At 41.4% G+C, this 42,764-nt stretch carries 42 protein-coding genes, 1 tRNA gene and 1 pseudogene; 28 read left to right on the top strand and 16 right to left on the bottom strand.

Annotated elements, in window-relative coordinates:
- Nucleotides 1-247: pseudogene (locus FTU00_RS13345) on the top strand (IS982 family transposase); the annotation flags it as partial.
- Here the strand turns inward: FTU00_RS13345 and FTU00_RS13340 are convergent.
- Complete coding sequence (locus FTU00_RS13340; protein WP_180179881.1) at nt 244-498, bottom strand: DUF3887 domain-containing protein; 255 nt, start codon at nt 496-498, stop codon at nt 244-246. The pseudogene FTU00_RS13345 and the gene FTU00_RS13340 sit on opposite strands and share 4 nt — an antisense overlap.
- Before the next feature lie 459 nt (nt 499-957).
- Here FTU00_RS13340 and FTU00_RS13335 point away from each other — a divergent pair, with 459 nt between their 5' ends.
- A complete protein-coding gene (locus FTU00_RS13335; RefSeq protein WP_004784054.1) occupies nt 958-1,206 on the top strand; it encodes a hypothetical protein in 249 nt (82 codons plus the stop codon).
- A 126-nt stretch (nt 1,207-1,332) separates the two neighbouring features.
- The gene (locus FTU00_RS13330) at nt 1,333-1,533 is read left to right on the top strand and encodes a hypothetical protein (RefSeq protein WP_005236199.1); all 201 of its coding nucleotides are present in this window, start codon (nt 1,333-1,335) and stop codon (nt 1,531-1,533) included.
- 5 nt (nt 1,534-1,538) lie between these two features.
- Here the strand turns inward: FTU00_RS13330 and FTU00_RS13325 are convergent, their stop codons facing one another.
- Nucleotides 1,539-2,177, bottom strand: coding sequence for a LysE family transporter (locus FTU00_RS13325; RefSeq protein WP_159124496.1), 639 nt, complete (start codon nt 2,175-2,177; stop codon nt 1,539-1,541).
- A 120-nt stretch (nt 2,178-2,297) separates the two neighbouring features.
- Nucleotides 2,298-2,864 (bottom strand): FxsA family protein, encoded by a 567-nt coding sequence (locus FTU00_RS13320; RefSeq protein WP_159124495.1) that lies wholly within the window; start codon nt 2,862-2,864, stop codon nt 2,298-2,300.
- A gap of 125 nt (nt 2,865-2,989) precedes the next feature.
- Here FTU00_RS13320 and ruvC point away from each other — a divergent pair, with 125 nt between their 5' ends.
- Nucleotides 2,990-3,535, top strand: a complete 546-nt coding sequence (gene ruvC, locus FTU00_RS13315; protein ID WP_004784062.1) for a crossover junction endodeoxyribonuclease RuvC — start codon at nt 2,990-2,992, stop codon at nt 3,533-3,535.
- Here the strand turns inward: ruvC and FTU00_RS13310 are convergent.
- Both FTU00_RS13310 and FTU00_RS13305 read right to left on the bottom strand, forming a co-directional pair.
- On the bottom strand, nt 3,532-3,813 hold the full coding sequence (locus tag FTU00_RS13310; protein WP_180179880.1) for an acylphosphatase: 282 nt from the start codon (nt 3,811-3,813) through the stop codon (nt 3,532-3,534). The genes ruvC and FTU00_RS13310 overlap by 4 nt on opposite strands.
- 11 nt (nt 3,814-3,824) lie before the next feature.
- Nucleotides 3,825-5,282 carry an NAD(P)H-hydrate dehydratase gene (locus FTU00_RS13305; RefSeq protein WP_179993092.1) on the bottom strand — a complete coding sequence of 486 codons (1,458 nt, stop codon included), beginning with the start codon at nt 5,280-5,282 and terminating at the stop codon, nt 3,825-3,827.
- A gap of 23 nt (nt 5,283-5,305) precedes the next feature.
- On the opposite strand from FTU00_RS13305, the gene queG reads away from it, so the two are divergent.
- From queG to bioB, 3 genes are all read left to right on the top strand, one after another.
- Nucleotides 5,306-6,400, top strand: coding sequence for a tRNA epoxyqueuosine(34) reductase QueG (gene queG, locus FTU00_RS13300; RefSeq protein ID WP_159124491.1), 1,095 nt, complete (start codon nt 5,306-5,308; stop codon nt 6,398-6,400).
- 106 nt (nt 6,401-6,506) lie between these two features.
- Nucleotides 6,507-6,725, top strand: a complete 219-nt coding sequence (locus FTU00_RS13295; RefSeq protein WP_005236211.1) for a hypothetical protein — start codon at nt 6,507-6,509, stop codon at nt 6,723-6,725.
- A gap of 139 nt (nt 6,726-6,864) precedes the next feature.
- A complete protein-coding gene (bioB, locus tag FTU00_RS13290; protein ID WP_180179879.1) occupies nt 6,865-7,866 on the top strand; it encodes a biotin synthase BioB in 1,002 nt (333 codons plus the stop codon).
- A 10-nt stretch (nt 7,867-7,876) separates the two neighbouring features.
- Here the strand turns inward: bioB and FTU00_RS13285 are convergent, their stop codons facing one another.
- A complete protein-coding gene (locus FTU00_RS13285) occupies nt 7,877-8,104 on the bottom strand; it encodes a hypothetical protein (RefSeq protein WP_125279759.1) in 228 nt (75 codons plus the stop codon).
- Nucleotides 8,105-9,148: 1,044 nt separating this feature from the next.
- Here FTU00_RS13285 and FTU00_RS13280 point away from each other — a divergent pair.
- Nucleotides 9,149-10,330, top strand: coding sequence for a transcriptional regulator (locus FTU00_RS13280; RefSeq protein WP_180179878.1), 1,182 nt, complete (start codon nt 9,149-9,151; stop codon nt 10,328-10,330).
- Nucleotides 10,331-11,052: 722 nt separating this feature from the next.
- On the opposite strand, the gene FTU00_RS13275 is transcribed toward FTU00_RS13280, so the two are convergent.
- Nucleotides 11,053-11,129 (bottom strand) — tRNA-Ile (locus FTU00_RS13275).
- Nucleotides 11,130-11,927: 798 nt separating this feature from the next.
- On the opposite strand from FTU00_RS13275, the gene FTU00_RS13270 reads away from it, so the two are divergent.
- Nucleotides 11,928-12,482, top strand: coding sequence for a 1-acyl-sn-glycerol-3-phosphate acyltransferase (locus FTU00_RS13270; RefSeq protein ID WP_166136149.1), 555 nt, complete (start codon nt 11,928-11,930; stop codon nt 12,480-12,482).
- A 228-nt stretch (nt 12,483-12,710) separates the two neighbouring features.
- A complete protein-coding gene (locus tag FTU00_RS13265; protein WP_004784089.1) occupies nt 12,711-13,460 on the top strand; it encodes a YebC/PmpR family DNA-binding transcriptional regulator in 750 nt (249 codons plus the stop codon).
- 66 nt (nt 13,461-13,526) lie between these two features.
- On the opposite strand, the gene FTU00_RS13260 is transcribed toward FTU00_RS13265, so the two are convergent.
- Complete coding sequence (locus FTU00_RS13260) at nt 13,527-13,997, bottom strand: Lrp/AsnC family transcriptional regulator (RefSeq protein WP_004784091.1); 471 nt, start codon at nt 13,995-13,997, stop codon at nt 13,527-13,529.
- Nucleotides 13,998-14,358: 361 nt separating this feature from the next.
- Between FTU00_RS13260 and FTU00_RS13255 the strand changes: the two genes are divergently transcribed.
- Nucleotides 14,359-16,032 carry a hypothetical protein gene (locus FTU00_RS13255; protein ID WP_180179877.1) on the top strand — a complete coding sequence of 558 codons (1,674 nt, stop codon included), beginning with the start codon at nt 14,359-14,361 and terminating at the stop codon, nt 16,030-16,032.
- A gap of 56 nt (nt 16,033-16,088) precedes the next feature.
- Here FTU00_RS13255 and FTU00_RS13250 read toward each other — a convergent pair whose 3' ends face one another.
- Complete coding sequence (locus FTU00_RS13250; RefSeq protein ID WP_166136146.1) at nt 16,089-16,853, bottom strand: glutathione S-transferase family protein; 765 nt, start codon at nt 16,851-16,853, stop codon at nt 16,089-16,091.
- A 381-nt stretch (nt 16,854-17,234) separates the two neighbouring features.
- Here FTU00_RS13250 and FTU00_RS13245 point away from each other — a divergent pair, with 381 nt between their 5' ends.
- The 8 genes from FTU00_RS13245 to FTU00_RS13210 all read left to right on the top strand — a co-directional run bounded on the left by FTU00_RS13245 (nt 17,235) and on the right by FTU00_RS13210 (nt 25,698).
- The gene (locus FTU00_RS13245) at nt 17,235-18,437 is read left to right on the top strand and encodes an SfnB family sulfur acquisition oxidoreductase (protein WP_373686193.1); all 1,203 of its coding nucleotides are present in this window, start codon (nt 17,235-17,237) and stop codon (nt 18,435-18,437) included.
- A gap of 11 nt (nt 18,438-18,448) precedes the next feature.
- Nucleotides 18,449-19,672, top strand: a complete 1,224-nt coding sequence (locus FTU00_RS13240) for an SfnB family sulfur acquisition oxidoreductase (protein ID WP_180018385.1) — start codon at nt 18,449-18,451, stop codon at nt 19,670-19,672.
- Nucleotides 19,672-21,096 (top strand): LLM class flavin-dependent oxidoreductase, encoded by a 1,425-nt coding sequence (locus FTU00_RS13235; protein ID WP_180179875.1) that lies wholly within the window; start codon nt 19,672-19,674, stop codon nt 21,094-21,096. Before FTU00_RS13240 ends, FTU00_RS13235 begins: the two co-directional genes overlap by 1 nt.
- Before the next feature lie 19 nt (nt 21,097-21,115).
- Nucleotides 21,116-21,946 (top strand): MetQ/NlpA family ABC transporter substrate-binding protein, encoded by an 831-nt coding sequence (locus FTU00_RS13230; protein ID WP_180053872.1) that lies wholly within the window; start codon nt 21,116-21,118, stop codon nt 21,944-21,946.
- Nucleotides 21,947-21,956: 10 nt separating this feature from the next.
- Nucleotides 21,957-23,027, top strand: a complete 1,071-nt coding sequence (locus FTU00_RS13225; protein ID WP_180015385.1) for a methionine ABC transporter ATP-binding protein — start codon at nt 21,957-21,959, stop codon at nt 23,025-23,027.
- Nucleotides 23,008-23,667 (top strand): methionine ABC transporter permease, encoded by a 660-nt coding sequence (locus tag FTU00_RS13220; RefSeq protein WP_159123258.1) that lies wholly within the window; start codon nt 23,008-23,010, stop codon nt 23,665-23,667. Before FTU00_RS13225 ends, FTU00_RS13220 begins: the two co-directional genes overlap by 20 nt.
- Nucleotides 23,668-23,778: 111 nt before the next feature.
- On the top strand, nt 23,779-24,870 hold the full coding sequence (gene ychF, locus FTU00_RS13215; protein WP_179993080.1) for a redox-regulated ATPase YchF: 1,092 nt from the start codon (nt 23,779-23,781) through the stop codon (nt 24,868-24,870).
- A gap of 213 nt (nt 24,871-25,083) precedes the next feature.
- Nucleotides 25,084-25,698, top strand: coding sequence for a superoxide dismutase (locus FTU00_RS13210; RefSeq protein ID WP_179993079.1), 615 nt, complete (start codon nt 25,084-25,086; stop codon nt 25,696-25,698).
- 527 nt (nt 25,699-26,225) lie between these two features.
- Here FTU00_RS13210 and FTU00_RS13205 read toward each other — a convergent pair.
- On the bottom strand, nt 26,226-26,720 hold the full coding sequence (locus FTU00_RS13205; RefSeq protein WP_159123256.1) for a hypothetical protein: 495 nt from the start codon (nt 26,718-26,720) through the stop codon (nt 26,226-26,228).
- 128 nt (nt 26,721-26,848) lie between these two features.
- Here FTU00_RS13205 and FTU00_RS13200 point away from each other — a divergent pair, with 128 nt between their 5' ends.
- The 6 genes from FTU00_RS13200 (at nt 26,849) to dapC (ending at nt 33,873) form a co-directional block, all read left to right on the top strand.
- Entirely contained in the window at nt 26,849-27,577 is a 729-nt protein-coding gene (locus FTU00_RS13200; protein ID WP_179993099.1) for an AzlC family ABC transporter permease, read from the top strand.
- The gene (ygaH, locus tag FTU00_RS13195; RefSeq protein WP_180179874.1) at nt 27,574-27,921 is read left to right on the top strand and encodes an L-valine transporter subunit YgaH; all 348 of its coding nucleotides are present in this window, start codon (nt 27,574-27,576) and stop codon (nt 27,919-27,921) included. Before FTU00_RS13200 ends, ygaH begins: the two co-directional genes overlap by 4 nt.
- 95 nt (nt 27,922-28,016) lie before the next feature.
- Nucleotides 28,017-28,649 (top strand): hypothetical protein, encoded by a 633-nt coding sequence (locus FTU00_RS13190; RefSeq protein WP_218951800.1) that lies wholly within the window; start codon nt 28,017-28,019, stop codon nt 28,647-28,649.
- A gap of 127 nt (nt 28,650-28,776) precedes the next feature.
- The gene (gene purT / locus FTU00_RS13185) at nt 28,777-29,991 is read left to right on the top strand and encodes a formate-dependent phosphoribosylglycinamide formyltransferase (protein WP_180179882.1); all 1,215 of its coding nucleotides are present in this window, start codon (nt 28,777-28,779) and stop codon (nt 29,989-29,991) included.
- A gap of 23 nt (nt 29,992-30,014) precedes the next feature.
- Nucleotides 30,015-32,681: a [protein-PII] uridylyltransferase gene (gene glnD, locus FTU00_RS13180; RefSeq protein WP_166136115.1), complete on the top strand. Its 2,667-nt coding sequence runs from the start codon at nt 30,015-30,017 to the stop codon at nt 32,679-32,681.
- 22 nt (nt 32,682-32,703) lie between these two features.
- Complete coding sequence (gene dapC, locus FTU00_RS13175) at nt 32,704-33,873, top strand: succinyldiaminopimelate transaminase (RefSeq protein WP_180179872.1); 1,170 nt, start codon at nt 32,704-32,706, stop codon at nt 33,871-33,873.
- 131 nt (nt 33,874-34,004) lie between these two features.
- Here dapC and FTU00_RS13170 read toward each other — a convergent pair whose 3' ends face one another.
- Together FTU00_RS13170 and msrB are read right to left on the bottom strand one after the other, a co-directional pair.
- Entirely contained in the window at nt 34,005-34,481 is a 477-nt protein-coding gene (locus FTU00_RS13170) for a glutathione peroxidase (RefSeq protein WP_004784130.1), read from the bottom strand.
- Nucleotides 34,478-34,897, bottom strand: coding sequence for a peptide-methionine (R)-S-oxide reductase MsrB (gene msrB, locus FTU00_RS13165; RefSeq protein WP_004784131.1), 420 nt, complete (start codon nt 34,895-34,897; stop codon nt 34,478-34,480). Before msrB ends, FTU00_RS13170 begins: the two co-directional genes overlap by 4 nt.
- Before the next feature lie 152 nt (nt 34,898-35,049).
- Here msrB and FTU00_RS13160 point away from each other — a divergent pair, with 152 nt between their 5' ends.
- Both FTU00_RS13160 and FTU00_RS13155 read left to right on the top strand, forming a co-directional pair.
- Nucleotides 35,050-36,285 (top strand): pyridoxal phosphate-dependent aminotransferase, encoded by a 1,236-nt coding sequence (locus FTU00_RS13160; protein ID WP_004784132.1) that lies wholly within the window; start codon nt 35,050-35,052, stop codon nt 36,283-36,285.
- A gap of 210 nt (nt 36,286-36,495) precedes the next feature.
- The gene (locus FTU00_RS13155; protein WP_180179871.1) at nt 36,496-37,701 is read left to right on the top strand and encodes a YbfB/YjiJ family MFS transporter; all 1,206 of its coding nucleotides are present in this window, start codon (nt 36,496-36,498) and stop codon (nt 37,699-37,701) included.
- Nucleotides 37,702-37,770: 69 nt separating this feature from the next.
- Here FTU00_RS13155 and FTU00_RS13150 read toward each other — a convergent pair whose 3' ends face one another.
- The 3 genes from FTU00_RS13150 to FTU00_RS15620 form a co-directional block, all read right to left on the bottom strand.
- Complete coding sequence (locus FTU00_RS13150) at nt 37,771-39,759, bottom strand: acyltransferase family protein (RefSeq protein ID WP_180179870.1); 1,989 nt, start codon at nt 39,757-39,759, stop codon at nt 37,771-37,773.
- Between the two features lie 89 nt (nt 39,760-39,848).
- Nucleotides 39,849-40,412 carry a M23 family metallopeptidase gene (locus tag FTU00_RS13145; RefSeq protein WP_179993073.1) on the bottom strand — a complete coding sequence of 188 codons (564 nt, stop codon included), beginning with the start codon at nt 40,410-40,412 and terminating at the stop codon, nt 39,849-39,851.
- A 160-nt stretch (nt 40,413-40,572) separates the two neighbouring features.
- On the bottom strand, nt 40,573-40,701 hold the full coding sequence (locus FTU00_RS15620) for a hypothetical protein (RefSeq protein WP_004784138.1): 129 nt from the start codon (nt 40,699-40,701) through the stop codon (nt 40,573-40,575).
- Nucleotides 40,702-41,527: 826 nt separating this feature from the next.
- On the opposite strand from FTU00_RS15620, the gene FTU00_RS13140 reads away from it, so the two are divergent.
- A complete protein-coding gene (locus FTU00_RS13140; protein ID WP_180179869.1) occupies nt 41,528-41,692 on the top strand; it encodes a hypothetical protein in 165 nt (54 codons plus the stop codon).
- A 678-nt stretch (nt 41,693-42,370) separates the two neighbouring features.
- Here FTU00_RS13140 and FTU00_RS13135 read toward each other — a convergent pair.
- Nucleotides 42,371-42,556, bottom strand: coding sequence for a hypothetical protein (locus tag FTU00_RS13135; protein ID WP_004784145.1), 186 nt, complete (start codon nt 42,554-42,556; stop codon nt 42,371-42,373).
- Between the last annotated feature and the right edge of the window lie 208 nt (nt 42,557-42,764).

Raw genomic sequence — 42,764 nt, 5'->3', positions numbered from 1 at the left:
TGATTTAATTACCTATCATCGAAAAAATATGCAGGCTATACAACTTTCTGAGTCAGATAAATATCACTTAAAACAGCGCAATAAGATAGAGACTTTATTCAGTTTATTGAAAGGTCAGTACAATTTATTGACAAGCAAAGCACGTAGTGTTCATGGATTTCTAGGAGGGATTTACGCGTCCTTGTGTGCATATCAACTGATCCATAAAAATAAGCCAATAATTCAAATTATGAAGTCATCGGCTTAAGCAGGATTCGGGTTATACTTAAGACTTTGTATTTTGCCGAGTTGCTGCTGTAAGTCTTTAGAGACTTTTTCAAACATATTTAAAGGAATCGCTTTTTTCGCTTCAGGTGAAAACTTTTCAAAAATTGCTGCATAATTTTGCGCATTAAAATCCTGCTGAAACTGGGCAATAACTTCCTTTTCAATATCCGATTGTGCATAAAGACTGCTCATATAGAGCAAGGATGATAAAAACAGTGATATTTTCTTCATGAGATCAGTATTGTTCCTTAAGTTTATAATGCACTTTCATAAAAATTATTGAAATTAAACATTTTTATAGACTTAATACAGTGCAACGAATAGTTAAAAAATAAGCAAAATATATTCCATATCATTCTATTTTTTAGGGCAGATCAATTCATCTAAGTTTTTGCCCTGTCTATTTCCCATTTTATACTTGTTGTTCTTAAGCTCCACTCGAACTGGTTCAAAAATTGCTTATGAATTGATAGATAGCATAGTTAATTATTCCAGAGAAATTTCTCGGAATAACTTAATGATGTTATGTACTTAGCCAATTATTATTTGTTTTCCTCACTGAGACTTGGGTAACTTTTTGTTATATGACTTGTCAGCGTCTAATTGCATCATTAACATGACATGCAGACCTGAAATAAAAGTCCGTGAAAGATAACAAAAAAAATATCAGAAATGTAATGGAGCTTAGCAATGTACTATCAATATCACTGTGCGTGCTGCGATAAAGTTGTGGAAGCTGGCCAAAAAGAATGTCATGCCTGTGGCTCACATAATATTCGCAGCCCTTATGGTTTTTGGATTTTATGTCTGGTGGCCTGTCTGGTTACTGCAATCGCGTTCAAGGTAATGCATGTTTATATCCAGTCACAGCAGCAGGAAGTGCCAGCTCAGTCGTCTTTATTTGATGTGCTGCAACAAGATAATAAACGTCCGCGCTAATTTTTTATCCTCCAGCAAGACCTGACTTGGATCAGGTCTTTTTTATGCGTTTTTAACTTGAATATGAAACGCTGCCAGAATAGAAAATTTGAATTACAATAAGTCATCTTGCAGTGAGAGATGAAAATGGTTCAGTTAATTAAAAAAGGCGGCTTACGTGAGCGTGCCAATCGCAGTCGCAGTTATCAGGGTTCGGAAAATACTGAGGCCACCCTTAAACCGAATCGTTATCAGTCTCCAGTGCAGAAACAGGATCATCCAGTTTCTGACGCTTCCGCTGCACAGCAGCTTTCTAACGAAAACTCCTCTGTCACTCCATCAAATTAAGATTTTTAGTTCATTAGAACTAGCGCGTCATACCATAACCAGACTGCAAAAATCAGGAATAATCCGCCTGAAATCATATCGATATAACTTCCTGATCGCTGGTAAGCCTCTTTAATTTTAGGATGGGAAATTAACAGCATCAGTAAAGTAAAAGTGATAAATGTTTGCAGCGGAATAATCACTGCCAGTTGCGCTTTTAAATAATCAGAAGCTGATGAACTCAGTGCAAGTGAAAATACGCTACTGAAATAGATCAGGGTTTTAGGATTCGACAGATTAGTCAATAAACCCTGCATAAAATAACTTTTTGGTGCTTCTACCGTATTTAAATCATCTTGAGTTTGATGTCTGTTCTGAAAACTTTGCCAGCCACTTTTTAGCATGGCCCAGCCCATTTTGGCCAAAAATAGCCCACCGATGACCATCAATACTTGCTGAATCCAGGGAAACTGATCGATCAGTACGGTAAAGCCAGCTAGCGTCAATATCACCCAAACCACGATCCCCGCTGAAATTCCGGCAATCACCTTTAAGGCATTCATACGTGTCGTAGAAGCAGCACTTTTTGCGATAAGTAAAATGTCAGGACCCGGGCTTAATTGAGCAACAAAATGCAGAAAACAGATGGTAAAAAGCAAGGACATTTAAAAAAGATCAAATGGTAAAAAAACTATTATAACTTTTGTTTAATGAAATTAGAAAGTTCCAGTAAAAAAGCCGAATCATGAGATTCGGCTTGAAGTATTTATATTGAAAGCGTGATTTTATTTCTTGTTCACATCTTTCATTTCAATTTTCTTGGCTTCCGGGGTCACTTCACGAGCTTCACCATCAATAATGGTTGAATCGCCATGACCACCCTGCTGGTTCTGCATATCCTGCATTTGACGCATCATTTCAGCAAACGGGTTTTGGCCTGCACCACCACCGACATCGCCCATCATGCCACCCATCATTTTTTCCATCATGGCTTGCTGACGTTTCATCATCATTTTCATCATGGCTGCCTGGAAAGCACGTTGTACAGGTGGAATCAGCATTAATACCGCAAGCACATCACTAATCAAACCAGGAATCAGCAGGAAAAAGCCGGCTAAGATTTTAGGCAAATTATTTGATAATGCCGGATCTGCACTCATCTGTCCCATCTGCATTTGCTGCATTTGTGGCATAACGCCGGCCGAATATTTCCGGATCAGGTTCATACCGATAAAGAAAGCCGCCACGAACCAGAAAAATACGTACCACATGCTCCCGACAAGGTCACCCACGCCAATCCATACAAATACTTCGAGGACTAAGCCGGCCAGGATAATAAGAAATAATTTCATGAAAATTAATCTAATCTCAGTAAAATAAATATTAGGATGCTGTAATCAACTGCTTCATCAGGATCAAGCTTTTTTGATACGCTTATGTAACAATATGGGCATTATTTTATTTTTAAAGTGCAGGCATGTCATTAATTATTGGGATTGATCCCGGTTCGCGTCTAACAGGTTACGGTATCATCCAAAAAGAAGGTTCAAAACTCACTTTTGTTGATGCAGGAACGATTAGAACTGAAACAGCGGAAATGCCTGAACGTTTAAAACGAATCTTTGCTGGTGTCGAACGGATTGTCAAATTTTACGGCCCGACCGAGGCTGCGGTGGAACAGGTGTTTATGGCACAAAATCCGGATTCTGCTCTCAAACTGGGTCAGGCTCGTGGTGCGGCAGTCGCAGCCTTGGTGAATCTGGATCTGAAAGTTGCCGAATATACGGCACGGCAGATCAAACAGTCTGTTGTGGGCTATGGCGCTGCAGACAAAGAACAGGTTCAGATGATGGTTATGCGTATTCTGAACCTGACAATCAAACCGCAACAAGATGCTGCCGATGCACTTGCTGCTGCGATTTGTCATGCTCATGCTTCAGGCAGCATGAGTAAAATGGCTGTATTGAATGCCTTGGGTGGTATGGCACGTGGGCGCAGTCGGGTCAGCACCCGCCGCCGTTAGTCTTCAGTTAATACTTTAAAATCTTGAAAATCAGCGTCTTGAAGATTCAAACTCTGCTGATGAATTGCAGTGACTTCTGCACGTTGTGATCCAGTTCTGCTGAGCTGGATCATGTCCTGAACAATCGCTTCCTTCCCAACAATGACAGCCTCGACTTCGCCTGTTTCCAGATTACGCACAAAACCCTTTAAACCTAATTGAATTGCCTGTTGTTCAAACCAGCGACGGTAGCCCACGCCCTGCACTTTGCCCTGAATGATCAAATGAATGGCCTGCATTTTTATTGTCCTTAGTGGTTCACAACCTGGTAAATGGCATGTTTCATATCTTGCGCCTGCAAGCCACGTTCACCTTTTTTCGCCAATACATCACCGGCAAGTGCGTGCAAAGTTACGATTTCATGTAAATGGGTGGCATCTTTAAATTGGGCTTTCAAACTTGCGATCATGCCAGCAAGTACATCTCCCATTCCTCCGGTTCCCATACCGGCATTGCCTGCGGTACAGATGAAAAGAGCATCTTCTAAAATCAGGCTACCTGAACCTTTGAGCACCCATTGTCCCTGATATTTTTGCTGGAGCTGTTGAATTGCCTGAATACGATCTGCTTCGACTTCTGATGCTTTCATTTCTAACAAAGTAGCCGCTTCACCCGGATGTGGTGTTGCATAAGTATGGGCATTCAACTTTTGTGGTGATTTTGCCAGAAACCACAAGGCGTCTGCATCGAGAACTGTCTCCAGTTCTGATTGCTGAATCAGGTCAAACCAGTATTTATATTGCTGTTCAGCCCAAGTATCTCGTCCTAACCCCATACCAAAACAGACAGCATCCACATGACGAACTAAAGCTTGGCGTTGCTCAGCATCTAGCGCATTAATATCACGCAGCATGATATTCGGAGCACGTGACAAAATGGCAGTATGATGTTTGGCATCACAAACCACAGTGACCTTACCTGCACCGGCAGCAAAGGCTGCCTCAGCTGCCATAATGACCGCACCGCCCATATCGGCATGCCCCCCAATTACGAGCACATGCCCATAACTGCCCTTATGTCCAAAAGCTTCACGTTTAGGCAGATGAATTTGAGTCGAGGAAATTTGAGCTATCGGCACAAGTTCAGCATCGGGAGGAATAACCGAGATGACCTCTACCTTGCCGGCATATTCTTTGCCTCGTCCGGTAAATAGTCCCGCCTTTAAACCTAAAACAGTAAAACTATGATCTGCCTTAATGGCAACCGGCAAAGACTGTCCGGTATTGGCATGCAGTCCGCTTGGAATATCCACTGCAATTTTAAGACCTTGCTGGGCATTAATGCTTTGAATAATCTGTTGCCAATTTTCATTCAGATCACGGTTCAAGCCGATCCCAAATAAGGCATCAATATAGACATCATATTGTTTCTGAAAATTAAAACCTGAATAAGTGGGTATACCGATTTGCTGAGTTTCCCGGATTGCTTGAGCCAGATCCTGTGATGGATTGGGTTCTGCTGCATAAATATCTATTTCAAAACCGGCCTGTTTTAAATATTTACCTATCAGATAACCATCACCGGCATTATTACCCTGACCGCAACACACAGCGATTCGGGTCAATTGCTGTTGTTCCAACAAAGGGATGAGTCGCTGCGCAATCGACCATGCTACCTGTTGCATCAAACCATAAGAACTATTTTGCTTGCCAAACCAGCGCTGCTCCCATGCTTGTATATTGCGGCTATGATAAACTTGCTGCTGCATTTCTTATTTCCTGTTTCTGGTTTATGACAACACCCGATTCCCAAGCGCAAATCCAAGTTTATCAACAAGATCCTCATGAACTGAAAGCGTGGATCAAAGCGCAGGCACGAGAACTGGGTTTTTCTGATTGTGTCATTGCCCAACCGGATGCTCAAGCAGAATTAGTCCGCTTGCAGGAATATTTAGACCGCGGCTATCACGGTGATATGAAGTTTTTGGAAGAAAATCTGGAAAAACGTGCCGATCCCACACTGCTTATTCCCAATACCAAATCCGTGATCTGTGTACGAATGGATTATCTGGTCGATCTTCCAGAACCGCGTCTAGTGCCCTATGCACCAAATTCTGCGATTATTGCCCGTTATGCCCGTGGTCGTGACTATCATAAGACCATGCGCGGGCGCCTAAAAATGCTGGCTTCTAAAATTCGGGAAAAAGTCGGTGAATTTGAATCCCGCCCCTTTGCAGACTCTGCTCCTGTATTTGAAAAATCCCTGGCCGAAAGTGCGGGCATGGGCTGGACCGGTAAACATACTTTATTAATCCATAAAAAATCCGGGTCTTTCTTTGTTTTAGGTGAGCTGTTTAGCTCACTGGAACTGCCCTTTGATGAGCCTGCAAGCAAACATTGTGGTTCATGCACAGCCTGTATTGATATTTGTCCGACACAGGCTATTGTTGAACCGTATATGCTGGATGCACGTCGCTGTATTGCTTATTTAACCATTGAGTATAAAGGGATCATTCCAGAGGAGTTACGTCGAGGGATTGGTAACCGGGTCTTCGGTTGCGATGATTGTCAGTTGATTTGTCCGTGGAACAGCTTTGCTCAAAAAACTAATATTGAAGATTTTCACCCCCGACATGGACTGGATCAAGTGAGTTTACTGGATCTCTGGCAATGGGATGAAGCTACATTTTTAAGCTCAACTGAAGGCAGTCCATTACGCCGTACCGGCTATCAGAGCTTTATGCGCAATATTGCGATCGGCTTGGGTAATGCGCCTTTTGATCCACAGATTGTCCAGGCATTACAAGCTCAGCAGAATCAACATGATGAGATTGTACAAGTTCATATTGACTGGGCCATACAGGAACAACTGGCAAAATCCCGGTAATTTTCAATTTTTACTTCGGTTCACATTTTCTCGTCAAAGCCTTACACAGTTACTGTGCAAGCTATGGCATAAAGGAAAAAGAATAGAAATAAAGCCGGAGGTGGATATGCAAAAGTCATCTGATACACAACATCAAAATCAGGAACAGCTTGAAGAGTTGCAACATCAACACCAGAAGCAGCAACAACAGCAACAGCAGCAGTCACAACATGGCCCGCTTGGCTCTCCAAAAAATAACCAGCACGAACAAGATGAACGTGTATTAAACAAGCAACATCGTAGTGATTTACAAAACCAGAATATTCACGGAAATCATCGTGAATAAACTCCGATCAAGAGTTCAACTACAAAGCTCACCTTGTGTGGGTTTTGTTTTTTCTATAAGGTCATATTTTGCTAATGAAGATGGCGATACTTTTACTTAAGATGGAGCCTGATAAATAAATATGAACAAGGATGGACAGATGAACAGTATTGATCCAATACGTAATGATTGGTCTCGTGCAGAAATTGAAGCCCTATATCAACAATCTTTAATGGACTTAATCTTTCAGGCTCAACAGGTTCATCGTCAATATTTTGATGCCAATACCGTTCAGGTCAGTACCCTGCTCTCTATTAAAACCGGTAAATGCCCGGAAGATTGCAAATACTGTTCTCAGTCCGCACATTATGATTCCAAACTCGAAGCGGAAAAACGCATTGCAGTAGAAAAAGTAATTCAGGAAGCAAAAGAAGCTCTGGCCTCTGGCAGTTCACGCTTCTGCATGGGAGCAGCATGGCGTAATCCGCATGAACGTGATATGCCTTATGTACTGGACATGGTACGTGAAGTCAAAGCACTTGGACTAGAGACCTGTATGACTTTAGGCATGCTGAATGCCTCACAGGCAGAACGTCTAAAAGATGCTGGACTGGATTATTACAATCACAATCTGGATACATCACGTGAATACTATTCACATATTATCAGTACCCGCAGCTTTGATGACCGACTAGATACATTGGACCATGTGCGTCAAGCGGGTTTAAAAGTGTGTAGTGGTGGCATTGTCGGCTTAGGTGAAAGTCGTAATGACCGGATCGGTTTATTATTTGAGCTTTCTACACTTCCGATTCACCCAGAATCTGTGCCCATCAATATGCTAGTGCCAATTGAAGGCACACCGATGGCAGATGTTGAAAAACTGGATGTGATTGAATGGATTCGAACTATTGCAGTGGCCCGCATTCTGATGCCAAAAAGTTATATTCGTCTTTCGGCAGGCCGTGAATCACTGACTGACTCAGATCAGGCATTGGCATTTATGGCAGGTGCCAACTCGATTTTCTCAGGCGAAAAACTGCTAACGACTCCAAATACAGCCAAAGGTCGTGACCAACAGCTCTTTGAAAAATTGGGACTGGTAGCAGAACAACCTAAGCCAAGCATCCGCGCATTGGCGACTGATGCAATGGCAAGTTAATTGAAATAATTCAAGATGCTGAAAAGTTATGTGCAGTAATTAAAATGCCATAACTGGCATTGAGATAATCACCGATCCGGATCTGGTCTGTTCCATTGGCATGATGTACGACCAGTTCCTGCGTCAGTGCATCAAAACTAAAAGAGTCATAACAGTCCTGATGCAGGCTTAACCAGTGTAAAGTGTCAGCCAGATTTTCATCTACAATATAGGTTTTGGCATGGAAATCTTTGCTCATTTAAGCCTTCTCATCATGTGGTACTGGTAATGATTTTAATGGATATGAGTTTAGATTAAATATAATGGATATAAAAAAGTGAGCATATCGCTCACTTTTTCTTGCAGTATTTTTTAATCTCTTTGGGTACCACATTTGCGGCATTCCCAATCTGCCCCAATTTCCTCCATTTGCTGGTATTCATAAATGTGCAGACAAAATATTTTTTTTAATAATTGAAGCATTGCTAAAACTCCTGTAATTATTTTTTATCAGCTTCCTGATCTTTCTTCCTGAAACATCCATGATTTTTGGTTTAAAAATCATATTATATTTATTAACATATTTTTACATTCTGTCAAATACACTTCGTCTGCTTTTTAAAGTTTTCTTTCTATTCAAATATCATCATTTCATAGGTTACTGATTTATAGAAGTTATCTTTAATCAATAAGGTTTTTACAAGACAATAAATTGAGCTTTAAACTATTCTATAGGCTATATAACGCCTGATTCAGTCAATATCAGGCTTAGAGAGATTCGAAAAAAACTGAAGATAGATTCAGGCTTTCTATAAATTCGTTCAAATAATTTTGCCGGCATCATTACAGTGCAGCTAACTACTAGCCAGTATTTAATGCTTTTAGAAATTCCTTAAATTTTCTCTATAAAATTGAAATTTGAAAGCTGCTTTTTAGTTTGAAAAAGATCATAAAAAAGTGAACCAGAATCTGCTTTAGTACTTGCTAAGAAGAAATGATCAAAATATTTTTCGCCTTTACTTAGAATGATCTATTACCCACTAAAAGATTTTTATAATGAATTTTTAGACCAAGCGAATTCGGATCAATATCACGCATATGTATTACCTGTACCTATTTTAATGTGACGAAGTCGCATCTACAGCTATGGTATAAGGTACTTCTTCATATTATTAGATTAAGATAATCGTCATAAAGTTAGAAAAAGGTTTGAAATACGACAGGTTTACATTTCTTTTGATTCTTCATAAAAACAATAATAATTACAATGGGTGTAAATCATGAATTATTGTGAGAATAAGGAATGATGACAGAGCAAAATCTGATACTACACAGACAAAAAATTGATCAGCTAAGCCAAAGCAGTAGTTTGTCGCTATCTCATGCTGCACAGCTAGAACAGAGCATTGTCAGTTCATGGCAGCGCTCGTCTGTAGCTCATATCCCCAAAGATCGTTTAGCTGCCCCACTCCTCGATCTCAAGAAAGTGCGTTCACCCTCAACTTTAAGTCATGCTTTGCAATATTGCGCTGAGAACCTTAAACACATTGCCGAACAGTCTTCTATGGTATTAGCTCTAGGAGATGTAGGTAGCACTGTAGTGTGGACAGCATCCAGTCCTGAAATGCGTAAGGTGGCTGAAAATGTGCATCTCATTGAAGGTGGTCAGTGGCGTGAAGAACTGGTCGGCACCAATGCTCTCGCGCTGTCGATCAAAACCCAACAGTCTAGCTGTGTGTTTTCTAGCGAACATTACATGCCATCGGTCCAAGATATGGCCTGTTATGCTGCACCCATTATTGATCCGTATTCCAAACACATTCTGGGTGTAATTGCCTTGTCCACTGAATGGCAAAAGCATAATAGTTTTGGACTACTGGCAGCAGAACGCTGTGCCTCCATTATTCAATCTGCTTTATTGGAATCACAAAGACAGCATTTATATATTCGTGCCTTTTCTGTCCCGCAGGTCATTTTTAATGGTAAAGCTCTAACAATTACGCCACGTCAGACTGAAATTCTTGCGATTTTAGCTTTATGTCCACAAGGTTTAAGTCTGGATAATCTGCATCAGGCCGTCTATGGCGAACGCAAAGTGAGTATGGGCACCTTAAAAGCAGAAATGTCACAACTTAGAGATCTATTAGGTGGCATGCTGGGTTCACGGCCTTATCGTATACTTGCTCATGTAGAAAATGATTTCCTGCAAACAGAACAGTCTCTGGATGCCGGTTATATCGATTCTGCTTTGAAACTATATACAGGTGTATTCTTGGCAAAGACTGAAAGTCCATTTCTATGTGCTTGGCGGAATTGTCTGGAACTACGACTCAGTGATGCTATTTTTAAAGCCAATGAAACGGATATATTGCTTAAACATGTAGCACGTTTCCCAGAAGCAATTGATGCAGTAAAACGCTTGATTGAACTGATGCCAAAGAGTCAGTCAGTGCATCAGATATTACTTAAAGTTCAGAAACTTTAAATATTAGACTTTATTTAATTTTAATTTTTAAACTTGTAATAAATTTCAATTGAACTAAAAATTAAAAATCCTAAAGAACCTTAACACTATAATTTTTATATATTTCCATTTAATAAATTGAGGACAGAAATCACTTATAGCAAGATATATGATTCTATTCTAAAATAAAAATATTTAGTTCCTGTTTTGAGCTCATTAAAATTTTGAAAAAAGAACAACGCCTGCTCCTTATCCTCTCAAGGATTTAGGATAAGCCAAAAGCTCGTATGGGGATACGTTTTCTTGGCCCGCTTTCAAAAAGCGTGAGCAGGGTTGTAAAAAAATGTAAGTCCATCGAGTGGAGAGTTGACTTACATAGAGGCTTACAGCGCCGTTTTAAAGATTTTGACTACTTGTGTATCTCTATTTTTATAAAATAAACATAAGGGATAAGTAAACCGTTTTTTTAATCTGTAATTTCCTTAAAAGCTATGGTTTGATTCCTTCTACCATTTCTCTATTATTACTAGGGGCTCTCACCGTAATAGAAGTATGGAATAAATCTATAGAGAAGACTACCTACCAAAATCCTACCTTTTATGAAGTTATTCTATTTCCTATATAGACGGAAAATATACATGGCTCTGCTTCTATGCTTTATTTTAATTAATTACATAGTGCTTACATAGAATCTGGAATTAAAAAAGCACCTAGAAGTAATGCTTCTAAGTGCTTGATAAATTTGGTGGGCCCAGACAGACTTGAACTGTCGACCAACGGATTATGAGTCCGCTGCTCTAACCAACTGAGCTATAGGCCCTATATAGACTGAATTTGTTATATTTCAACTAGTTCAGGCGCATTGAATACTAGCCAAGATTAGATCAAAAAACAAGTACTTTTCTTGCTGCTTGCACACTTAGCCAGCAATCATTTTTTATCCTTAATAACTGCCCTGTTTAGGATTTAAGACTTCAGTCTAATTTGAGTTAGCAAAGCCCTAATATGACATCTATATTTTCTATCTAAAATAAAGAGAGCTACGCTAATTATTCGAATATCAAATCGATAAATTGATCGCTTTTACGTCTCAATATATCCATAATCAATAAAAATACCAACTATTATATATGGAAATATAATCACAGGAAATATTCTTTAAAAATCTATAAAGGCTAAAATTCTGATTCCAATTTCTCGTCTTTACGCAAATCCATATAGATTTCGATTAAAGACCATACAATAACTAGTGCTAAAAGAAGCATTGAGAACATGAAAGCTGTAATATACGTCATAGGTTTCAATCTCAGAGAGAAAATGACCAGAAAATAGAAAAGACACAATTTCTTCTTTTCTTCGACAAAAGTCTAATAACTAAAATTTGTGCTGGATAGTCATTTTTTCATCATTTTAAGACTTATTTTATATAAGATGATATTTTCTAAGGATTATTAAGTATTTATTTATATCTTTCAGGTCTTAAAAAACTATTGAATATACTTTTTTGATCTTGGATTTTTCATATTATTAATGAATTTGAAATAAAGCCTATTGACTGTGAATAAGAACAGGAAGAAATTATGCAGTTCATACCGTTAGCTCTTATTTCTTTCTACTTATGCTAAACAAATTTATTGGCGAATCTGCATTTAAACTTGCCGGTTGGCAATATCATGTCGAACCCGATGTACTCGAAGATAAACAGGTCATTGTCGGATTTGAACATACATCCATGATGGATGCAGTTCTATCTTTGGCACTCTTTAAAATGTATGACATCAAAATTCATACCCTGATCAAGAAAGAACTGTTCAAAGGCCCAATGAAACCAATTCTGGAAGCCATGGGTGGTATCGCGGTCGACCGTAAAGCCAATAAAGATATTGTCAGCGTAATGGTTGAACATTTTCAGAATAATGAAAAATTCAATCTGGTGATCGCACCTGAAGCCACCCGTGCCAAAAATGGTGAAGCGCGTAAACCGATCCGTACCGGTTTCTGGCATATTGCCAAAGCTGCCAATGTGCCAATTGTGCTTATGTACGCCAATTCCAAGACCAAGCAAGGCGGGATTTTTGGCAAAATCTACCCGACTGATCTCGCGCATGATCTGGCTTTAATCAAGCAGCTCTATAAAGAGAATGTTGGTCTGGATATCATTATCCCGGAATAAACTTTCCATAAAAGGGCTTGAGAATAATGTTTCTTCTGCCCTTTTCTTATTTAGGTATTTTCTTAAGTTTTTATTTACATTTATTGCTTTGCCTTTCTATTTTATTGCCTATTTTTTTGGCATTATCATTAAATCTCAAATCCAGACTCTTTTTTCAAAAAAAGAGCTTATGGTAGAATCGGCGCAATTCGATAGGCATACAGCCAATCTACAAGGAGCATATTTCGCATGGCGGGTCATTCCAAGTGGGCCAATATTAAGCATCGTAAAGCAAAACAAGATGCCAGTCGTGGTAAGTTGTTTACCAAGTACATTCGTGAATTAACAACTGCTGCTAAACTCGGTGGCGCTGATGCGGGTAGTAATCCTCGTCTACGTGCTGTTGTAGAAAAAGCATTATCTGTAAACATGACACGTGATGTGATCAATCGCGCGATTCAGCGTGGTGCCGGTGGTGAAGATAACGACGATCTTAAAGAAGTAACCTATGAAGGTTATGGCGTAGGCGGCGTTGCGGTTATTGTTGAAACCATGACAGATAACCTGAACCGTACGGTTCCTGATGTACGTCACTGCTTTACTAAAACTGATGGTAACCTCGGTACCAACGGTTCAGTATCCTTCCTATTCACTAAACGTGGCGAAATTACTTTTGAAGATGTGTCTTTAGAAGATCAAATCATGGAAGTAGCACTTGAAGCGGGTGCTGAAGACATTGAAGTGGATGAAGATGAAATCCTGGTGATCACTACGCCTGAAAGCTTCGGTACAGTACAAGATGCTTTAGCTGCTGCAGGTTTAAAATCTGATAACGCTGAAGTGGTGATGAGCCCATCTACCAAAGCTGAAATCACAGATATCGACCAAGCGAAAAAAATCATGAAAATGATCGATATGCTTGAAGACCTAGACGATGTTCAAAACGTTTATACCAACGTTGAATTCTCTGATGAAGTTTTAGCGCAACTCGATGCCTAATCTTCTATGAGATCAAAACGCACCTTCGGGTGCGTTTTTTATATGTGTTAAAAAATGCCTGGAATTTTAAACCTTATTTAAAAGACCACTACAGTTAAAAACATTATATTCCTTGATCACAAAGCTGGAATGCAGTGCTACGACATGCTCGATCTTGCCGATTCGGCTTAATAGAATCTGACTATAATTTTCCATATCACGTGCCACAACTTCGACAATAAAATCCGCAGACTGTCCTGTCACCAGGAAAGCATTAATGACTTCCGGAATATTTTCTAATTCTTCTAAAAATTTGGCAAAAGTATCGCTATCATGCTTGCTTAAGGAAACCTGCAACAGCACATGCAGACTAAAGCCCAATTTTTGATAATTAATCTCGCGCTTCAAGCCACTGATAATATTATGATCGATCAAATGCTTGATCCTGCGGTGTACCGAACTCACAGATAAATTTACTCTCTCCGAGAGTTCATTCAGATTGACATCTTCATGGGTCAAAATTTCAAGAATGTGCTTATCAAAACGATCTAATTCCATCTTTAATCTCTTGCCATTTTATTCAAATACATCATTGTTTTGCTGATAGTATTGATAAATTTTTCATAAATTACCAGTTATTTGAAAAAAAATGCCAGAAACATCTCAATAACCAGTTTTAAACCATGTTTATGGTTATTCGTCGTATAAAACAAATTTTCGATAAACGTCTCTTTTTAAATAAATCATTCTTATTTATCACTAAACTATTTATGAATAAAAACTATGACGCTGATAACTGGATTTTCAAAGCATGATTAATCCAACTTAGATTTACACTTGTATAGAAATTGAATAAGAATTGAGCGGTTTATCTAAAACACACAACAAACATAACAACATAAAAATTCGCAAAACGATTATGGCTTTTAGTATTCTTAGTTCAATTAAAACTAAACTCAGTCCAGTGCTCACGACAGAGATACAAAATACGAGTTTACTTGGTGGTTTATTGGGTGGCAGTCTTTCTGGCATTATTGGTTCTATTACAGGTTCTACCCCCTCTACCCCTTCCCTAGATTCTCTCTTAAACAGCCTGCTTTCTGGCAAGAGTTTAGCTTCCAGTTCCCTCACTGATTTAATTAGCCAATTTACAGGCTCAAATGCTTCTAAACTTGATATCAACAGTTTAATTAGCCAATTAACGAAAGCCAATGGTGGCAGTTTTGACATAGGTTCAATCAGCAATCTACTTGGCAGTTTAATGGGTAGTAATACATCAACCCTGGATTTAAATGCAGTTATCAAATTGGTCAGTGGATTGATGGGTGGCAGTACTGGTAATCTAGATCTTAGTAAAATTGCTGAACTGGCTGGCAACTTATTGCAAGGTGGCGACCTTGATCTTACCCAAATCACTCAACTGCTGAGTGGCCTGATTGGAGGTACTGGTGGTCTTGGTGGAACAGACATTGGTGCCATCGTCGGTATCGTCAGTGGTCTCATTCAAGGTGGTGATATTGATATCGCACAAATTGCTGAACTGGTTAGTGGCTTAATTGGTGGTTCTGGCGGACTTGGCGATGTAGATATTGGTCAAATTGCCAATCTAGTCGGTGGTCTCATCAGTGGCAATGCCGCTAGTGATCTCGACATCGGTGCAATTGTTGACTTGATCAGCGGATTGATCGGTGGCTCAACAGGTAGTTTAGATACCAGTTCAGTCAATCTGTTAGCCAGTAACTTAATAAGCAATGCAAGCAGTGACCTTGATATCGGTGCTATTACCAATTTGCTCAGTGGTCTAATCAGCAATTCAGGCAATATCGATACGGGCACCATTGCGCAAACTGTAACGCAAAGCCTGATGCCACTGCTTGCATCGATTGATACAGGTAACTCATCCATTGATATGGAGCAGCTTACCCAAGTTTTACCAACAGTGGTTGGTAGTGTGACTACATTGGTATCTGCAATCAGTTCTGCAGGTTCAGGTAATGTGCCAGACACCATCGCAGATGTACTAAAAGGCATCAATCCACTGTTGAATCTATTAGCGAATAGTGACGTTCTTGACGCTGATCAGGCAGAAATCGTGAATTCTCTTTACGATGTCTTGAATGGCGTACAAGTGGTGCTGGATTTTGTGAATAACCCATTACTGCTCACCTTATCCAGCGACCTCAACAATGTGATTACAGCACTAAAACCAGTGATTGCGCTGATTGATAGCGAAGGTCAATTCTCGGATCTTCTGGATGATGTTCAGTTTCCTGAAATTGGCGACCTGCTCGGGTCACTCGGTTCTGGCGTGCCAAGCTTAGAGGGTTTAGGTCTGGATGCATTCACGGATAGTCTTGGCAATTTAGTCGGTAACAACTCGTCCCTACAACTGCCTGATCTTAGCGAATTGATTTCCGGCATTAGTAATACTGATACGGCTACGAATATCAGCATTACTGAAATCCTCCCAACCATTAAAGAAACTATTACCAATATCTCAAGTGGTAGTTCCCTGCCGAAGTTTGACTTTAGCTCACTGCTCAGTGGCTTCAGTAAAACAAGTGATATTGATCAAACCAGCCCTTGGAGTTAATTCTAATCTCATAAAAAAACGCGCTTTATGCGCGTTTTTTTATTTCATTTTTAATTTTATACACCGCGCCAATCAACACGGGCATTGCGCTCATTACGATACATCTTTTGAATATATTGCCCTAATGGCAACTCAGCCAGATGACTTTGATATTCCCGGTATTCATCCGACATCGATTCAAAGCTTTCCCTCTCCCACGGCGTTCCCGGAATAGCCAATAGAGGGGCCAGAATCGAACAAACCGCAATATCGGCCAGAGAGAAACGCGAACCGACGAGATAAGGTCCTTCTTTTTCCATACGGATCTGGTTAAGCTGCTCAACCGAATCCTTGATAAATTGTTTGGACTGTTCCAGTGTTTCTTCAGTCAAGGCATAACCCTTGGTCAAAATGGTTTTTAGCAATGGCTTGGAGAATTTTTCAAACTGGCGCAGATAGCCTTTTTCTCCAATCAGAATATCCATCGATTCATGGTCATGCGATAAAGCCTGAGCCAGCATCCAGCGACGCACATGGCGGCCTAATTCCTGGGTGATTTCATCAATATCTAGTGCCTGCTGACGCAAGCTTGCTTCTGCAGGTAGCAGACGGTGTTCAGGATATTGCTCATCCAGATATAGAGCGATTTTGGTCGAATCCGCAATCCACCGTTCCTGATCACGCAGAATCGGTAAACGGTTTTGTCCAGTTTTCAGGCGGGCAAAGGCACGATGGGCACCCGGCATGAGGTTTTGCGCGACATATTCCAGCTCTTTGTAATCCAGCATCCAGCGTGCCTTTTCACAAAAATGAGAAAGTGGAAACTGGTATAAGATGCGCATAAATTCTCCATGCTTGTTTTTAGGTTAGATCGCATTAAAACCATCCAATTTAGTCGGATACTTTAGTCACCCCAGACTGGAAATACAATGAACTTTTTATTCAAAATAAAGATGTTGCTTATTCAACACGGCGATGAGTATTTTTATACATTTTTTTGTCTTGATTATCTATAAAGCAGATATGCACTGCTTTAAAAACATCTATTAAAATTAAGAAATTATTCAAAATCTATTTAATTTTAATCAGTTACTATATTCCAAATTTATAAGAATCTAGCAGTTTTTATCTTAAAGAGCTTTTTTTATAAGCTTTGCAAAAGCAATTGCTTAATTACATAAAGCTTTCGCTGTAACGTTTTGGCATCGATTGAGGATGTCATTATGTCTCGTTTAACTTCTGAAAAAGTTCATATCATCGAAAATGATCTTGACGCGATTAATGCTGCTTATCAGGTTGCAGACTTTGCCCTGGAAGGCCGTAATCAGCGTGATCAGCAACGTCTATTACCTTTTGCTGAGATTGACCTGTTCAGCCAGAAAGGCCTGGGCGGCATGCGTATTCCGAAACAGTACGGCGGTGCATTTGTTGCCAATAAAACCCTGGCGCATGTATTCCGGATTATTAATAAGGCTGACTCAAGTGTCGGGCAAATTCCGCAGAACCAGATCGCATTACTCAACATGATCGAGATCATGGGCACAGAAGAACAAAAACAGTTTATTTATAACGAAATTCTAAAAGGTAAGCGTCTGGCGAATGGCGGTCCAGAACGCAATACCAAAGATACCAAGACGCTTGCCACTACTCTAACATTTGAAAATGGCCGCTATTTTGTGAATGGTGAAAAATTTTATTCAACCGGCAGCAGCTTCGCGCACTGGTTAGCGATTAAAGCGATTCATCCAGAAGGCCATGTAGTACTAACCATTGTCGACCGCAATGCTGAAGGTGTGGAAGTGATCGACAATTGGAATGGCTTTGGTCAACGCACGACTTCGAGTGGTACCGTCAAACTTCAGCATGTCGAAGTTGATCCGCTATTGATTTTTGATGAGCGTCTGTTAGGAAATCAACCAAGCTACCGCGGTGCCTATTCCCAATTGATGCAGGTCGCGATTGATGTCGGCATTGCCGAAGCTGCTTTTGCCGATACGCTGACTGCCGTACAAAAAGCACGTCCAATTGTCGATGCTCAAGTCGAAAAAGCCAGCTTAGAACATTATACCCTGCAGGAAGTTGGCAAATCTTCTGTGCTGCTCGATGCCGCGATTTTACTGCTGGATGAAGCCGCTGAATATCTGGATGAACTGGATCAGCTGGAATCTGTGACTGATGAGCAGGCAGCCAAAGCCTCAATTCTAGTGGCTGAAGCCAAGGTCTATGCCAATGATGCAGCTTTGCATATCTCGGAAAAATTACTGGAATTGGGTGGAAGTCGCTCCAGCCTCAGTCAGCACAATCTGGATCAGCATTGGCGTAATGCCCGTGTGCATACCTTGCATGACCCGATCCGCTGGAAGCTGCATGCACTTGGGGATTATTACCTAAATCATAAACTCCCTGCCCGCCACGCCTGGATTTAAGGATATTTGCCATGACTTCATTTCAAAACATTAGTCCATTGCAGTCAGAACAGCTGGCACATGCGCACATCATCAAATCTGATGAAGAAGCACTAGAAATTGCCCATAATCTGGCAGAGCAGTTCAAGATTAATTCAGTACAACGTGATGCTGAACGTATTCTGCCTTTCGAAGAAATCGAGGCTTATAGCCAGTCCGGACTCTGGGCGATTACTGTACCTAAAGAATATGGTGGTGCAGAAGTGTCTAGCTATACGGTGGCACAAGTCATTGCCCTAATGAGCGGTGTGGATGGATCAATCGGTCAGATTCCGCAAAACCATTTCTATGGTCTCGAAATCCTGCGCAATAACGGCACGGAGGAACAAAAACAGAAACTCTATGCCGAAGTCTTAAAAGGTGCTCGTTTTGGTAATGCCCTAGCTGAATTCAAGACCAAGACTGCTGCACAGCGCCAAACTGCGATTCGCAAAACCGAGCAAGGTTATGTCATTAACGGCGAAAAATTCTATTGCACCGGCAGCCTGTTTGCGCACCGCATTCCGACACTGGTCGTGCATGAAAGCGAACAGCAATTCCTGGCCTTTGTCCCACGTGACAGTGAAGGTCTCACCTTGATTGATGACTGGAGCGGTTTTGGCCAGCGTACCACTGGCAGCGGCACGGTGAAATTCGACAACGTGCAGGTGCTTGAGGAAGATGTGGTACGTTTTGATACGGCCTATTCCCGCCCAACCATTTCCGGTCCTTTCGCACAATTGCTACATGCCTCCATTGAAACCGGCATTGCCCGTACTGCATTTGAGGAAACCTTGGACCGTGTACGTCAGGCGCGTCCGTGGATTGATTCTGGTGTGGACAAGGCCACCGATGATCCGCTGACCAAACTTGAACTGGGCCGTGTGGTAGCTGATGTGCGTGCTTCTGAAGTGTTACTCAAACAGGCCGCACGTTCTGTTGATGCCGCCAAGGTTGCTCCGACTGAGGTCAGTGTTGCCAGAGCCTCTCTAGATGTAGCCAAAGTGCGTGCACACAGTTCTGAAACCGCATTAAAAGCATCATCGAAGCTGATTGAACTGGCTGGCAGTCGTGGTAGCCAGCGCGAAGATGGCTTGGATCGTTTCTGGCGCAATGCCCGCGTGCATACCCTGCACGATGCTTCACGCTGGAAGTACTATTTCATCGCTAATTATTTGCTGAATGGCGTACTGCCTCCACGCCGGGGGACATTGTAATGACAAATACTACAATTAGCTCGAAAGCAAAAAAAATCCTACTGAATGCATTTGATATGAACTGCGTGGGTCATATCAATCATGGTCTGTGGACTCATCCACGGGATGAATCACACCGTTTTAATGAGCTGAGCTACTGGACTGATCTGGCAAAAACGCTAGAAAAAGGCCTGTTTGATGGTCTGTTCATTGCCGACATTACTGGAGTCTATGACGTCTATCAAAACGGCATTGATCTGACACTAAGAGAATCGATTCAATTACCCAGCCATGATCCAAGCACACTGGTATCTGCCATGGCAGCTGTCACTAAAAATCTCGGTTTTGGGGTCACGGTGAATCTCAGCTATGAGTCGCCATATCAGTTCGCCCGCCGTTTTGCCAGTCTGGATCACCTGACTAATGGTCGTATCGGCTGGAATATCGTGACAGGTTATCTGGACAGTGCGCAGCGCCTGATTGGTGAAAATGGCCTGAAAGACCATGACCTGCGCTATGAACAGGCCGAGGAGTTTTTACAGCTATGCTACAAATTCTGGGAAGGCTCCTGGGAAGATGATGCTGTCTTAAAAGATAAGCAGCAACGTATCTTTACTGATCCAGCCAAGGTGCACCAGGTCAATCATCAGGGTCAATTTTATCGTAGCCAGGGCGTGTTCCAGGTTTCACCTTCTGTTCAACGTACGCCTGTGCTGTTCCAAGCCGGTGCTTCACCGCGTGGTATGGCCTTTGCTACTCAACATACTGAAGGCATATTTATTGGTGGTGATCATCCGGACAAGATTAAAAAACAGGTTGATCAGATTCGTCGTCAGGCCACTGAACAAGGCCATGATCCTGAAGCGATCAAGATTTTTGTCGGCATTACCGTGGTCACTGCAGCAACGGATGAACTAGCACAGCAAAAGCTGGATGAATATCGCGCCTATGCCAGCCCTGAAGCAGGTCTTGCACATTATTCCAGCTCAGTTGGCATTGACCTGTCCAAATTTGCTGATGATGAACCAATTCCTTACAAGAAGACCAATAGTATTGCGACGGTTAATGACAAATTCAAAGAGCAGCAGATCACACCCAATGACCTAAAGGCTCAACATGTGCTAGGCGGACGTTATCCACTGATCGTGGGTAGCGGCGCAACGGTGGCAGAAAAGCTAATTCAGCTGATTGATGAAACTGGTATCGATGGCTTCAACCTGACCCGCACGGTGGCACCTGAATCACATCAGGATTTTATCCAATTAGTGATTCCTGAATTACAGCAGCGCGGACGCTATAAAACTGAATATGAACAAGGCAGTTTCAGACACAAGCTGTTTCAGCAAGGTGACCGCTTACCTAGCGCGCATCCAGTACAGCAATTCCGATGTCAAAACTCTGCCTCTACCGCGAACACAAACTTAAAGCAAAAACAATCAGCATAAATTTATTTTGAGGTGCAACATGGCACAAACAGCTAAAACAAAATTCACCATGATTGGGGTGATTATTGCCGCCGTGATTATCGGCTTGGTGATCTGGAATCAACAAAAGAAATCCGGTTCGGATGAACTGGTGATTGGGATCAGCCCGTCCTTCGCTAAACCTTTACAAGTCGCAGCCGAAGAGGCCAAACAGCAAGACATCAATGTCAAACTGGTCGAGTTCTCAGACTGGAACACACCAAACATCACCCTGAATCATGGTGACATTGATGCTAACTTCTTCCAGCATCAGCCATTTTTGGATAATGCGAAGAAAGAAACTGATTTCAAGATCAAAGCCTTTGCCAAAGGTGCAGCAACTCATGTTGGTCTATATTCCAAGAAAATTAACAGTCTGGATGAACTTAAAGACGGCGCGAAAGTTGTGGTGCCAAACGATCCAGTCAACCAAGGCCGTGCTCTATTGTTATTACAACAGGCTAAACTGGTGACTTTAAAAGATCCGAATAACCATCTTTCCAGCCTGAAAGATATTGCAGTGAATCCGAAAAATCTGCAATTCGTTGAGGTTGAAGGTCCGCAAACTGCACGTGCCATTGATGATGTTGATCTGGCTTTCGGTTACCCGCACTATCTACGTCTGGCTAAAACAGCTGATCCAGAACAAGCGTTGTTATTTGACTCTAACAAAGACAACCGTTACGCGATCTTGTTTGCCGTACGTGAGGACTATCAGGACAAAAATGACAAGCTGAAAAAATTTGTGGAAATCTATCAGAACTCACCTCGCGTGAAGGAAGCATTAGATGCTGACTTTGGTGCGAAGCTCTGGTTCCCGGGCTGGAAATAAGGTGAATACTATGGTGAGTTTTGGTTCTCAGGTGGCGTTTTCCGTCCCACATATCAAAATCCGTGACCTGAATAAATACTATGAGGTACAAGGCAAATCGGTACATGCCTTGAAAAACATCAATCTGGATATTCCTGAAGGCAAGATCTTCGGGATTATCGGGAAAAGTGGTGCGGGGAAATCCTCGCTGCTACGTACCCTAAATGGTCTGGAACAGATCAGCGAAGGTCATATCCATATCCATCAGCAGGATTTGGCTGGCTTAACCCATGCTGAACTGATCCAGCTTCGTCAGCGTATTGGCATGATTTTTCAGCACTTCAACCTGATGTCTGCCAAAACCGTCTGGGAAAATGTAGCTCTGCCTTTAAAAGTTGCAAATTATAAAAAATCAGACATTGATGCGCGTGTAAACGAAGTGCTGCAACTGGTCGGCTTAAGCGATAAGGCTCAGAACTACCCTTCTCAGCTATCCGGTGGCCAAAAACAGCGTGTCGGTATTGCCCGCGCGCTGGTGCATCACCCGGAAATTCTACTCTGTGATGAAGCCACTTCTGCACTGGATCCGGAAAGTACCTCAGTGGTGCTGTCTTTACTGAAAGAAATCAACCAGAAACTCGGCATCACTATTGTACTAATCACCCATGAAATGCAGGTCATTCGTGAAATTTGCGATCAAGTCGTCGTGATTGAAAAAGGTGAAATTGTTGAAGCGGGTGAAGTCTGGTCAGTGTTTTCCAATCCACAGCAGCAAATTACCCAGGAACTGCTGAATCTGGAACAGCTGGAACTGCCATTTTCGATCAGTCCTGAAGTGACAACAGATACCACGCATAGCATTATCAAACTGCGCTATGCCTCTAGTGTTCAGCATTCACCAGATTTGAAAGTGATTTTCGAACAGTTCGAGCATCCGGTGCATCTCTATCAAAGTCATATCGACAGCATCCAGAATCATCTGGTCGGTAGCCTGATTGTCGCAGTTGCCGATCTAAATCTGGATACTGACTTACTTCAGCAAAAACTAAAACAACACATTGCACAGATTGAGGTGATTGGCTATGCACGACCAACTCATTGATTTATTACTAACAGGAACCACCGATACCCTCATCATGGTTGGTGTATCCGCAATCGTTGCCTTTCTGATTGGTTTACCGATGGCAGTAGTACTGGTCAGTACATCTGAACACGGGATCTATCCATCCAAACCCATTAATCAGGCTCTGGGCTGGATTGTAAATATTACCCGTTCGGTGCCTTTCCTGATTTTAATGGTCGCTTTAATTCCCCTTACCCGCTGGATTGTAGGCACCAGCTATGGCGTCTGGGCAGCCGTTGTACCTTTAACGTTGGCCGCGACTCCTTTCTTTGCGCGTATTGCTGAAGTGAGTTTACGTGAAGTAGATCAGGGACTGATTGAAGCGGCTCAAGCGATTGGCTGTAACCGTAAGCAAATTATCTGGCATGTGCTATTACCTGAAGCTTTACCAGGGATTGTGGCCGGTTTTACCGTCACTTTGGTGACCATGATTAACTCATCCGCCATTGCCGGTGCGATTGGTGCCGGTGGTCTGGGCGACATTGCCTACCGTTATGGCTATCAGCGTTTTGACATGCAGATCATGCTGGCGGTGATTGTGGTGCTGGTGATTCTGGTCATGCTGGTTCAGGCCACTGGTGACACCCTATCGAATCAGCTCGATAAACGTAAAATTTAAAAACATCTATTTCATAAGTTTTCAACAAAGCACCCAGCCATGACCTGACTTTGTCATGGCTTTCATGTAAAATCACTGGCAATTTTTATATAACGCTTTGTGAGTTATTTCATGGGTTTTAATTGTGGTATTGTAGGCCTGCCTAACGTTGGTAAATCTACGCTTTTCAATGCATTAACTAAAGCTGCAATTGCTGCGGAAAACTTCCCATTCTGTACGATTGAACCAAACACCGGTATCGTGCCTGTGCCTGATCCACGCCTGGACAAACTTGCTGAAATCGTAAAACCACAACGCGTGGTACCAACTACCATGGAATTCGTGGACATCGCGGGTCTGGTTGCTGGTGCATCTAAAGGCGAAGGTCTGGGTAACCAGTTCCTGGCGAATATCCGTGAAACTGATGCAATTGCTCATGTTGTTCGTTGTTTCGAAGATGAAAACGTGATTCACGTCAACGGTAAAATTGATCCGCTTGATGACATCGCAACGATTAACACTGAACTTGCTCTAGCTGACCTTGAAACTGTGACTAAAGCAGTGACTCGTCTGGCGAAGTCTGCAAAAGGTGGCGATAAAGAAGCTGTAGCCACTAAAGCCGTTCTAGAAAAAATCTTACCTCTGCTTGATGAAGGCAAACCTGCCCGTGCAGCAAATCTGGATGATGACGAACGTAAACTGGTTCGTGGCTTTGGTCTGTTAACACTTAAACCAACGATGTACATCGCTAACGTGGCAGAAGACGGTTTTGAAAACAACCCGCACCTCGATGCGGTACGTGAACTGGCAGCTGCTGAAAATGCAATCGTGGTTCCACTTTGCAACCAGATCGAAGCTGAAATTTCATTGCTTGAAGATGAAGACCGTGCTGAATTCCTGGAAGCAATGGGCATGGAAGAGCCTGGTTTGAACGTGGTGATCCGTGCAGGTTATTCACTGCTTGGCCTACAAACTTACTTCACTGCCGGTGTACAGGAAGTTCGCGCCTGGACGGTTAAAGTCGGCGCTACTGCGCCTCAAGCAGCGGGTGTCATTCACACTGACTTCGAAAAAGGCTTCATCCGTGCAGAATGTATTGCTTATGATGATTTTGTACAGTATAACGGCGAAGCTGGCGCTAAAGAAGCAGGTAAATGGCGTCTAGAGGGTAAAACTTATATCGTTCAGGACGGTGACGTTCTGCACTTCCGTTTCAACGTATAAGTTGAAGCCAAAGAAAAGCCCCAAATCTGGGGCTTTTTTGTTACTAAATTTGGCTTCTTGCTATTCTCATACGCATCTTTACATCCTATTTATAAAAATCTCTTCCCATAACATTAATGATAATAATTCTCATTGTATTTAATACAACTCAAGCGTATTTTAAAATTTAGTCGAGAATTCCACTCACTCAATCACGCTTAAGGACAATTAAAAATGAGCTATACCCTTCCCGAACTCCCTTATGCTTATGATGCATTGGAACCGCATATTGATGCTAAAACCATGGAAATCCACCATGCCAAGCACCATCAAACTTATATCAACAACATCAATGCAGGTATTGAAGGCACAGAATGGGAAGATCTTTCTGTAGAAGAACTGGTGAGCAAAGCCAATCAGGTACCTGAAGATTTGAAAAATAATGTGATTAATAATGGCGGCGGTCATGCCAACCATTCCCTGTTCTGGACAGTAATGAGTCCAAGTGGAGGTGGCAATCCTGAAGGTGAAATTGCACAGGCGATCGACAAGGAGCTTGGCGGCTTTGAAGCCTTTAAAGAAGCTTTTACCAAGGCAGCCCTGACCCGTTTTGGTAGCGGATGGGCCTGGCTCAGCGTGGCACCTGATCAAACCATTATCATAGAAAGCAGCGCCAATCAGGACTCACCACTCATGCATGGCAATACCCCGATTCTAGGTCTGGATGTCTGGGAACATGCGTACTATTTGAAATACCAGAACCGTCGTCCTGAATATATTGCCGCTTTCTTTAATGTTGTGAACTGGAAGGAAGTGAATCGCCGTTATCTAGAAGCACTTTCAACATAAATGAACACAGTAGGACGTAATCTCATGTCTTGGCACTCTTTACGTTTGCTCTGTGGTCTCAGTATACTTTTGGGCGGAGCAGTGTTGTATCTAGAACGTCTGTTCATGTTGCTTTAAGACATGATCGTCTATTGTATGGGAAGCCTTATTCTGAGGCTTCTTTTAATTTTTGCTGTTTAATTTTTTCTATAGGGAGATGGATTTAAAATTTAAGAACGCAATTCACAGACATTGACGCTATCGAAGCCATTGGTACATGGTGCCACTTCACACGCATAAGAAGCTTGTACTCCATTTACTAAAACAGCACTCATACTTATCGCTAAAAACAATTTATTAAACATTTAAAATGACTCCAAAAATTAACTTTTATCTCTAAATCGCTTGATTATGAGTCAATTATAGGACTTTTTTAATGATTCAGGGCAATCTTTTTGATTTTAATTATTGTTTATTTATATAAATAGAATCGTTTTTTATAACAAAAAAGCGGAACCGAAGTCCCGCCTGAAGATTATAAAACCCGATTAAGACTGTTCAGCTACTGCATTACCTTTCTGCTTTGGATCAGTATTTCCCAGTTCAGGATGAGCAATAGCTCCCTGACATTGCTGTTTATCACGCTCATAGTCGGCCTGTTTCTGTGCCACACTACTGCTATTTTCAACGGTGCTACGTGCCCAGATTTCCAGACTGGTTAACGCCTTGCGACATAAGGCATATTTTCCTTCCGTCACTGAGTCAGTCATTTTCACATTAATGCGCCAGTCAGTACTCAATTTACGGGCCGGTTGACGTACCTGAGCATCTATCTGTTCCATTTCCTTGTTATAAACCAGCGGATCGACTTCATTCATGAATTGCCATGCAGCATTGGCATAAGTGGTCGCATCATTAGAGAGTTTAGGTGCCGCTTTAATTTCGGCTTTTGGCGCTTGACTGTCATTTCCACAAGCTTGAAGAAATAAGGTGCTGCCGATTAAAACACCGACCAGCATTGCACGTGTCTTGAACATCAACATATCCGAATCGCCAGTTAAACATTTCGGCACTATGCTAGTAAATTCGCGTACAATACACAATCTTGATTTAATCCCTGTTTTAACTCTCTCCCTCAAGGTGTTTTGTGTCTGACCACAATCCAGTAGCGATGCAACCTGCCGGTTTCTGGCAAGGTGCCAAAGATAGCCAGGCCATTATATTTACTTACCTTCCGGTCTCCTTTGCCTTTGGCGTTTCTGCCACCCAGTTCGGCTTTACTGCCTGGGAAGCCTTATTTCTGTCCTGCTCCATGTATGCCGGTGCCAGTCAGTTTTTAGTTGTAGCGTTACTTGGTAGCGGTACTTCGATCTGGATGACTGCATTGACCGTGATTGCCTTGGACATTCGTCATCTTTTATACGGCCCAGCTTTACAAAACCTGATTCAAGATCGTTTAAACCTGAAGAAAACCGCAGTCTGGGCTTGGGGTCTTACTGATGAAGTCTTTGCTTCAGGTATGATCAAGCTGTCACAACGGCGTCAGGAATGGTCAGAGTCGTGGATGCTCGGTCTGAGTCTATTTAGCTGGCTATCTTGGGCGACAGGTTCATTTTTAGGCGGCTTATTTGCTGATCAAGTCAGTCACCTGCCACAATTCTTGCAGGCGGCTTTAGATTTCCTGCTACCTGCCCTGTTCTTAAGTTTCTTACTGGCAGCCTTTGAAAAGAAACATACCTTTGTGGTGACCATCACGATTATTGTCTCAGCGGTAGCCTGTTATTTTATCGATTTGTCCGCTGCGATCTTTATCGGCATCAGTTCCGGTATTTTGGCCGGCCTGTTCAAGCACTATGTGCTGAAAAAACCAGATCCTGAATATGCAGGAGATCAATCATGAATCTTGAAATTATCTTGGTCGGAATTATTGTCGGGATTGCCAATTTTGCCTCACGTTTTGGCCCTTTCTATGTAATTCAAAAATTTCAGCAGGGTTCGCAAAAACGTGGTGCGCTATGGCTGAAAATTGCTTTGGGTTCAATTGGGATTGCTGCTATCAGTTCCATGCTGGTTGTGGCGACCTTACCGCCCTTATTGGAAATGCCAGATAAAAGCTTTGCCATGCTGATCGGTTTTATTGTACTCGCTGGACTGTATTTCAAGTTTAAGAAAATTGTCATGGCGACCTTAACTGCAGCTTTAACTTATGGCCTGATCTATACCTATATCTCTGTACCTTTTTAAGCCTTTTAGAAAATTAAAAATCTCATTCAAGACTTATGCTAAATTAATTGCATAAGTCTTTTTTATATAAGAAAAAAAGTAAGGAAAATATTGGCATGTTCGAGCCAAAGCAAATAATTGAAGGTAAAATATTTATTCATTATCGACGTGATGAGATGTTAGCTATTTTTAGCCAATATGAATTACCCGGCTGCTATTTTGAATGCCTTATTAATGCACAGAATTTTACTGGTCATTTTGTAGAAGTGGTTGCTGAACCCGCAGATCATGTCCGTGTCATTTATATTCAGAAGCATGGCAAAAATAAAATCATTGCCCTCTACAATCAGACTCAACAGGTAATCCATCTGCATCCCAAACAAATCATTTTTAGCCGATGGAGCCTGCTACATAAAGGCATTCCAAATCTCATTTATGTATTTTGCTTTAGTATAATTTTACTGTTTCTATTTTTTGCACTTGTCGCAGTGTCAAATCATCAATTCCACTTTTTCACTGTATTCTTAGATGCACTGCAATTTTCAGGATTTGGTTTATTGCTATGGATATTTGGTTTTATCTGTCCTTTTGTCATTCCCTTTTATGCCTTTAAGAGAATACAAAGTCTGAAACTTCTCTATCAACTTCAGCTCAATGACAAGCAAATTTTGCATATGGAAAAACCCAATCCGCAAAACCGGATTTATCATTTAAACCCGGTGAAAAATACAGTAAAGCGAACTGCCTGATTTCAGATGCAATTCTCTATAAACTTTTATAAATAAAACTGCTGGCTAATATCACAATTTTGTATGAAACTCGGCTTATCTCGGCATTGAGTTCTGTTATGCTAAAAGTCCATAAAATCAAGCATGGATAATACACATGAACGTGACTATTGGTACTCCTCTTCAATCTTCAGCTTTTAAAGTTCTATTGCTAGGTTCAGGAGAACTAGGTAAGGAAGTGGTGATTTCCTTGCAACGTTTAGGTGTAGAAGTTCATGCTGCAGATCGTTATGCAGATGCTCCTGCCATGCAGGTGGCACATTTTTCTTATGCCTTAAATATGGCAGATGCAGCAGAACTCAAACAGCTTATTCAAAAAATTCAGCCGCATCTCATTGTTCCTGAAATTGAAGCGATTGCGACCGAAGTGCTGGTTGAAATTGAAGAACAGAATATTGCAACCGTAATTCCTTCAGCTAAAGCAGTTAACCTGACCATGAACCGTGAAGGCATTCGTCGTCTGGCGGCTGAAGAACTAGGCTTACCGACCTCTGCTTATCGCTTTGCCGATTCTCTGGAATCTTTCCGCGCAGCCTGTGATGACATTGGTTATCCAAACTTTGTGAAGCCGGTGATGTCTTCTTCAGGTAAAGGCCAATCTCGCGTGAAAAGTTTTGAAGAAGTCGATGCTGCCTGGGAATATGCGCAAACAGGTGGTCGAGTTAATCAGGGCAAAGTGATTGTCGAATCACAGATTGATTTCGATTTTGAAATTACCCTGCTTACTGTGCGGGCTAAGAATCCTCAAACTGGCGAAATCGAAACTTCTTACTGTGATCCGATTGGACATCGTCAGGACTCAGGCGACTATGTAGAAAGCTGGCAGCCTCAGCCAATGAGTCCCGCTGCTCTGGAAGAATCAAAACGTATCGCCAATAAAGTCACCACGGCATTGGGCGGTTGCGGCATTTTTGGTGTAGAACTCTTTGTCAAAGGCGACAAAGTATGGTTTAGTGAGGTTTCACCTCGCCCGCATGACACTGGTCTGGTCACTTTAGCTTCCCAGTTCCAGAGTGAATTTGAACTGCATGCCCGTGCTATTTTAGGCTTACCAGTCAATACAGCTCGCCATAGTGTGGCTGCCAGTGCCGTGATTTACGCAGGTGTCGATGATCGCAATCTTTCATTTTCTGGCCTGAATCTTGCTTTAGCCCATGCCGATACCGATTTACGCCTGTTTGGTAAACCTGAAGGTTTTAAACGCCGCCGTATGGGTGTCGCGACTGCGCGTGCAGGAAGCATTGAACAGGCTCGCGAGCTGGTTCAACAGGTTGCTGACCAAGTTAATGTTCATCAAAATTAAGTAAATACAACGGACCACTGTTCATGATCAATACCTCCCCGCTGCTGAATTACATTAAAAGTCACAATGACATCAAAGCGATCAATCAATGGCGTAGCGATGTAGAAAATCAGCTTCAGGAATGTTTTGAAAATGGACAGTCCATCCGTGACATCATTCAGGCTCGTTCTAACCTGATTGATGAAGCCCTGCAATTTCTGTGGAATCATGCTGAACTTGATCAGACCGATTTGGCGCTTTTCGCAGTCGGCGGTTATGGCCGCCGCGAAATGCTGCCATATTCAGATGTCGATATCATGATCCTCTCAGAAGATGATTTCACTTCAGAGCAGGAAAAGCTGATCTCCAGCTTTATTTCTTCGCTTTGGGATGTGGGCAATTTCAAACCGGGCATCAGTGTTCGTACCATCAATGAATGTGTCAATCAGGCCAGCAGCGACCTTACTGTAGCGACGTCCTTGATCGAGGCACGTCTGATTATTGGCAATGAAAATTTAACCAAGTGGCCACGCCGGATCGTGTCACAAACCTGGACTGATAAAACCTTTTTTGATGCGAAAATGGACGAGCAGCACAAACGCTATGCTCAGCACAATAATACTGAAAGCAATCTGGAACCGGATATTAAAAATGCACCGGGCGGTATCCGTGATATTAACCAGATTGGCTGGATTGCCAAACGTCATTTCCGTGTCAACCGTATTTATGACCTGGTGCATCTGGGCTTTATTTCAGAGTTTGAACTTGCCGTACTCGAAGAAGCTGAAAGCTTTCTCTGGGAAATTCGTCATCATTTACACCGCCTGACCAAGCGCGATGAAAACCGCCTGCTGTTTGATTATCAACGGGATATTGCAGCGATGTTTGGCTATACCCGTGAAGAAGGTCAGTCACCGAACTATCCAATCGAACAGTTCATGAAGCGCTATTACCGTAGCGCGCAGCAGGTTTCGACTCTGAATGAAATGCTACTGGCTTATTTTAATGAATCAGTCATTACCCCACGTTTACCCCAATATGAACGCCAGATTGAAGAAATTAATGAAAACTTTAAACTAGTCGATGGCAAGTTAGCAGTTCAACATCACAAGATTTTCTCGGAAAAGCCAAGTGCCATTCTGGAAATCTTCTATTTGCTGGCCAATCGTCCTGAAATTGAGGGTATTCGTGCTCGTACTTTACGTCTGCTTACTCTGGCAGCTAAACGTATTGATCAGGATTTCCGTGATAATGCGGTACACCAAGCCCTGTTTATGGCCATCATTCGTTCACCGCATCGCCTGTATGAAACCTTAGTAGCGATGAAACGTTATGGTGTCCTAGGCAAATATATTCCGGCTTTCGGACAGATTACCGGTCTGATGCAATATGACTTATTCCACATCTATACCGTGGATGCACATACCCTGCTCTTGATCCGCAATCTGAACCGCTTCAAGGAACCCGAATTTGCCAAAGAATTCCCTGTGGTCAGCTCTGTGTTCCAGCGCTTAGCACGTCGTGACATTGTTTATCTAGCGGCTATTTTCCATGATATTGCCAAAGGTCGTGGCGGTGATCATAGTGAGCTTGGTGCAGCCGATGCGATTCAGTTCTGCCGTACCCATGGCTTTACCGAACGGGAATGCAATCTGGTTGCCTGGCTGATTGAAAACCATTTGTCCATGTCAGTGACTTCACAGAAAAAAGATATTTCCGATCCGGATGTAGTCAAAGAATTTGCTGAAAAAATGGGAGATATGGAGCATCTGGATTATCTGTATACCCTAACCGTGGCAGATATTAATGCGACCAATCCCAAACTCTGGAATACCTGGCGTTCATCTTTGATGCGTCAGCTCTATACGCATGCGCGTGATGTCATCCGTTCCGGTCTTGGTCGTCCGGTTGATTATCAGATGCTGATTGAAGATACCAAATTCGAAGCCAGTGAACGTCTGGTAGAACATTTCTCGCTTTATGACGTTGAAAAAGTCTGGCAGGAACTGGGCGATGACTACTTCCTGAAAGAATCTGCCGATGAAATCGCCTGGCATACCCGCGCCATTCTGGAACATGGCGATAATCCTGCACCATTGGTATTAATGCGTGCACATCGTAAATATGCACAGGATGCCGTGCAGATCTTCATCTATACCCAAGACAAACCAAATCTGTTCGCTACCACGGTTGCTGTTCTGGATCGCATGAATCTGGACGTTCAGGATGCCCGGATTATTACCGCAACCAAAGCTTTCAGTCTGGATACCTATGTTGTCCTTGACCGTTTTGGCACCCTTCTGACCGATCCGGAACGTGAAGCGACCGTCATTGAAGCCTTACAGGATGCCTTAAGCCATTCTGATGAATATCCAGGTCTGATGCAGCGCCGGATTCCGCGTCAGTTACGTCATTTTGACATTGAAAATACCGTCGATATCACCCTTAATGAAGCTTTAAACCAGAATATGGTTGAAATTGCGACACTTGACCATCCTGGTTTACTTGCGAAAATTGGCGGTTTATTTATGATGCAGGGTCTGGATATTCACTCTGCCAAAATTGCTACGCTTGGCGAACGTGCTGAAGATATTTTCTTTGTCACCAAAAAAGATGGCAGCCCAATGACCCAAATAGAGTCTGACAATTTTGCAGCGGCATTAAAAGCTGCTCTAGATGAGGCCTCACATCAGGTCAATGCTCAACACTAACATACTGCTCGGTAACACATTCATGAACTCTAGCTTGTCTTTATTGCATCCATATCCGTTTGAAAAGTTGAATAAACTTTTCGCGGATATCCAGCCTGCGAATATGCCTTTGATTCCTCTTTCGATTGGTGAACCAAAGCATCCAGCACCCGAGTTCGTGAAACAGGCGATTATCGATAATTTCCAGCATCTATCAACTTATCCGAACAGCAAAGGCTTACCTGAATTACGTGAAAGCATTGCCAACTGGCTGACTCGCCGTTTTAAACTCAATAGCATCAGTGCAGACAGCAATGTATTACCGGTCTCCGGTACCCGTGAAGCGATCTTCTCTTTTGTTCAGGCGCTGATTAATCGTGAAGATGCGCCTTATGTGGTGATGCCAAACCCTTTCTACCAGATTTATGAAGGTGCAACTCTGCTTGCAGGTGCAAAACCTTATTTCATTAACTGTACTGAAGAAAATGGCTACCTAGGCGACTTTGATGCAGTTCCGGCTGAAGTCTGGGAAAAAACTGCCCTGTTATTTGTGTGTACACCAGGCAACCCAACGGGTGCTGTTCTTTCTAAAGAACAGTTTAAAAAGCTGATTGCACTGTCAGACAAATATGATTTTGTCATTGCTTCTGATGAATGTTATTCAGAACTCTGGTTTGATGAAGCACCGACAGGTTTACTGGAAGTGTGTGCCGAGATTGGCCGAGATGACTATAAAAACTGTGTCGTGTTCCACTCCCTGTCTAAACGTTCTAACTTGCCAGGCATGCGTTCAGGCTTTGTTGCAGGCGATGCAGCTTTACTCAAACCTTATCTGCAATATCGTACTTATCACGGTGCCGCAATGCCGGTGCAACACCAGTTAGCATCAATTGCTGCCTGGAATGATGAAGCTCATGTGGAAGAAAACCGGGTACAGTATCGTGCCAAATTTGATCTGTTCCAGAAAGAATTAGGGCACTTGCTCCCGCTGAAAAAACCGGATGCCGGTTTCTACTATTGGCTTAAAGTGGACAATGATGAAACTTTTGCCAAAATGTTGATGGAAAAAGCGCATGTCAAAGTATTACCAGGCCGCTACCTGTCTCGTGAAACTACGCAAGGCAACCCGGGTGAAAACCATGTGCGTCTGGCATTGGTGGCTGATCTGGCACAATGTGAACAGGTGATTCAGCGTTTAAAAGCGATTCTTTAATCTTTTAAGATCTAAATATAAATAAAAAAACCCACTTTCCAGAAGTGGGTTTTTTTATGGATGTTGGCTACAAATTATTTTTTTATTTCACTTATTTTCTGTTCATTAGAAATTAGACATTTCAAATAAACTTATAAAACCTTTTCAATTTCTGTTTCGAGATCTTCAGGTTTGGTGGTAGGTGCAAAACGGTTTAATACCTTGCCATCACGACCAATCAGAAATTTGGTGAAATTCCACTTAATACCATTTCCTAGAATTCCTTTGGAATTATTGGTCAAGTAACGGAAGATCGCATGCGCTTCCGGGCCTTTAACATCCACCTTGGAAAACATTGGGAAAGAAACCCCATAATTTTTCTGGCAAAATTCCCCGATCTGTTCATTTGAACCTGGATCCTGTCCGCCAAACTGATTGCATGGAAAACCTAAAACTTCCAGTCCCTGCTCTTTATATTTCTGGTAAAGCTTTTCCAGACCTGCAAATTGTGGAGTGAAACCACATTTACTCGCGGTATTTACGATTAAAAGTACTTTTCCTTCATAATCTGCAAGTCGTTTGTTTTTCCCATCTAACAACTCAGCTTCAAACTGATAAATGCTGGTCATGGATAAGTTTCCTCGTCAGTTTTTTCTTGTGTTTGTAATTCTAAAGAGGCCGAGTTTACACAATAACGTAAGCCAGTCGGTTCCGGACCATCCGGGAAAACGTGTCCCAAATGTGCATCACAATGATGACAAACAATTTCTGTTCTCACCATACCATGTGAAGTATCAGGTAATTCCTCTACAACTGAGCTGCTCACAGGACGATAGAAGCTTGGCCAGCCGCAACCGCTGTCATATTTGGTGGTTGAAGAAAACAGTGGTGTACCACAGCAACGGCAGACATAAGTCCCTTCCTGTTTTGTATTCCAGTACTTGCCTGTGAATGCCGGTTCAGTTCCTTTTTCACGCGTAATGCGAAACTCTTCTGGTGATAACTCTCTTTGCCATTCCCGGTCTGTTTTATTGAGTTTTCCCATCACTAACTCCTTTAAATCTTTGACATTCAATGTCATGCTTCAGTACTTCCATATTTACGCTAGAGATGAAAAAATTTCTAGCGAAATTTCAGCATAGATTGTGATATTTGCGTAATCTATAGGTTTAACTTAAAAATTAATTGGATGGAATTATGTCCGGTATTGGTAACACCCCTCCTCGCGAGATCAAAAAATCGTCTAAGCTTGAGCATGTTTGCTACGACATTCGCGGACCAGTGTTACGAGCGGCCAACGAGATGGAAGAAGCCGGACATAAAATTATCAAACTGAATATCGGAAATCCCGCCCCATTCGGCTTTGAAGCCCCGCAAGAAATCATTAATGATGTTGCACTGAACCTGCCAAATGCGATTGGTTATACGGATTCCAAAGGGATTTTCCCGGCACGTAAAGCGATCTGTCAGTATTACCAGCAAAAAGGCATTCTGGATATGCACGTGAATGACGTGTATGTCGGCAATGGCGTATCTGAGCTGATCGTGATGGCGATGCAAGGCCTGCTGGATGACGGCGATGAAATGCTGATTCCAATGCCGGATTATCCATTATGGACTGCGGCAGTGAACCTGTCTGGCGGTACAGCGATTCACTATAAATGTGATGAAGAAGATCACTGGTATCCAGATATTGCGGATATGGAAAGCAAAATCACGCCAAATACCCGCGGGATCGTGATTATCAACCCGAATAATCCAACTGGGTCGGTTTATCCGCGTCATGTATTACAGCAAATCGTTGATTTGGCGAAGAAATATGACTTAATCCTGTTTGCAGACGAAATCTATGACAAGATCGTTTACGATGGCATTGAACATGTGTCAGTAGCTTCACTCGCAGGCAAGCAATTATGTGTATCGTTCAACGGTTTATCTAAGGCCTATCGTATTGCTGGCTATCGCTCAGGCTGGATGGCAATTACTGGTGATAAATCACGGGCAATGGACTACATTGAAGGCCTAGATATGCTGGCTTCAATGCGCCTTTGCGCGAATCACCAAGCACAATATGCAATTCAGACTGCACTCGGTGGCTATCAGTCTATTAATGACCTGATCCGCCCAGGTGGCCGTCTATATGAACAGCGTAATATTGCCTGGGAAATGCTGAACGAGATTCCAGGGGTATCTTGTGTAAAACCTGAAGGTGCGATGTACTGTTTCCCTCGTCTTGATCCTGAAATCTATCCAGTTGAGGATGACGAGAAACTGATGCTTGATCTGTTACGTGCTGAGAAAGTTCTATTGGTTCAAGGTACTGGTTTCAACTGGCCAACACCGGATCACTTCCGTGTGGTATTCCTGCCAGCAGAAAATGAACTGCGTGAAGCGATTACCCGTTTAGGCCGTTTCTTGGCAAAAATGCGTTAATTTATAAAATTAATTCCAAAAAACCGCATTCATGAATGCGGTTTTTTATTGTCTAAAAAGTTCCGCGATAAGCTTTACAGATATTTACAATAGAAGCATGCTGTTAATCCAGAATTTTTCTTTTCAATAAAAATCTATTCAGCCTTTTCTCCTTTAGCTTGATGATTCATGCTATTTTTTGAACAAATATAAAACTTCAAGAGTACATGGATGTCCTCAAATACGGTCAAGCTTAGTCTTTTTCTCTGCCTGAGCATGTGCTTAGGCATCGGCATTCTGCGTTTTTCCTATACTGCCCTGTTACCTGGTACACGTGAAGCCTTTGTCTGGAGCGCGAGTTTTGCCAGCCTTTTAGGTAGTGCCAATCTACTGGGTTATTTAATGGGTGCTTTTGCAGCGATGCGCTTACCTCAAGACCGAAGCATAAGTACCTATATCCAGCTTGCTGCAATAGCTGGAATGGTTAGCCTATTCTGTTGCGCTTTTTCAGGGTTTTCTGAAATCTGGTATATCAGCTGGCGCGTGATTTCCGGTATTAGTGGTGGCCTGCTCATGATTTTGTCACCAAGTGTCGTGGCTCAGTGCTGTGATTTAAAAGACCGTTTTAAAATCAATTTTATTGGTTTTAGCGGGATTGGATTAGGGGTTTTATTAGCTACCCTGTTTTTGCCTTATCTTGACCAGATTTCCATACGTACGGCCTGGCTGATTTTATGTGGGTTTGCCCTGATGATTTGTATCTGCTTAAGCCTACTGATACCACAATTTAAACCCTATCTAGCTAAACAATCTGTTTCTCATCCTGCGCAAGCACCTTTAAATACAGTCTTTTATAGTTTACTGGCGGTTTATGCCTGTAGCGCATTTGCCTATATTCCGCATTCCCTGTTCTGGATTGACTATCTCAGCCATGAACTAGGATTAAGCTTGTTCTGGATTAACTTTAACTGGATTCTATATGGTTTGGGCAGTGCCTTAGGTGCTTTTTCAGCCTATATTCTGGCAAGAAAATTTGGCAATTTTACTGCCCTGAAGATTCTTTATAGTGTGTATATTCTGGCGATTTTCATTGCGACTTTAAATGCTAATCCATTCCTGACTTTTAGTTCTTCTTTCTTTACCGGGATGTTGAATCCAGCTGTAGTTTTCCTCACCTCTTATACCATTTTGCAACTGTATGGACTGGCCTATAAGAAGCTTTGGAGCATTGCGACTCTATGTTTTGCTGCTGTTCAGCTGATTGGTGGATTGAGTTTTAGTGCCCTGCAATATCTAGGATTGAATTACCATCAACAGTTTATGCTGGCAGCTTTAGTTTTATTAGCCGGAACTTTGCAACTGGTCTGGAATACGCGTTCCTCCAAATATAAGACGAATGAGCAACCGGTTTCTGTTCAAGAAGAAAAAATTAAATAAAGACGAAAATCGGTCAATGACCTAATTCCCAAGGAATAAAACCACGTCATTAAACGTGGTTTTATTCCTTTAATTTTTCTTCAAAGCTTTAAGCGGATTACCAAACTGTTTTAGATATTCAACGCCTAATTGCCGTGAACCCTGATCATTAAGATGATTATCATCCTTAAACCGATACAAAGGTACATCATTCAGCATCGTTTTACATGCCCGCTGATCACAGATAACTTTGGTTGGATCAACGATTTGCAATTGTGGATATTTCAGTTTTGCTTCTGCCAAAATCTGATTGAATTGCTTTAAATGTGCTTCATAACTTTTTCGGGAAACTGTACATGCAGCGTCCCGATGAAGAATCTCATTACGAATATTACAATCAGAAGGAATACCCTCCCAATCAAGGCGTGGTACATCATTAATTAGCACTACCTGATCACTAGATTGATGGGCAATTTCTAAGGCCTTCATCAAGCCTGCTTTAAATATCTCTTCCTCAGTATGATGAGCACTATCTTTAAGTTTTACATCATCACCAAAATACGGTGCATAAGAACCTGCCAGTATAATCATTGGATAATGGGTTTCTGCCAGATGCGCAGTAATAGCATCATTACGTTTTTGGAATTTGGTCAGTTCTTTCCATTGATTCAGCTTTAACTCAAATCGCTGCACACCTGGCAGATAAAAGGTCGAACTTTGCGTTGCATCATAACCGCGTAAATTGGCGTCCTTTGCCCATTCATCTAGCATTGCAGTATAGGCATTGGCATGCGAATCGCCGATCAACAGGAAATCAATATCTTCTTTAGATTGTCCTAAGACACAATCTTGAGCACTGGGTAAAACATTTGGATCCGCGGTATCCATACAGTTACTGCGAATCACATGAGCATACGTATGTAATGCTTCCTGTTTGTCATGCACCGATTTTGGAAAACGCTCCGGGAAACCTTCATGTGTTTTGATGGTTTGGGCGATCGCAATAAAACTGGCTGCAGGTAACAGAAACCCAAGAATAATCACTTTATAATTTGCAGCCATCACAAAGCGTTTCAGGGGTGTTTCAGCCAGTTTATAAGTCAGAAATGCACATATAAGTGATAGGAAAACAATAATAATCTGATTTTCCAGATTCAAGGGCAGCATATAAATGCCAAAGAACACGATTATCGGCCAGTGCCATAGATACAGAGGATATGAAATTTTACCAATCCATGTACTAAGACGATTACTCAATAATAAATTACTTGAAGATATGGATTGCCCCAAATAAATAATCAGTGCCGTTGCAATACATGGGATCAATGCCATCAGTCCTGGGAATGGGGTTTGCTGATCAAAATAAATTGCAGTTGCAAATAGAACACTTACTCCAGCCCAGACCAATCCCTGTAATAGTTTTTTTGGCAGATTCAGTTTTGGCAAGCAGCTAATCAATGCACCAATCAACAACTCAAATGCTCGTACCGGCATACTATAATAAGCTTTGGCCGGATTATGAGTCAGTTGCTGCTGGGCGTATATAACTAAAGCGACAATGAATACACTAATGACAACCCAAAGATATTTACGCGAGGTCTTACTCAAGAATAGCCATAGCAAGAGCGGCCAGAAAATATAAAACTGCTCTTCTACGCCCAATGACCATAAATGTAATAACGGCACATTTTCTACATTCGGGCTGAAATAATCTCCTACCTCATTCCGCATATACAGATTGGCAATAAGCACAGTCGCATACATGACGCTTTTAAAATATTCCGTCAGCTCACCCGGCAACATCACCTGCCAGGCAATTAGGCTGACAATTGCCAGTACAGTAAAATATGCAGGTGCCAGACGGATCACACGTTTCTTATAAAACCGTGCAATTGAAAATTGCTGCAACTCAATATCGCGCGTCAGAATGGTCGTAATGAGATAACCGGAAATGACAAAGAAAATATCAACACCAATATAGCCGCCAGAAAATAATGACCAGCCGAGATGATTGAAAATGACCAATGATACTGCAATAGCTCTCAGGCCATCGATATCTGGTCGATAAGCAAAACTCATAAAAACAGGAAAAGCGGGAGATACGCTATTTTATGCTTTTCAATCTTTAGATGGCGATCTTTTACATTTTTTTTTACATTCACCTGCGCTTATTCCAATTCTTCTACCTTTAAATAAGGATAAGGATTAGTCGCACCTTCTCCACTGAGATAAATCCCATAATGCAAATGTGGTGGTGTATTTTTCGCATTACCGGTATTACCGACATAGGCAATGATTTCACCTGCTTCTACCCAGTCTCCTTCCTGAATATGTTCAGCATAATCCTCCAGATGTGCATAATAATGTTGGCTTAAATTCGGACCAGTAATCCAGATAACTTTACCTCCTAAATTATTGGTTCCAATCTTGCGGACGATCCCTTGGGTCGCACTGACTACCGGTGTACCCCGTTGAGCAAAAATATCAGTCCCCTCATGTTTGCGACCTTCACTCCGTGCTCCACCCCAAGTATCCTGAATCTGGCGAGGTTTTACTCCTTGTACAGGAATTTCTACCGGTCTAATCAGCTCAGATTTTTTTAATTGCCAATACAGATACGGGCTTTTCCAGCCCGCTGGTTCACCTGATGGCGGTGGCTGACAGGCAGTAAGTAATATGCTTAAGGAAAATATTAAAAGCAGGATTTTGGGAATTTTCACAATAGCTCGCATAGCCGTTTAATGGGGGTTCGTTTTATCTTAAGGAAGACACAGAAATTTAAAGTCAAAATCCTGTTATTTTTAATGATGTTTTTTCCAGATTGCTTTTCAGAAACAGTCTTAAAAATAACAAAACCCTCAGCTGAGGGTTTTGTTGAATCAGGTCTAAATTTTATTTACGCTTTTTCGCACGTGATGGTTTAGAGGGTTGTTGCTGTTGCTGTTGTTGCTCTTCATTTTGAGCACTGTCCTTTTTATCCTTTTGCTGAACCTGCTTGTGTTTTGCTCTTGATTTAGCCATAGCATAAACTCCTTTGGAGAACTGTCTCTATCACTGGAAGTTCCATTAATCACTCTAACCTTTATATAAAATAAGCCAATCGCTGAGCTGTATCCAAATACGTCAATGTAAAAGCATCTTTAGTTAAGTCATTCAATTCTGATTAGATCTTTATTCGAGGTATTTACATCGCTTACATAGCGTTGCATGTTGATACCTGTTTTAACTCTGAATATAAATATGGTTTTCTGAATAAAACCCTTCAAAAAATCTAACAATAGATGTGGATCCAAAGTAATGATCCAAATTTAGCATTGATGTATCAACGTTCACAAAGTTTCCAGTTCAGAATCGAACTAACGCAGTAATAGTATATTTAGTACGAGAGGCTATAAAAATGTAGGCCATAGTTTTCGCAGTCAAGGAATAAACACATGATAAGGTAAATTGAATATTAAATCTGTATTCAAAGTCATCTTGTCACTATTTTCAGGTTCAAATATTCTTAGCTTTATAATATTTTCTATTGTTCCTATTTGAACTATTTTTTAATCCATATTATTTTATTCAATAAATGGTAATATTTTCTTTAAAGGAATTAAATTCTAAGGTTATAAAATTTATATCTTCCAAGTTATAAATTTAAGAACATTTAATGTTTTCAATTTCTAAAACATTTCTTTAATTAATTCTACAAAATAATTCATAAGATAATTGTTCTTACATAAGGTGAAAGGGTTTTCACGCTAAGCCCGAATATCTTACATAAGCAGACACCGCTCATACATGCCCAGAGAGTTTTATCCCCTACACTGAAATCAAGTTTTAGAAAATTAGAGGATTTCATATGAAACAGTTTTCGAAAATTCTAATACTCATTATGATAGGCCTTTATGGTACTTCTACTATTGCAGCAGATGCTATTCCTTTGGAAGCTAAAGCCGCCGCAGAAGCACAAAAAGCTGCGCTAGAATATTCTGAAAATCAGAAGAGTGATTCAGGCCCAGACTGAAACAAAATAAAGCCCACGGAGGGCTTTATTTACATACAGGAACCATTAGAAAAAAGTTATTTTAATAACTTAATGATTGTCCTACTCCATAAACCATCAAGGTAATAAGGAATACGACCAATGCGGAGACAGCTAATTCTGCTTTAGTCATGTGTTTACCCTCATGGAGAGCTGTATATTATTTATACACTACATAAGCATAAAACCAAATAACAAAATATTACATAATCTTGAACAATTAAACTAAAGTAAAACAAAAAATAAGAGATCCAGCCTATAAATTAAACACTTATTATCAACCGCTATCTGTTTAATTTTCATAAATTTATAGAATTTCATTTGAAAAAATTAATAGATTATTTCTTTAAAATAATAAAATAATCTTTGTTTATAAAAAATTTTTCTATGTAATATATTGCCATTCCAAAATTTAAGCTTTTGAACTTAATGTCTTTTTAAGTTATTTCATAGGTTTTAATTTTACTATTTTATAATTTATTTTCCATATTTTATATCAAATTGAAACTAAACATCAGATCTATATTTTTAAATAATCAACCACTGCTAATTTATTTTCAATTAAATTCTCCTTTCCATAAAGATATTTTTTATTATTTTTAAAACATCACTATATAAATTTAAAGATCCTAAATAGAAGAATCTTTAAATTTTAAATCACTACATAGATTTGAGTACTTCTAACTCGAAATCAAGCTCCATCATCTTTTCCAGATTTGGTACAATCGCATTCACCCAAGTGCCACTATTCCAGACTTTCAGAATTCCATTTTCTTCCTTATAGAATGCACAGTCCTGAGCTGATATATGATGAATAACCTGGGTTCCTTCTGGTATATTTCTCATACAAACCTCCACACATTTGGTTTATTTTTAATTTAGCAGAAGATTTGAATTTTTCGTTTACATTGCTTTATAGAGTTGTATTAGATCTCTTTCATAAATCAAAAAACGATCTTCTTTTTGGTTAATATTTGCACTCCAGATTTCTTGGCATTCATGCATAATCTGCGGATGAAATACATCGATTCAAACAAGCTTTCTGATCCTCAGT

Source organism: Acinetobacter sp. YH12041, assembly GCF_013419975.1.
GTDB lineage: Bacteria > Pseudomonadota > Gammaproteobacteria > Pseudomonadales > Moraxellaceae > Acinetobacter.
The sequence above is the reverse complement of the archived record's forward strand: the minus strand, read 5'-3'. Positions and strand labels throughout refer to the sequence as shown.

Coding starts and splice junctions, on each gene's coding strand:
- FTU00_RS13145 (WP_179993073.1), bottom strand. CDS start 40,412: ATGCGAGCTATTGTGAAAATTCCCAAAATCCTGCTTTTAATATTTTCC.
- FTU00_RS13285 (WP_125279759.1), bottom strand. CDS start 8,104: ATGAGCAAAGATTTCCATGCCAAAACCTATATTGTAGATGAAAATCTG.
- glnD (WP_166136115.1), top strand. CDS start 30,015: ATGATCAATACCTCCCCGCTGCTGAATTACATTAAAAGTCACAATGAC.
- ruvC (WP_004784062.1), top strand. CDS start 2,990: ATGTCATTAATTATTGGGATTGATCCCGGTTCGCGTCTAACAGGTTAC.
- FTU00_RS13295 (WP_005236211.1), top strand. CDS start 6,507: ATGCAAAAGTCATCTGATACACAACATCAAAATCAGGAACAGCTTGAA.
- FTU00_RS13150 (WP_180179870.1), bottom strand. CDS start 39,759: ATGAGTTTTGCTTATCGACCAGATATCGATGGCCTGAGAGCTATTGCA.
- FTU00_RS13200 (WP_179993099.1), top strand. CDS start 26,849: ATGCAACCTGCCGGTTTCTGGCAAGGTGCCAAAGATAGCCAGGCCATT.
- FTU00_RS13240 (WP_180018385.1), top strand. CDS start 18,449: ATGACTTCATTTCAAAACATTAGTCCATTGCAGTCAGAACAGCTGGCA.
- FTU00_RS13260 (WP_004784091.1), bottom strand. CDS start 13,997: ATGGAATTAGATCGTTTTGATAAGCACATTCTTGAAATTTTGACCCAT.
- FTU00_RS13135 (WP_004784145.1), bottom strand. CDS start 42,556: ATGAGAAATATACCAGAAGGAACCCAGGTTATTCATCATATATCAGCT.
- FTU00_RS13205 (WP_159123256.1), bottom strand. CDS start 26,720: ATGTTGATGTTCAAGACACGTGCAATGCTGGTCGGTGTTTTAATCGGC.
- FTU00_RS13270 (WP_166136149.1), top strand. CDS start 11,928: ATGCTAAACAAATTTATTGGCGAATCTGCATTTAAACTTGCCGGTTGG.
- FTU00_RS13155 (WP_180179871.1), top strand. CDS start 36,496: ATGTCCTCAAATACGGTCAAGCTTAGTCTTTTTCTCTGCCTGAGCATG.
- FTU00_RS13255 (WP_180179877.1), top strand. CDS start 14,359: ATGGCTTTTAGTATTCTTAGTTCAATTAAAACTAAACTCAGTCCAGTG.
- FTU00_RS13250 (WP_166136146.1), bottom strand. CDS start 16,853: ATGCGCATCTTATACCAGTTTCCACTTTCTCATTTTTGTGAAAAGGCA.
- FTU00_RS13235 (WP_180179875.1), top strand. CDS start 19,672: ATGACAAATACTACAATTAGCTCGAAAGCAAAAAAAATCCTACTGAAT.
- FTU00_RS13320 (WP_159124495.1), bottom strand. CDS start 2,864: ATGAAATTATTTCTTATTATCCTGGCCGGCTTAGTCCTCGAAGTATTT.
- FTU00_RS13245 (WP_373686193.1), top strand. CDS start 17,235: ATGTCTCGTTTAACTTCTGAAAAAGTTCATATCATCGAAAATGATCTT.
- FTU00_RS13340 (WP_180179881.1), bottom strand. CDS start 498: ATGAAGAAAATATCACTGTTTTTATCATCCTTGCTCTATATGAGCAGT.
- FTU00_RS13230 (WP_180053872.1), top strand. CDS start 21,116: ATGGCACAAACAGCTAAAACAAAATTCACCATGATTGGGGTGATTATT.
- queG (WP_159124491.1), top strand. CDS start 5,306: ATGACAACACCCGATTCCCAAGCGCAAATCCAAGTTTATCAACAAGAT.
- FTU00_RS13280 (WP_180179878.1), top strand. CDS start 9,149: ATGATGACAGAGCAAAATCTGATACTACACAGACAAAAAATTGATCAG.
- FTU00_RS13305 (WP_179993092.1), bottom strand. CDS start 5,282: ATGCAGCAGCAAGTTTATCATAGCCGCAATATACAAGCATGGGAGCAG.
- FTU00_RS13220 (WP_159123258.1), top strand. CDS start 23,008: ATGCACGACCAACTCATTGATTTATTACTAACAGGAACCACCGATACC.
- FTU00_RS13325 (WP_159124496.1), bottom strand. CDS start 2,177: ATGTCCTTGCTTTTTACCATCTGTTTTCTGCATTTTGTTGCTCAATTA.
- FTU00_RS13190 (WP_218951800.1), top strand. CDS start 28,017: ATGTTCGAGCCAAAGCAAATAATTGAAGGTAAAATATTTATTCATTAT.
- FTU00_RS13310 (WP_180179880.1), bottom strand. CDS start 3,813: ATGCAGGCCATTCATTTGATCATTCAGGGCAAAGTGCAGGGCGTGGGC.
- bioB (WP_180179879.1), top strand. CDS start 6,865: ATGAACAGTATTGATCCAATACGTAATGATTGGTCTCGTGCAGAAATT.
- ychF (WP_179993080.1), top strand. CDS start 23,779: ATGGGTTTTAATTGTGGTATTGTAGGCCTGCCTAACGTTGGTAAATCT.
- FTU00_RS13335 (WP_004784054.1), top strand. CDS start 958: ATGTACTATCAATATCACTGTGCGTGCTGCGATAAAGTTGTGGAAGCT.
- ygaH (WP_180179874.1), top strand. CDS start 27,574: ATGAATCTTGAAATTATCTTGGTCGGAATTATTGTCGGGATTGCCAAT.
- msrB (WP_004784131.1), bottom strand. CDS start 34,897: ATGGGAAAACTCAATAAAACAGACCGGGAATGGCAAAGAGAGTTATCA.
- dapC (WP_180179872.1), top strand. CDS start 32,704: ATGAACTCTAGCTTGTCTTTATTGCATCCATATCCGTTTGAAAAGTTG.
- FTU00_RS13265 (WP_004784089.1), top strand. CDS start 12,711: ATGGCGGGTCATTCCAAGTGGGCCAATATTAAGCATCGTAAAGCAAAA.
- FTU00_RS13170 (WP_004784130.1), bottom strand. CDS start 34,481: ATGACCAGCATTTATCAGTTTGAAGCTGAGTTGTTAGATGGGAAAAAC.
- FTU00_RS13225 (WP_180015385.1), top strand. CDS start 21,957: ATGGTGAGTTTTGGTTCTCAGGTGGCGTTTTCCGTCCCACATATCAAA.
- FTU00_RS15620 (WP_004784138.1), bottom strand. CDS start 40,701: ATGGCTAAATCAAGAGCAAAACACAAGCAGGTTCAGCAAAAGGATAAA.
- FTU00_RS13210 (WP_179993079.1), top strand. CDS start 25,084: ATGAGCTATACCCTTCCCGAACTCCCTTATGCTTATGATGCATTGGAA.
- FTU00_RS13330 (WP_005236199.1), top strand. CDS start 1,333: ATGGTTCAGTTAATTAAAAAAGGCGGCTTACGTGAGCGTGCCAATCGC.
- FTU00_RS13160 (WP_004784132.1), top strand. CDS start 35,050: ATGTCCGGTATTGGTAACACCCCTCCTCGCGAGATCAAAAAATCGTCT.
- FTU00_RS13140 (WP_180179869.1), top strand. CDS start 41,528: ATGAAACAGTTTTCGAAAATTCTAATACTCATTATGATAGGCCTTTAT.